This window comes from Paraburkholderia sp. BR10937, from assembly GCF_040965695.1.
In the GTDB taxonomy this organism is placed as follows: domain Bacteria; phylum Pseudomonadota; class Gammaproteobacteria; order Burkholderiales; family Burkholderiaceae; genus Paraburkholderia.
Map to the genome: position 1 here is coordinate 1 of NZ_JBFRCL010000029.1, position 57,671 is coordinate 57,671.

A 57,671-nucleotide genomic window follows, 5' to 3' on the forward strand; every position below is an offset into this window, starting at 1 on the left:
GCTGGCGGCGTCGGTCGCGTCGGCAAGCGTCTGCGGTTCGCCCGGCTCGACGCCGTGCGGCAGTTCGTGGGCCGCGTGCGCTTCCTGCGCAGCCGAAGGCGCTTGCGGTGTGGCCGGGTGCAGCGTCTCGGTGAGCGTAGGCGGCAGCGCCTCCTCGTGCTCGAGCGGCGCGGCAGTGACGACCGGCGTGGGCACCGGCGTGATCGCGACTTCGTCCGCTGCGGGTTCTGCCGGCGCAACCGGCGCCACAAACTCCGCTTCCTCCACAGGCGCGACTTCGTTCACGCCCGGTTCTTCCCCGGCGTGCGAAATCGGCTCGTGCAATACCGGCGGCTCTTCGGCCACAGGCGCGGTGGCAACGGCGGCAGCCGCCGATGCAGACGCCGTCGGCTCGTGCGCTTCGGGCGAGACCTCAGGCGCCTGCTCAGCCGGTTTCTTGCGCTTGCGCGTGAGCAGGCGCACGAACAACGCGAGCAGCACCACGACGACCGCCGCCACGGCACCCATGGCGATCGGCGAGACTTCCGGTTGACCGCCCGCCGGGCCAGCGTTCGCCGCGCCGTTCTGCACCGGCGCGCCGCCTTGCGCAGCAGGCGCACCTGCGGACGCGCCGCCCGCCGTCTGCGCCGGCTTGCCGATGCCGTGCTGCTGCAACGCCATCAGCACGCGGTTCTTCAAGGCGAGGAGCTGTTGCAGGCTCGAGACCGTCACGGGCGCCTTCCCGCCTTGTGCCGATGCGCTGCTGGCCGGGGCCTGCTGGACCGCACCGCTCCATACGTGCGAGTCGCTGGCCGCCGACGCCGGCGCCACGGCGCTGGCGCCCACGGCAGCGGCACCAGATGCGCCTTGCGCGGCCGCTTCGGGGCCGCTCGCTGCGACTGCCGAGGCAGCCCCCGCAGTCGTCGCGGCAGCACTTGCCGAACTCGCGCCGCCCGTTGCGGCAGCAGCCGCCGACGATGCAGCCGCTACAGCCTCGGCAGCGCCGCTCGAAGCAGCGGCGGGTGTGCTGGCAGGTGCGGTCGCCGCCGTGGCGGCAGCGCGGGCGGCAGCCGAAGCAGCCGTCCCACCCGCTGCCGCCGTCATGCCCTGCGCCGCACTCGAAACGTCCGGCGTAGCGGGCACGTTAAGCATCGCACCCACGCGCATGCGGCTGGGATCCTGCTTGATGAACGCATTGGGGTTCGCATCGAACAGCGCCTGGCTCATGCGTGCGAGCGCGGCCTTGTCGTGCGACTGCGTCAGGTCGACGGCCACGTCGTGCAACGACTGGCCGGGATGAACGGTGTATTGCCCCGCGATGCTCACCGCAGCCGCGGCAGACGACGCAGCACTGGGAGCACTGGCACCTGCCGCGCCTTGCGTCGCACTCGCGCCGCCCTGCGCAGCGGCGAGGCCGCAGAACAGCAAACTCGCCGCCGCCACAGCGGCGCGGATGGCGCGCCGACCTTGGGCGCGCTTCGCGCGAGGCGCGGCGGAAACAGAATCAAATCGAACGATCATCAGTTGCCCTGGCATACCGCTCTTGCGGCTGTCGATCAAATAGGAGTGTGCTTCGGGGCGATTGCATCGATGCATGCAATAAAAAGCGTGCAATAAAAAAGCGCCGCGACTGGCGCGGCGCTTTTCACCCTGTCTACGCGTCATTAGCCGCGTAGTTTAATTCATTCACTTGTCGAGCAGAATGCGCAACATGCGGCGCAGCGGTTCAGCCGCGCCCCACAGCAGCTGGTCGCCCACCGTGAAGGCCGACAGATACTCGCCGCCCATGGCCAGCTTGCGCAGACGGCCCACCGGCACCGACAGCGTGCCCGTGACCACGGCCGGCGACAGATCGCGCATCGACGCCTCGCGCTGGTTCGGCACGACCTTGACCCAGTCGTTGGCCGAAGCGAGGATGCCGTCGATCTCGTCGAGCGGCACGTCCTTCTTCAGCTTGATCGTGAGCGCCTGCGAGTGGCAGCGCATCGCGCCGATACGCACGCACAGGCCGTCGACCGGAATCGAGCCCGGCTGGCCCATGGCCGGCTTGCCGAGAATCTTGTTGGTTTCCGCGCCGCCCTTCCACTCTTCCTTCGACATGCCGTTGCCGAGATCCTTGTCGATCCAGGGAATCAGCGAGCCCGCGAGCGGCACGCCGAAGTGTTCGGTCGGCATGGCGTCGCTGTTCATGGTGGCCAGCACCTTGCGGTCGATGTCGAGGATCGCCGACGACGGATTCGCCAGGTCGCTCGCGACCGATGCGTTGAGCGCGCCCATCTGCGAGAGCAGTTCGCGCATGTTCTGCGCGCCCGCGCCCGAAGCGGCCTGGTAGGTCATGGCCGTCATCCAGTCGACGAGGTTCTCGCGGAACAGGCCGCCCAGCGCCATCAGCATGAGGCTGACCGTGCAGTTGCCGCCGACGAAGTCCTTCTGACCCTTGACCAGCGCGTCCTTGATGACGTCGAGGTTGACCGGGTCGAGGATGATGACGGCGTCGTCCTTCATGCGCAGCGCCGAGGCCGCGTCGATCCAGTAGCCGTTCCAGCCTGCCGCGCGCAGCTTCGGATACACCTCGTTGGTGTAGTCGCCGCCCTGGCAGGTGATGATGATGTCGCACTTCTTGAGCTCGTCGACGCTGTTCGCGTCCTTGAGCTTCGTCTCGTTTTTGGCGAACGACGGAGCCGCGCCGCCTGCGTTGCTGGTGCTGAAAAACACCGGTTCGATCAGGTCGAAATCACGTTCTTCCTGCATGCGCTGCATCAGCACGCTGCCGACCATGCCGCGCCAACCTACGAGACCTACGTTCATGACTAACCCTTGAGATGGACACTTCCCCGCTTCGCTCGCCCGGCGTGGCCGCGCGGGGAAGATGAGCGGGCACGACGAGCGATCAACGAATGGTGATCGTTTTGATAATCGTCGTTTTCGTGGTGATGGCGAGCGAAATCGCACGGGCATTCATGCCGTGGATGTTCGTAACAGTCGTGATCTGGGAGATCTTCGCCATCGAAGCAATATACACGAAACAGTTAATTTGCGCGGAAAAAACCATACTTTCCGCTATTTGCAACGCCTGTTCAGGCGCGCGAAACAAAAAAGGGCGCGCCTGAAACGGCGTGCCCTTTTTGCGACCTTACAGCGCTGCGATCACCGCATCGCCCATCGCCACCGTGCCGACCTGCTTGCAGTCCGGCGTGATGATGTCGGCGGTGCGATAGCCTTGCTCCAGCACCTTCTTCACTGCGTTCTCGATGCGGTCCGCCTGTTCCGGGCGGCCCAGCGAGTAGCGCAGCATCATGGCGGCCGAAAGGATCGTGGCGAGCGGGTTGGCGATGCCCTTGCCCGCGATGTCCGGCGCCGAACCGTGCGACGGCTCGTACAGACCCTTGTTGTTCTTGTCGAGCGAGGCCGAGGGCAGCATGCCGATCGAGCCCGTGAGCATCGCGGCTTCGTCCGAGAGAATGTCGCCGAACATGTTGCCGGTCACCACCACGTCGAACGCCTTCGGCGCCTTCACGAGCTGCATGGCCGCGTTGTCGACATACATGTGCGACAGCTCGACGTCCGGATATTCCTTTGAGACATCGATCATGATGTCCTTCCAGAACTGCGACGTTTCGAGCACGTTGGCCTTATCGACAGAGGTGAGCTTCTTCTGGCGCTTTTGCGCGGCCTGGAACGCCACGTGAGCGATGCGGCGCACTTCGGGCTCCGCATAGCGCATCGTGTCGAAGCCTTCGCGCGCGCCCTTGAAGTTGCCGTCCGGCGCTTCGCGCGTGCCGCGCGGCTGGCCGAAGTAGATGTCGCCGTTCAGTTCGCGCACGATCAGGATGTCGAGGCCCGAAACGATTTCCGGCTTCAGCGACGAGGCCCCCGTGAGCTGCGGATAGCAGATCGCCGGGCGGAAGTTCGCGAACAGTTCCAGATGCTTGCGCAGGCCGAGAATGGCCTGCTCGGGACGCAGCGCGCGCTCGAGCTTGTCGTACTTCCAGTCGCCCACGGCGCCGAACAGGATCGCGTCGGCGGACCTGGCCAGCGCGAGCGTTGCCTCGGGCAGCGGATGGCCGCTAGCCTCGTAGCCCGCGCCGCCAACCGGCGCTTCTTCCAGCTCGAACGTTTCGCCCAGTGCGTTCAGCACCTTGACGGCTTCCTTGACGATCTCGGGACCGATGCCGTCGCCCGGCAGCACTGCAATCTTCATCCTGTGATTCCTCGCTGTTTGTTCAGTGTGCGTATATGCAGGTATCAGAGCACGCGGTTGTTCAGCCACGGCTGGCGCGCGAGGCGCTCGGCTTCGTACTGGCGGATCTTGTCGGCGTGACGCAGCGTGAGGCCGATGTCGTCGAAGCCGTTCAGCAGGCAGTAGCGGCGGAACGCGGCCACTTCGAACGGATATTCCTTCGAGCCGTCCGTCGTGCGCACGACCTGCTTGTCCAGATCGACCGTGAGCTGGAAGCCGTTGAACGCGTACGTCTCGTTGAACAGGTGATCCACGTCCGATTCGGAAAGCACGATCGGCAGCAGGCCATTCTTGAAGCAATTGTTATAGAAGATGTCCGCGAAGCTCGGCGCGATGATCGCGCGGAAGCCGTACTGGTCGAGCGCCCACGGCGCGTGCTCGCGCGAGCTGCCGCAGCCGAAGTTCTTGCGCGTGAGCAGCACTGAGGCGCCCTGATAGCGCGGCTGGTTCAGCACGAAGTCCGGGTTGAGCGGGCGCTTCGAGTTGTCCTGGCCCGGCTCGCCGTGGTCGAGGTAACGCCATTCGTCGAAGGCATTCGGGCCGAAGCCGGTGCGCTTGATCGACTTGAGGAACTGCTTGGGAATGATCGCGTCGGTATCGACATTCTCGCGATCGAGCGGCGCCACGACGCCGGTGTGTACGATGAATTTTTCCATGATCCGTGTAGCCTCAGCTCAGCCCAGCTTGCGAATGTCGACGAAATGGCCTTCGATTGCCGCGGCGGCTGCCATGGCCGGGCTCACGAGGTGCGTGCGACCGCCCGCGCCCTGGCGGCCTTCGAAGTTGCGGTTCGAGGTCGACGCGCAGCGCTCGCCCGGCTCCAGCCGGTCGGCGTTCATCGCGAGACACATCGAGCAGCCCGGCTCGCGCCATTCGAAACCGGCTTCGGTGAACACCTTGTCGAGGCCTTCGCGCTCGGCTTGCGCCTTCACGAGACCCGAGCCCGGCACGACCATCGCGAGGCGGATGTTCGGCGCCACGCGGCGGCCGAGCTTCTTCACGACGTAAGCGGCGGAGCGCAGGTCTTCGATGCGCGCGTTCGTGCACGAGCCGATGAAAATCTTGTCCGGCTTGATCGACTCGATCGGCGTATTCGGTTCGAGCGCCATGTACTGCAGCGCGCGCTCCATCGCGTCGCGCTTGACCGGGTCCTTCTCGCGCTCGGGATCCGGCACGCGGCTGTCGACTGCCGTGACCATTTCCGGCGACGTGCCCCACGTGACCTGCGGCACGATGTCGGCCGCGCTCAGTTCGACCACGCGGTCGAAGTGCGCACCTTCGTCGGTGCGGAAGTTCTTCCAGTACTCGACGGCCTGATCCCACTCCGCACCCTGCGGCGAGAACGGACGGCCCTTGAGGTAGTCGATCGTGGTGTCGTCCACGGCGACCATGCCGGCGCGCGCGCCGCCTTCGATCGCCATGTTGCATACGGTCATGCGGCCTTCCATCGTGAGGCTGCGGATCATCGAGCCGCCGAACTCCATGGCGTAGCCCGTGCCGCCCGCCGTGCCGATCTTGCCGATGATGGCGAGCACGATGTCCTTCGCGGTGCAGCCGCGCGGCAGTTGGCCCTCGACCTTCACGAGCATGTTCTTGCTCTTCTTTTGCAGGAGCGTTTGCGTGGCCAGCACGTGCTCGACTTCCGACGTGCCGATGCCGTGCGCGAGCGCACCGAACGCGCCGTGCGTGGACGTGTGCGAGTCGCCGCAGACGATGGTCATGCCAGGCAGCGTTGCGCCCTGTTCCGGACCGACGATGTGCACGATGCCCTGGCGCTGGTCGGCCATCTTGAACTGCGTGATGCCGAAGGCGTCGCAGTTCGAATCGAGCGTGTCCACCTGCAGCTTCGAGACCGGGTCGGCAATGCCGTGGCTGCGGTCGGTGGTCGGCACGTTGTGGTCGGAAACGGCCAGGTTCGCGCTGATGCGCCACACCGGGCGCTCATGCATCTTCAGGCCTTCGAATGCCTGCGGACTGGTGACTTCGTGCAACAGATGACGGTCGATGTAGAGAATCGTCGTGCCATCGTCTTCCGTGTGGACCACATGCGTGTCCCACAATTTGTCGTAGAGCGTCTTTGCCATGATGTGCGGGGAAATGTTTGTCTGCGGGGCAATACGGTGTGAATCGATTATGCCACGCGAAATCCGCTCGCCACAGGGCCTTTCCCGAAAAAAGCGATAAAAAACAGGGAGTTATGGTGGTAGTCGCGATACCTGTATCAGCGTTACCCGTCGCGCGCGTCGTCGTCGCGGATCTGCGCCACGCCGTAGCGGGCGCCGCTGTGCCGCGCGTTGAAAGGGTTCGGGGATGCAAAAAGGGAATGCGCCGGCCCGACCACGACCGGCGCAAGTTGGTGACCGCTGTGAGAACGGTGCAACATGGGCTTCGGCTCCGCGACACAGGGGGGGCCGCATCGCCGAGGTCCATGGCTGTCTAACGGCAAATTGGCGCCAGGGTTTAATCGGGGCGAATGCGGCGCTCCAGAACGGTGCGTCGAATCCCCCCAATTCAGTTAGCTTTCCTGATTATCCAGGCTTGTTTCGCGCGTTTGACGGTCATCGCTTGAAGCGGGCGCCGCGAGCCGCCGGGCGGACGCCGCCCGGTCATGGATAAGCCAGGCACGAGGTTTGCGAGACGAGCCCGGCCGCGCGGAGTTCCATCGTGAGTGCGTCGCACTCAACGAACGACGCCGCGGCCGACCAGGCAAACCCGGAGGCTTCATGCCACTCGCAATCCGCACTGCGCAACAACGAAAAAGCAGAATAAAACCCGCCGCGCCGCGCCGCTCGCGGGCCACGCAGCGTGCGTCGCTCGCCGCCGCGGCATGCGCCCTCGCCGCGCTCGCCCCGCGCGCCGAAGCGCAGACCCCCTCGCCGCTCGGCGAATGGCAATATTCCGCAGGCATCCCGCTCGAAAAGATGTTTCAGCCGAACCGTCCCGACTTCGAGGCACGGCTCGGCGTGGGCGCGACCTTCGAACCGCGCTACGACGGCTCGGACCGCTATCACACGCTGGTCGGGCCAAGCATTGACCTGCGCTACAAGGACATCCTGTTCGGCTCGACGGGCGAAGGCTTCGGCGTCAACGTTCTGCAGGGCCCGAACTGGCGCGTGAGCGTCGCGGGGGCCTATGACCTCGGGCGGCGCGGTCAGGACGACCCGACGCGGCTGCACGGCATGGGCAACATCAACCCGGCGCCGGAATTGAAGGTCGCCGGTGAATATGTGATTTCGAAGGACTTTCCGCTCGTGTTCCGCACCGCCTTCACGCGCAGTTTCGGCGGTTCGAACGGCTGGACCGCGGATCTCGGCGCCTATATGCCGCTGCCGGGCAGCAACCAGAACTTCTACTGGTTCGCCGGCCCCTCGGTCACGTTCGCCGACTCGAACTACATGCAGAGCTGGTTTGGCGTGACGCCGCAGCAAGCGGCCGCATCGGGCTACCGTCAGTACGACGCGAGCGCGGGCCTCAAGTCAGCCGGCTTCGGCATCACGATGGTGTATTTCGTCAACAAACATTGGTTCGTGAGCGCGGACGGCGCCATCAAGCGCCTGCTCGGCAGCGCCTCGCACAGCCCGATCATCCAGTCGAAGACGGGCGGCGTTTGCGACGTCTCGATCAATTACCAGTTCTAGCGCGGCGGGCCGCCTCACCGGCGTCAGGCCGGCGCGCATCGCGCGAGCAGGCGCTTGCCCGGCCATCGCTCATTCACCGCTCATTCTTCGCCACTATCCTTGACCGTATGGGCGCCAGGCCCAGTCGGCCGCTTGTGTCCGCAAAAACCGCGCACGGGGGCCGCGTTTCCCTCTACGTTCAAAGGATCGACCATGCTCGCGCCGATCGCCACGGCCTCCTTCCTCGGTCAGCCCGCGTGGCTCTGGATCGCCTTCCTCGCGGTGGTGATCGTGCTGCTCGTACTCGACCTCGGCGTGCTGCACCGTGACGACCACGAAATCGGCATCCGCGAAAGTCTCTGGCTCTCGCTCGGTTATGTCGCCGTGGGCATGCTGTTCGGCGGCTTCGTCTGGTGGCAGCTCGGCGCGCAGCCCGCTACCGAGTACATCACCGGTTATCTGATCGAAAAGTCGTTGTCGCTCGATAACGTGTTCGTGATCGCGTCGATCTTCGGCGCGCTCGCCGTGCCGCGTCAGCTTCAGCATCGCGTGCTGTTCTGGGGCATCGTCGGTGTGCTGGTGCTGCGCGCCGTGATGGTCGGGCTCGGCGCCGCGCTCGTCACGCACTTCGAGTGGATGCTGTACGTGTTCGGCGTATTTCTCGCCGTGACCGGGGTGAAGATGCTGCTGGGCCCGAAGCAAGAGCCCGGCGTGGACGACAGCGCCCTCCTGCGCTGGCTGCGCCGCAAGCTACCGGTCACGCCGCAGCTCGAGGGCCGCGCGTTCCTCGTGTGGCAAGCGCATCCGCGCACCGGCAAGCCTGTGCTGCTCGCCACGCCGCTCCTGCTCGCCCTCCTGTTGATCGAGTTCGCCGACCTGATCTTCGCCGTCGATTCGATCCCGGCGATTTTCTCGATCACGACCGATCCGTTCATCGTCTATACGAGCAACATCTTCGCCGTGCTCGGCCTGCGCGCGCTCTACTTCGCGCTCGCGGCCATGGCGCATCGCTTTCATTACCTCAAGCATGCGCTCGCGCTCGTGCTGGTGTTCATCGGCGCGAAGATCTTTCTGGTGGGCATCATCGGCAAGATTCCCGCCCTGTTCAGCCTTGGCGTGACCGCCGCGCTGCTCGCGGGCGGCGTGGTGGTGTCGCTCGTCAGGACGCAGAAGCCGAGGGACACGCTCGGCACGTCCTGAAGCCGAACCCGACTCGAACGGAGCGCCTCCGCGCTCCTCATTCTTCGCTCATTTTGCTCTGCCAGGATGGGTTCCATCGAGGCCGCGTTGCCCTCCACGCAAGACGGCCGGGGCCTCGATGACCTGTCACTCATCACGGAGCGCATCATGAAATGCCCCAACTGCCCTGACGTCACCCTCTCACTCGCCGAGCGACAGGGCGTCGAACTCGACTACTGCCCGCGGTGTCGCGGCGTCTGGCTCGGTCGCGGCGAACTCGACAAGCTGATCGAACGCAGCGCCAACCGGCACTATCGCAACGAAGGCGATGCACAGGCATTCCGCCAGCACGGTTCGAAGCACGACGCGCAACACGGCGACTACGCCCCGCGCCGCGCCCACGAAAGCTATCGCGGCAATGGCCATCGTCGCAAGTCGTGGCTGCAGGATATCTTCGACTGAGCCGCGGCCAAGCCTACCGTTTCATCGACATCACGTTTCAAGAGGATTCCTGACCATGCGTACCTACACCTGCAACAGCCCGCAAGCCGCGGGCCGGATCGTCGCCGTCGCGCTGCTCGCAGACGGCCACCTGAGCAGCGAGGAGCTTGCAGCCGTCCATCGCGCGCGCCTTGCCGACCGGCTCGGCCTCGCGCCCGGCGAATTCGGCGACATTCTCAAGGGCCTCTGCGAAGACTTGCAGACCACGTCGCACCTGAACTGGAGCGATGCGTGCAAGCTCGACTCCGACGTGATGCAGCAGGTGATGCGCGAGCTCGACGATCCCGCGCTGCGTGCCGAAGTGCTGAATCTGTGCCATGTAGCCGTGTATTCGGACCGCCACGTGGCCGAAAGCGAAGTCGCGCTGCTCGCCTCGCTTAGCCGTGCATGGCAGAAGGAACCCTGGCAGCGCCTGCTGGCGTAAGTTCGCGCGCGATGCGTGACCTTCCCCCGCGCATCGCGCCACGCGGCGAGCCCCGCGCTCGCCGCGGTTTTTACAGCGCGCAGCTTGTTGCGCGCTTTTTTATTTTCGATTGCACCGGGCGCTCACAAGCACACGGCCCAGCCGAGCCCGCGCACATTGCGGATCACCGCGTGGCCGAACTTGCGGCGCACGCTGTAGATCACGGCGTCCACCGCGTTGCTTTCCACTTCCTCGCCCCACCCATAGAGCCGCTCCTCGATTTGCTGACGCGACAGGATCGCGCCCGGCCGCTCGAGCAGCGCGAGCATGAGTGCATATTCGCGCGCGGAGAGATCGTCGGACTGGCCATCGAACATCAGGCGCCGCGCGTTCATGTCGAGCGTGACCCGGCCGCTGCCCATGGTCGGCGAGGCAAAGCCCGACTTGCGCCGCACCACGGCGCGGATGCGCGCGAGCAGCTCCTTGCTCTCGAATGGCTTCACGAGATAGTCGTCGGCGCCAAGATCGAGGCCTTCCACGCGCGTGTCCACGTCGTCGCGCGCGGTGATGATGAGCACGGGCGTGGCGTCCTGCGACTCGCGCAGCGCACGCAGCACGTCGAGCCCGCTCATGTCGCCGAGCCCCAGGTCGAGCAGCACCGCCGTATACGAGCCGTCGCGAATGGCGTCGCGGCCGCTCTCGCCCGTGCGCACCCAGTCGACGCTGTACGACGCGTCCTTCAACGCGCGCAGCAGCGCAGGGCCGATCAGCAGATCGTCTTCGATCAGCAGAATGCGCATCGTGTCCTTCCTTTGTTTCGCATGCTTTCCCGGATTTTGCCTGAGCTGTGTTCGCTGGATCGACGCGACGCTCACGCGCGCGGCAACTCGCGCGGTAGTTCGATACGCGCGACGATGCCGCTTTGCCCGTCGCGCCGGTTCGCGAGCGTCACGCACCCGCGATAGCTGCGCGCCACCGCCTGCGCGATGGCGAGGCCGAGGCCGCTGCCGTGCGAGTCATGCTCGCCGCGCGGGCCGCCCCGATGACCGCCCGCTCGGAAAAACCGGTCGAACACGCGCGGCAAATCGGCCTCTGCAATGCCGGGGCCGTTATCGGTGACGTCGATGACGACGCCCTGGTCCTCGCGGCACACCGCCACGTCCACGTTCGCGCCTGCGTGGCTATAGCGGATCGCGTTGTCCACGAGATTGCGCACGAGCACGCGCATGTCGGTCTCGGTGGCGCGCACGGTCACGTCGTCGAGGCGCGTCACGCCCAGATCGACGCCGCGCGCGTCGGCGAGCGGCAGCAGGTCGGCCAGCACGTCCGTGACGACCTGCGCGAGCGGCACCTCCGCCAGCATGCGTTGCGTGCTGCCGATTTCGGCGCGCGCCAGACCGAGCAGTTGCGAAACGAGCGCCCCGGTGCGCACGATGCCGCGGCGCAGTTCGTCGAAGCGCTCGGAGTACTGGTCGGGCGGCGCGTTGTGCAGGTTGTCGATCTGCAACTGCATGGCGGAGATCGGCGAACGCAGTTCGTGCGCGGCGTCGGCGATGAACATGCGCTCGGCATTCACGAGCACGGAAAGGCGCTCGATCATGCGGTTGATCGACTCGACGAAGGGCCGCAGCTCGACGGGCGCCTGCCCCACTTCGAGCGGCTTGAGGTCGTGCAGATCGACCTTCGCCGCACGCCGCCCGACGCGCTCCAGCGGCCGCAGCGAAACGCGCACCGTCACCGCGATCGTGAGCGCGAGCAGCGGCAGCAGCGCGAGCACGGGCAGCAGGCTCCAGAACGCCACGCGCAAGGCGTTGCGATTGCGCATGCTGCGCGATTCGGCCACCTGAATGTATTCGTCGCCGGCGGCGAGCGCGAACACGTCCCAGGACTCGCCGTCGTAATCGACCGACGAGAAGCCGCTTTGCGCGCGCGGCAACGCGATACGCGCGTTGCTCGTGCGGCTCGGGACTTCGCCGTCGTCGGCGGACCAGATCTGCACGACGAAATTGTCGGCGGCGTCACCGTCGCCGCGCGGCTCGATCACGCGGTGCGGCACGCCGGTCTGCACGTGCGCGGCGGCGTCGCGCAGCGTCGTGTTGAACTCGGCGGCGAGACTGCGCACGACGAGGAAGGTGCCGAGCGCACCCAGCACGCCGACGAGGATCGCGAGCGTGCCGATCGCAATGCTCAGGCGGCGATGCAGGGAATGCGCGGCGAAAAACATGGAGCGTCTCGGGTGGGAAGGCGCGCTCCATCATAAAGGATTCGCCGTGCGCAAATCAGGCTGTGCGATGTGTTTCAGCGATGCGAGCCGCCGTGCATGCCACCCGTCCCGCTCCAGACGCCGCCGCGACCACCGCGAAATCCGCCATGAAATCCGCCGTGCATGCCTGGCCCCGGATGCATATGCGGCCCGCCCGGAAAGACGTGATCCATGCGATGAAAGTGATGGAAGTGATCGACGAACACGAACGAGCCGCCCACGAACACCGGCGGCCACCAGCCGTACCATGGGCCAGCGTACCAGGTCGTCGTGTCGTTCCATGCCATGGGGTAGACCTGGGTGCCGTCGTTACCCTGCACGATCTGCCAGGTGCCGTCGGGCTGCAGGCAGGCGAGACCGCTGATCACCTGCGGCGCGCCGTCGATCTCGGCAGTGCCGGTGACGGTGCGGCAGTCGGGCGGTGGCGGGTAGTACGACGCGTCCGCGGGCTGCTGCGACGCGACCGGTGTCGTGCACGCGCTCAGCAGACCGGCCAGCGCCGTGAAAGCGAGAAGTTTGCGCATGATGTCGCCCCTCTCGACGGACCGGCCTCGCGGCGCACGGGCTGTGCGCCTTGGCCGTGAAGACTCCATCGGTACGCCTGGCACACGGCGCGTGAGCGGGCTCGCGCCGGCCGCGTGTCATCTGCAAAACGAGGGGCGCAGAGGCGCTATTCCTTTACGCCCGGCGCGGGCGGCCGGGCCCTGATTACGACTTGTATCCGCGACGTGTATCCGCCAGCTGGCCGTGCCGCATTTCACGCCTGCCACCGCGTGACGAACGCGCGGATATCGTCGTTCACACGCGCGGCGTGGTTGAAGTACATGCCATGCGTACCGCCCTCATATACGTTCAGCGTCGCGTACTCGAGCGCGGCCGCCGTGGGGCGTCCGGTGATCTCGAGCGGCGCCGAGGCATCGCAGTCGCCGTGCAGCACGAGCGCCGGCACGTCGATCGCGGCCAGTTCGCGGCGGAAGTCGGTGACCATCTGCACGCGCGACAGTTGCGCCGCGCCATAGAGCGACGTGTCCAGCATCATGTCGGCCGTCCACTGAATGACCGCGTGCGACGTACCGGGGCTGAAGTATCCTTCGGCGCGCCGCGAGATCCAGTCGGGAAACGACGTGAGCATCTCGTCGATGGACGCTTCGAAAAGGCTCGCATCGAGCCCGCCGGGATTGTCAGCAGTCTTGAGCAAGCACGGCGTCGACGCCGGTGAAACCAGCACAATGCCTGCCACGCGGCGCGAGCCGTAGCGGCTTAAATAGCGCACGATCTCGCCGCTCGCGAACGAATGGCCAACCAGCGTGACGCGCTCCAGACCTCGGGCGGCAAGGACGGCTTCGAGATCGTCGGCGAGCGTGTCGTAGTCGTAGCCGCGGCCCGGGTCGCTGGAGCGGCCATGCCCGCGCCGGTCGTAGGCCACGCAGCGAAAACCCGCGGCCGCGAGCGGCGCGCACTGATAGTTCCACATGTCGGCGTTGAGCGTCCAGCCCGAGAGGAACACGAGCGGTGCGCCATCGCCCCAGTCGCGATAGTGCAGCGCGGTATCGTCGTCGATGCGGATGTAGCCGGGTTGGCGGGCGTTGAAGGTTGCCATGGTCGTCGCTCCTTGCGGGTGGGGTGTGCCGATGAGCGACATCGTCGTCGATGCCGTGCGCGCTGACGATTACGTCGGAGGTAATGGCCGTGCATGAACGCGCTGCGCGCAATCGCACCACGCTGGTGCTAGATTCGTCACACATACAGCCAGGAGACAAACATGAGCAACACCTCGCCGCGTCCTGCCTTCGGGTCTGCCATCTACTATCGCGATCCGTTCGCCGCGCTCGACTGGCTCGAAAAGGCGTTCGGCTTTACGCGCCAGTTCGTCGTCACGTCGCCGGACGGGAAGCTCGGTCACTCGGAAATGCGCTTTGGGGACGGCTACGTGATGATTTGTAGCGGCTGGCCCGGCATGCCCTACGCGAGCCCGGCCGACGCGGACGGCAAGAACACGCAGTCCGTACACGTGCAGTTGAAAAGCGGCCTCGACGCGCACTGCGAACGCGCCCGCGCCGCCGGGGCAAAGATCATCCGCGAGCCGGCGGATCAGTTCTACGGCGACCGCGTCTATGTGGCATGCGACCCCGAAGGCCACGTGTGGAGCTTCGGCGAGACGGTGCGCGAGGTCACGCGCGAAGAAGCGGAAGCAGCGAGCGGGCTGAAGATCGACGGCTGGATCTGAACCACACGCGCGTCGCCGTATATAGATGAGGGGTGCTCCTACCGGGCAGCCTTGAAAGGCAGCCCCGCTCAAAAGCCGTTGGGACGTGGACGAAGTGTCCGCGATACAGCGTCCCAAAGTGCGACGGCCTCCTTTTCCGTAAGCGACGCCTTGCGAGGCGGATCACCTTGCCAATCGTCTGGCAAGATGTCGCCGTTGTCCAAATCGAGTTCCACTAACGGCGTAAGCGCACTTCCTGTTTTCGAATTTGCCTCCAGGACAAAATGATGACCCGGGATATAAAGATACGTTGTACCCGCCATCAGCCACTCCTCGGCCTGCATACCCGGTAGGTCAACCACGCCTTTTCGAACAGTATGGCCGTTACGCTCTTTGAGAGCGTCATTAATACTATCGCCACGTTGAAGCAGCGTGGTCTTCTCATGAATAAAAGAGGTTGTCTCAAGGACAAAATTCACGTCTTGCTTATCGCGCAGGTAGTATTGGCCAGACAGATCCTCTTTCTCCCCGGCAGACCCATGCAAGAATCCGCCAAGAAAGCACACGCCGGGGACAGTTGGAATCGTGGCCTCGTCACGACCTTCCACCCTGCCGAGAAGACCAAAGACAAGCCGCTTCTTTTCCGGAACATCGTTTATCAGTTCGCCGTGGATGCCGTATGGCGTACCTTTGTTCTCCCTTACATATACTGAATTGACCATGTCGGTTGCTTCACTTTGTAGCTTTATCTGGTAACCACGATCCCAGCGGTATGCTTCTACGATGCGCGGCATATCGGAGCTTTGCCCTTTAGGGGATTCGAGTGAAACGAAGTAATAGCTGTCTGCTATTGCCGGAACGACCCCGTGCTCGTACAGGACACGATATCCTCCGGCCAGATTCACGAGGGAGTTGAGGTTTGCCTCCCGAGCCGAGATGTTCTGGAGGAATTCCGCTTTGGATGCTGGTATAGCCTCAAACGTCACACCTTCAATGAAGCTGTCGCCAAACGTCCGAATATCCTTTGGTAGATCAATTAGATATCGGCCCATACAGCGCGTTTCGAGTTCCGTAGTCAACGCGTGAACGGTGGCTTTTTCCTGCTCGGTCATCGGTTTCTCCCGGTTGCATGCGGACACCAGCGCCATCATGCACGCGAGTATCGTGATCAATAGTGTTCTCATTCGACATAAGCCATTTTCGTCTCCTTCGCTCGATACACGATCCGTGTGACAGCCCAAAGCGCAAAGAGCATCTGTGGCTTTTTCTTATATGCGCCCTCGTGGTCTACATCCTTGTGTCCAACACATAGCTTGATCTTTCCCCTCGGGGCTGCACCCGAAACGGCGGGAACGGTCCCGTCACCGCTCTGTGCAGCAGGCCGCAATGTATAGTGTGTGGCAAGCGGGTCCCTCCCACTGCGTTGAAGCAAATCCTGGTCGCCTGTACCCTTATCCCGTATGACCTGCCCGCTGGTAAGGTCATCGACCTTGGCATAGGCATCTGCCCACTTCAGAACGGTGCCTATCTTTCTCTCCCATACCACCTCGCCCCATGTCTTGTGGGCATCATCGTCTCCGTAAAATGCGTAGGAGTTATTGTGGTACTTCCCAGCTAGCCCCAGATGGAAAGGAATGACCAATTTGTTGATGATTCGCTCATAGGAGGCCCAGTCCTGATCAACCGTCTGTTTATTCGCATCGATTGGGTTGATTAATTTGTCGTCGCAAAGACTCCACCATTGTCCACGGGACAGATAGACCTCTCCGTAAGGATCAGCAACTGGGAGAGCTGCCGACTGTGAGCCGTCACGGATTTTCAGCCACCCCATGCCGTACTCCGCGCTAGGGAGTAGCTGAAGCGGTCCAGGTGACTGGGCAAAGACCGCAGTCATCTCAGCAGCATTGGCACCCACAGCAATCCCGACTGGCATCTCGGTGCCGCTTTTCACACGCTTGTATGCAGTTGCCGAACCGGTTGTTGGCATCACCGCGTGCAATATTCCAAGGATATTGGCGTTGCCACCCGTATTTTCCGAATACCACCGTGAAACGAGGCCTCCCATTGAATGGGTCACTAAAATAACGTAGTCGCATTGCTTGCGTTGGCTTCGGTAGTAATTTTTATATTCGTTAATCTTCTCGCCCAATCGATTGGCGGAATCGGCGTTCGACTGCAACCAGTTATATCCGACCGCGTGTACCGGCAAATGATATTTGTAGGAGAGCGCCACCTCCTCATGTAAGAGCGGGGTTATCCCCGGGACTGGATCGCGCAAGTCTTTCATCAGTGTCGCCCGCCACCCGTTCTTGCAGGTATCCGCGTCGTTCAAGGCATTTTCAAGCCAAGGCAGGAACGTTCCGTAGCTCATGTTGGCAACCTCACCCCAGCCCCGACGACGCAACTCAGCGTCCGAAAGTTGTGTGCCTGCCGGTAGCGCACCTCCGCTATAAACCAAAGTATTTGCTGGATCGAGTTTCACCTTACGCTTCTCTGGTCCTCGACTACCCCATTCTTTCAAGACGCTCCATGTTCCGTCCGCGAGCCATACTGGCTTTTGTCGCCGATTCATCAAATTTGTACCCATCACGCCCGGGACAATGATGACCGGAATCACCCGATTTGGGATCATGTAATACACCGCCGTACTGTCATCCGGGGGAGACGTAACAGAGGTGTAGTGTGCGGAACCGTCGTCCGCGACCCTTGCCGGGATAATACGTTCGTTCGTGGCCATGCAATGGCACTCCGTTTGTTCTTAATTCGAAAAATCAAGAAGCGGATTAATCACAATCACGATGACCAAAAAATCATTAATTCATTGCACTTGTCGAGTTCGCGTGAACGGATGCTGAAAGTGAAATCCGAAAAATCGAGAGCCACGCCAATAGACACCCTATTGTCGATTCCGATGGCTACGGCGCCGAGTTGGGATCATATCCATCACACGTTAGGCATTTCGATCGCGAATCATGTGTAGCACTGGTCATTCTGCACCTCTGCCACCTAGCATGCGCAGTCCAGTAGATCCCGATTCAGCAAAATCTGACGTAGGCCAATTGTTCATATTTCTATTCGTTCTAAGATTCGAATATAAGACTAGTCTGATTTAACATCTGCCAAACAACTCAGACTAAAATCGAATCTCACAATACGCCAACGAAGCTCAGCCAAAAAAATCAAAGCCTATTCAATCCGTCACCCCCCTGTTTCTTAGTATTCCAGAATTATTGAAGGAACAGCTCGCCATCGACGTACTCCGCTACCCCTAACAGCAATTCGCTCTCACAACCCTCGTGCTCGTCTCCCGGCATCCTTGCTACCGCGCAACAGGTCTATTGGCCATTTGCCAAAGAAAACGCCCCGACGGGCGATAACCCGTCGGGGCGTTTGCATGAAGGCTTGCACGCGGCGCGCCATCGGGCGCGCGGCGTGGCAAAGCAAAACTGCTTAGCGTTGCGAGATCGGCTTCGCTTCGCGCGGCGTTTCGCCGATGAACAGCTGACGCGGACGGCCGATCTTCTGCTCGGGGTCGGCGATCATTTCGTTCCACTGCGCAATCCAGCCCACCGTACGTGCCATCGCGAAGATACACGTGAACATCGAGGTCGGGATGCCCAGCGCGCGCTGCACGATACCCGAGTAGAAGTCGACGTTCGGGTACAGCTTGCGCGACACGAAGTATTCGTCTTCCAGCGCGATCTTTTCGAGCTGCATGGCGAGCTTGAAGAGCGGATCGTCGTGCAGACCGAGTTCGTTCAGCACTTCGTAGCACGTTTCGCGCATGAGCTTCGCACGCGGGTCGTAGTTCTTGTACACGCGGTGACCGAAGCCCATCAGCTTCACGCCCGAGTTCTTGTCCTTCACCTGCTTGATGAACTCAGGAATCTTGTCCGGCGAACCGATTTCTTCCAGCATGTTCAGCGCGGCTTCGTTCGCACCACCGTGCGCCGGGCCCCACAGACAGGCGATACCAGCGGCGATACACGCGAACGGGTTCGCGCCCGACGAACCGGCCAGACGCACCGTCGAGGTCGAAGCGTTCTGCTCGTGGTCGGCGTGCAGGATGAGGATGCGGTCGAGGGCGCGCACGAGCACGTCGTTGACCTTGTACTCTTCGCACGGGTTCGAGAACATCATGCGCATGAAGTTCGCGCTGTACGACAGATTGTTCTGCGGATACACGAACGGCTGGCCGATCGAGTACTTGTACGCCATGGCGACGAGCGTCGGCAGCTTCGCGATCATGCGGATCGCCGAAACTTCACGATGCTTCGGGTTGTTGATGTCGAGCGAGTCGTGATAGAACGCCGACAGCGCGCCGACTGCGGCGACCAGAATCGCCATCGGGTGCGCGTCGCGACGGAAGCCGCGGAAGAAGAACTGCATCTGCTCGTGAACCATCGTGTGCTGCGTGACGGTCTTCACGAACTCTTCCTTCTGCGCCGCGTTCGGCAGTTCGCCGCGGTACAGCAGGTAGCAGGTTTCGAGGAAGTCGGCGTTTTGCGCGAGGTTGTCGATCGGGTAGCCGCGGTAGAGCAGCTCGCCCTTGTCCCCGTCGATGTACGTGATCGCCGAGTTGCACGACGCCGTCGACATGAAGCCCGGGTCATACGTGAACTTGCCGGTCTGACCGTACAGTTTGCGGATGTCGATCACATCCGGGCCCATCGTGCCCTTGTAGATCGGCAGTTCGACGCTCGGCGAATTGTCGCTGAACGATAGCGTGGCTTTTACATCAGACGGGGTCATAGCACATCCTCAATCGAAGATAAACACGGGATTCGATAGTTTTGTACGTCCGGCGCGGCGACAGTCGACATAACTGCGCGCCGCCGAGCTCAGACGTTCCGAAGCAGCTCCAGCACCCGCTTCACGTCCGGGTCGGCAAGGTCGCCTTCTGGTTCCTTGCGCGCGAGCAGCAAGTCCATCAGGTCGTTATCGCTCAGCTCGAGCAGGCGCGTGAGAGCACCCACGTCGGCGTCGCTGAGTTCATGCTCATAGCGCTCGAAAAACCGCTCAAAAATCAGATCATTTTCGAGCAGGCCGCGCCGCGCGCGCCAGCGAAGGCGCGCGCGGCGATGGGGGTCAGACTGGTGCGATTCCATTTCAGAACAACAACATCAAACCGCGCGGCGGAACATCAGTTCCTTGATCTTGCCGATCGCCTTCGTCGGGTTCAGGCCCTTCGGGCAAACGTCGACGCAGTTCATGATCGTATGGCAACGGAACAGACGGTACGGGTCCTCGAGGTTGTCGAGGCGCTCGCCGGTCGCTTCGTCGCGGCTGTCCGCGATGAAGCGGTAAGCCTGCAGCAGACCTGCCGGGCCGACGAACTTGTCCGGGTTCCACCAGAAGCTCGGGCAGGAAGTCGAGCAGCTTGCGCACAGAATACACTCGTACAGGCCATCGAGTTCGTCACGCTGCTCAGGCGACTGCAGACGCTCCTTCTCGGGCGGCGGCGTGTCGTTGATCAGGTACGGCTTGATCGAGTGGTACTGGTTGAAGAACTGCGTGAAGTCGCAGATCAGGTCGCGCACGACGGGCAGGCCCGGCAGCGGACGCAGCACGATCTTCGCCGGCAGGTCGTTCAGGTTCGTCAGGCAGGCGAGACCGTTCTTGCCGTTGATGTTCATGGCGTCCGAACCGCACACGCCTTCACGGCACGAACGGCGGAACGACAGCGTCTCGTCCAGTTCCTTGAGCTTGACCAGCGCGTCGAGCAGCATGCGCTCGTGCGTGATTTCCAGCTCGTACGTCTGCATGCGCGGCGCTGCGTCCTTGTCCGGGTCGTAGCGATAGACTTCAAAAATGCGTTTGGCCATTTCCAATTCCTTTTGACTGGCGTGTGCCTTAGAACGTACGCGCCTTCGGCGGCACGGACTCGACGGTCAGCGGTTGCATGTGGACCGGCTTGTAATCGAGTCGGTCGCCTTCGCTGAACCAGAGCGTATGGCGCAGCCAGTTTTCGTCGTCGCGGTGTTCGTAGTCGCTCTGTGCGTGTGCGCCACGGCTTTCCTTACGGGCTTCGGCCGAAACCATCGTTGCGCGCGCAACTTCGATCAGGTTCGCCACTTCGAGCGCTTCCACGCGCGCCGTGTTGAACACCTTCGACTTGTCCTTCAGGTGGATGTGCTTCGCGCGCTCGGCGATCTGCGCGATGTCCTGCACGCCGTCTGCGAGCAGCTTCGACGTGCGGAACACGCCTGCGTGCTTCTGCATCGAGCCGCGGATGTCGTTCGCGACGCTTTGCGCGTACTCGCCCGAGGTCGACTTGTCGAGCTCGGCGAGGCGCGAGAGCGCGAAGTCGGCGGCGTCGGCCGGCAGCGGCTTGTGCTCCTTGAGCTCCTTGACGTGCTTGACGATGTGGTTGCCAGCCGCACGGCCGAACACCACGAGGTCGAGCAGCGAGTTCGTGCCGAGACGGTTCGCGCCGTGCACCGAGACGCACGAGCATTCGCCCACGGCGTAGAAGCCGTTGACGACTTCTTCGTGACCCTTCGGCGTGCCAACGACCTGGCCGTTGATGTTCGTCGGGATGCCGCCCATCTGGTAGTGGATGGTCGGCACGACCGGGATCGGCTCCTTGATACAGTCCACATTGGCGAACTTGAGCGCGATTTCGCGGATCGACGGCAGACGCTTCATGATCGTCTCGGCGCCGATGTGCGAGAGGTCGAGCAGCACGTGGTCCTTATGCGGACCCACGCCACGGCCTTCCTTGATTTCCTGGTCCATCGAACGCGAAACGAAGTCGCGCGGCGCCAGGTCCTTCAGGGTCGGCGCGTAACGCTCCATGAAGCGCTCGCCGTTCGAGTTACGCAGAATGCCGCCTTCGCCGCGCACGCCTTCCGTGATCAGCACGCCCGCGCCGGCCACGCCGGTCGGGTGGAACTGCCAGAACTCCATGTCCTGCAGCGCGATGCCCGAACGGGCCGCCATGCCGAGGCCGTCACCGGTGTTGATGAACGCGTTGGTCGATGCCGCGAAGATCCGGCCTGCGCCGCCCGTGGCGAACAGCGTGGTCTTGCCTTCGAGGATGTAGACGTCGCCCGTTTCCATTTCGAGCGCGGTCACGCCGAGCACGTCGCCGTCGGCGTCGCGGATCAGGTCGAGCGCCATCCATTCGACGAAGAACGTGGTCTTCGCCGCGACGTTCTGCTGGTACAGCGTGTGCAGCAGCGCGTGGCCGGTACGGTCAGCCGCCGCACAGGCGCGCTGGACCGGCTTCTCGCCGTAGTTGGCCGTGTGGCCGCCGAACGGGCGCTGGTAGATCGTGCCGTCGGCGTTACGGTCGAACGGCATGCCCATGTGTTCGAGTTCGTACACGGCGTTCGGCGCTTCACGGCACATGAACTCGATCGCGTCCTGGTCGCCGAGCCAGTCGGAGCCCTTGATCGTGTCGTAGAAGTGGTAGTGCCAGTTGTCTTCGCTCATGTTGCCGAGCGAGGCGCCGATGCCGCCCTGCGCCGCCACCGTGTGCGAACGCGTGGGGAACACCTTCGAGAGCACGCAAACCGACAGGCCAGCGCGCGCGAGTTGCAGCGAAGCGCGCATCCCCGAGCCGCCAGCACCGACGATGACCACGTCGAACTTGCGACGCGGCAGTGAATTCTTGATTGCAGCCATTCTTTTACACTCTCCAGAGAATCTGAGCGGCGTAGCCGAGGCTGCCCAGCAGCCATGCGATCGTGAGGACGTCCAGCGTGATGCGCAGGCCGACCGGCTTGATGTAGTCCATCCAGATGTCACGCACACCGACCCACGCGTGCAGGAACAGCGCGATCAGGGTGACGAACGTCGCGAGCTTCATCCACTGCGCGGCGAAGATCGAGGCCCAGCCGTCATACGAGAAGTCGTGCGCGCCGAAGAACAGGACGAGCAGCACGATCGTGTAGATCGCCATGATCACGGCGGTGGCGCGTTGTGCGATCCAGTCGCGAATGCCGTAGTGAGCGCCGACGACAAGGCGCTTCGGACCGATACCGTTATTAGCCGACATTTTTTAGAACGCTCCGAAGAGTTTTGCCGCAAAGGCGATCGTGAGGACCGTGGAGATGATCACGACGACGAGGGAGGTCGACTTGCCTTTTTCCTTGCTCACGAGGCCATGGTTGAAGTCCATGCACAGGTGACGCACGCCAGCGCAGAAGTGAAACAGGAACGCCCATCCGAGGACCAGCACGATGAGCTTGACGATGATATTGGAGAGGAAGCCCTTGAATACCTCGAAGCTAAGCTCCGAAGTGAGGCTCTGGTCCAACAGGAACAAGATGAAAGGCAGGAACAGGAACAACAACGCACCGCTGACGCGGTGGCCGATCGACACACGACCGGCCAGAGGCAGGCGGTATGCGAACAATATCTGCCCAAGCCCGATGTTCCGGTATTCCGGCCTCGGTTTTTTTGCGGCTTCTGCCATGCTAGACCCCTACTATGTGTTAACACTAATTCGCAATTTTAGCGCCTTTTCATATCGCGCTGCAGCGAAATCCACGTCGGGTAAGGCTGGTGGTGCGCGCAAGCAAAGGCACTCTGGGGAAGGGCTCCGCGCCTTTTGCGCGGTCGCCCGTCAACTCAAATCATTCTGATAGTAGTACCCGGTTGTGACATACCATCCGCGGCGTACCTCGACCGGCCGGTCTCCATAGGTATAGGACACCCGCTCGACCGATAGCAAAGGAAAACCTGCGGGCACCTTGAGAAGATCGGCCACCGTGGGCTCCGCGGCCACGGCGCGGATCTTCTCGGTCGCACGAATCATGCGCGTGCCGAATTCCGCCTCGAACATGGCATAGAGCGGACCCTTGTACTCGGCGAGGCGCTCGCTCGTGAGCCCGCGGAACACGCCGCCGGGCAGCCAGATCTCGTCGAGCACGGTGCTCTCGCCGTCGAACTGCAGCAGACGCCGGATCAGCACCACCGGGTCCGAGGGCTTGAGGTCGAGCTGGCGCGCGATCTCGGCCGAAGCGCGCAGGCGCCGGCACTCGAGCAGTTTGCTCACGTGCGGGTGCTCCGCGCCGTCATCGGCGAGTAACCTGAGAAAGCGAAACTGGGCGCGCTCTTCGTTGTGCGTTGCAACAAACGTGCCCTTGCCCTGGCGGCGCACCAGCAGATTGTCGGCAGCCAGCTCGTCGATCGCCTTGCGTACGGTCCCCTGGCTCACCTTGTAACGGGCGGCCAGTTCGACTTCGCTGGGGATGATTTCGCCGGGCTTCCATTCGCCGGACTCGAGGCTCTGTGTGATGAGCCCCTTGATCTGCTGGTACAACGGACTGAAGGTCGGGGACGGCGGAACCGCGGGCGCAGACGCTTGAGCCCCGCTCTCGGGAGCGGTGGAATTCGCGTTGCTGGCCGGGTTTGCACTCATGGCGCGCATTTCAACATAAAGCCCCCTACGCATCAAGCATTTTGCCTGCAATAGTTATGTCTTATATAAGACATAAGATACTGTTGACTTTGACCCTGACGACTCCTACACTCCCGATCGAGCAAGGGTTTGCGGGCGGCCTGCATGCTAATTTCAGGACATGAAAACGGCATGACGAAGAGGCGCCGCCGGCTGCATCCACCTCGTGGCGAATGCGCCGCGAGCCGCCTTGCACGATGCTGTTCCCTCACGCAGTAAACGCAGTAAAGGTTTCGATCCGCCCAGCCGGCACGCGTGAGTCGTTGCGCGCCGCGCGTCTGTGGGAGAGCCCGAGCGAGCTGTTGCAGGAGTCGGCACACGCGAAGCGGCCAGCGTCTGGCGTCCCTCGAAGGGCGCCCCGTTCACCTCTTGCCATGTTGCACAGGTTACCGGCACGGCGGTCCGTGCCGGCGGCGCACGCTTCACGGCTTGTCAGTCATGGTTGTTCCAGTGAAGCGCGCACGCCGGCGATCAAGACCGCCTGTTTCACCTACGCTTCGTGTATCGCGCATATAGAATGGCGTTTTACCCTGGCGTCTAACGCATCTTCCTGGAGATTTTCAATGGCTAAGCCCGCAAAGCGCGTTGCCGTCACCGGCGCCGCAGGTCAGATCGCTTACTCCCTGCTGTTCCGCATTGCGAATGGCGACCTGCTCGGCAAGGATCAGCCCGTCATCCTGCAACTGCTCGACCTGCCGCAAGCGCAAGCCGCCGTCAAGGGCGTCGTGATGGAACTGGACGACTGCGCATTCCCGCTGCTCGCGGGCGTGGTCATCACCGACGACCCGAAGGTCGCGTTCAAGGACGCCGACGTCGCCCTGCTGGTTGGCGCACGTCCGCGCTCGAAGGGCATGGAACGTAAGGACCTGCTCTCGGCCAACGCCGAAATCTTCACGGTTCAGGGCAAGGCGCTGAACGACGTCGCCAGCCGCGACGTGAAGGTGCTGGTCGTCGGCAACCCGGCCAACACGAACGCCTACATCGCCATGAAGTCGGCTCCGGACCTGCCGAAGAAGAACTTCACCGCCATGCTGCGTCTGGACCACAACCGTGCGCTCTCGCAACTGGCCGCCAAGTCGGGCAAGCCGGTCGCTTCGATCGAGAAGCTCGCCGTGTGGGGCAACCACTCGCCGACGATGTACCCCGACTTCCGTGTCGCAACGGCGGAAGGCCAGTCGCTGACCAAGCTGATCAACGACGACGAATGGAACCGCAACACGTTCATCCCGACGGTCGGCAAGCGCGGCGCGGCGATCATCGAAGCGCGCGGCCTCTCGTCGGCAGCTTCGGCCGCCAACGCAGCGATCGACCACGTGCGTGACTGGGTCCTCGGCACGAACGGCAAGTGGGTCACGATGGGCATCCCGTCGGACGGCTCGTACGGCATTCCCGAAGACATCATCTACGGCGTGCCGGTGACCTGCGAAAACGGCGAATACAAGCGCGTGGAAGGCCTCGAAATCGACGCGTTCTCGCGCGAAAAGATGGACGGCACGCTCAACGAGCTGCTCGAAGAGCGCGAAGGCGTCGCTCACCTGCTCGGCAAGTAAGCCAGCTGGACGAACGGAACGCGCGTTTGACGCCCGTTCCGTTCTGCTTTATGGGCACGCGGGCAGCCTCCGCGGCCCGACCTGAGCGGCCCGTTCCACGCGGGCCGGCCAGGGTGCCGCCCGATCCGCATGCGCCTTGCCCTGACCGCCTTGCCGGCAGGGCGCATGCGAATCCGGTATCTCCTACAAAACTCGACTCCCGACGCCGAAGATGCGCGCCATTCTGCCAGCCGAAGTGCTGTTTGACGGCGAAGCGCCGCCCGCCATCCTGCCCGCATGCGACCACTACGCGGGCAGTGAGAAGCTGATGCTCAAATCGCTCGCGCTGCAGGAGCAGCTGGGCCCGGTATTCGACATCACGCTCGATTGCGAAGACGGCGCGCAGGTGGGCCGCGAAGCCGAACACGCCGAACTCGTGGCGTCGTTCATCGGCGGCGAACACGACCGCTTCGGCCGCGTCGGCGTGCGCATCCACGATTTCCATCACCCGCACTGGCGCGACGACGTGCGCATGATCCTGCGCGCCGCGAAGCGCGCGCCGGCCTTCATCACCGTGCCGAAGATCCGCGCCGTGGGCGACGCCGCCGAAATGACGGCGTTCATCGAGGCCACGCGCGTCGAGATGGGCATCGACAGGCCCATACCCGTTCAATTGCTCGTCGAAACGCACGGCGCACTCGCGCGCGTGTTCGACCTCGCCGCGCTGCGCGGGGTCGAGTCGCTGAGCTTCGGGCTGATGGATTTCGTCTCCGCGCACGACGGCGCGATTCCCGATACGGCCATGCGCTCGCCCGGCCAGTTCGACCACCCGCTCGTACGCCGCGCAAAGCTTGAAATAGCGGCCGCGTGCCACGCGTTCGGCCGCGTGCCCTCGCACAATGTCAGTACGGAAGTGCGCGACATGGACGTGGTGGCGAACGACGCGCGCCGCGCACGCAACGAGTTCGGCTACACGCGCATGTGGAGCATTCACCCGGCGCAGATTCCCGCGATCGTGGCCGCTTTCGCGCCGCGCGACGAAGAAGTTGCGCTGGCCGCCGAAATCCTGCTGGCCGCGCAGCACGCGCAATGGGGTCCGACACGCCACGGCGACACGCTGCACGACCGCGCGAGCTATCGCTATTACTGGTCGGTGCTGCGCCGCGCGCGCGCCACGGGCCGCGCCGTGCCGGCCGAAGCGGCGCCGCTGTTCGCGCGTGGCGAACTCACGCAGGAGTCGGCCTGATGCGCGCCGCGAACGGACGCCGAAAACGTTTCCAGCGCACCGCGCCCGGGCAACCACGCGGATCTCGCACCGCATAGCGCAGCGACGGCAGTCACGGACAGTTACAGGCAGTTACTTGCGAACCAGGCTGCAAACAACACCGGGCCGGAGAAATTGAAGTTCATGGCGATAAATAGGTGAAAATAGCGTCCGCTGCGCGCTTTCGGGGCGCGCGCAGTGCAAACGGCGGTTGCCTGTTCAACCGCGCACTGATCAACCGCTTTTAGATAGATAAAGGTTTGACACTCATGAAGAAACTGCTGATCGCCGCTGTTATCGGCACGCTGTCCTCGACGCTGATGCTGGCCGCCACCGACGCCGCCGCACAAGGCACGTCGACCACGACCGCCAAGAAGCCGGCTCCGAAGCATCGCATCATCAAGCGCAAGGCCAACCCGGCCAAGGAAGCGAAGGTCGATCCGGTCCCGGAAGGCTCGGAGCACTGGAGCTGCGCGGAAGGCGCACAGTTCGACCTGAAGGGCGACATGGCACGTGACCAGATCGTCACCGTTCACTGGGCGAACAAGAACTACAACCTGCCGCGTCAGGTCACGACCACGGGCGCCGACCGCTTCCACGACGCCGCCACCGGCCTCGACCTCGTCGTGATCCCGACGAAGGCGATGCTGTTCTCGGACAAGGACAGCTCGCGTCTGGCCGACGAGTGCAAGACTGTTGCAATGCAGCAAGGCGCAATGGCGCCGACCCAGGCTCAAGCGCTGAACCCGGCTACCCGCGCTCCGGCAGCCGCCAGCGGCGCCGCGGGCCAGTAAGGACCGCAGGATCGCCTCGATGTCCGCCCTGATCTCCAACGTCAGGCCGCAGCCGGACCAGGTACTGGTCGATATCGTCGACTATGTGCTGGGTTTCCGGGTTGACAGCGCCCTCGCGCTGACGACGGCCCGGCATTGCCTGATCGATACCCTCGGCTGCGGACTCGAGGCGCTCTCCTACCCCGCCTGCACCAAGTTGCTGGGACCGATCGTGCCGGGCACGATCGTCCCGCACGGTGCGAAGGTGCCGGGCACGTCATTCCAGCTCGATCCGGTTCAGGCCGCGTTCAACATCGGCGCGATGATCCGCTGGCTCGACTTCAACGACACCTGGCTCGCCGCTGAATGGGGCCATCCGTCGGACAACCTGGGCGGCATCCTCGCGACCGCCGACTGGCTCTCGCGCACCGCCATCGCCCAGGGCAAAGCGCCGCTCACCATGCGACACGTGCTCGAAGGCATGGTGAAGGCGCACGAGATCCAGGGCTGCATTGCGCTGGAAAACTCGTTCAACCAGGTCGGTCTCGACCACGTGCTGCTCGTGAAGCTCGCCTCGACCGCCGTGGTCGGACAAATGCTCGGGCTCACGCGCGACGAGCTGATCAACGCCGTTTCGCTCGCGCTGGTCGACGGCCAGTCGCTGCGCACCTACCGCCACGCGCCCAATACGGGCTCGCGCAAGTCGTGGGCCGCAGGCGACGCCACCTCGCGCGCCGTGCGCCTCGCGCTCATGGCGAAAACGGGCGAGATGGGCTATCCCTCGGCGCTCACGGCAAAAACGTGGGGCTTCTACGACGTCTCGTTCAAGGGACAGCCGTTCAGGTTCCAGCGCCCCTACTGCACGTATGTGATGGAAAACGTGCTGTTCAAGATTTCTTTCCCCGCCGAATTCCACGCGCAGACCGCCGCCGAAGCCGCGATGACGCTGCACGGCGTGCTCGCGCAGCGCGGCAAAACGGCTGGGGACATCAAGCGCATCACCATCCGCACGCATGAAGCGGCCATCCGCATCATCGACAAGAGCGGCCCGCTTGCCAACCCGGCCGATCGCGACCACTGTATTCAGTACATGGTCGCCGTGCCGCTGATCTTCGGCCGCCTCACCGCCTCCGACTACGAAGACGACGTCGCGGGCGACCCGCGCATCGACGCGCTGCGCGCGAAGACGGTATGCGTGGAAGACCCGCAATTTACGCAGGATTATCACGATCCGGACAAGCGCTCGATCGCGAATGCGCTCACCATAGAGCTCATCGACGGCACGACGCTCGACGAGGTCGTCGTGGAGTACCCGATCGGCCACAAGCGGCGCCGCGAAGAAGGCATTCCGCTGCTGATCGAGAAGTTTCGAATCAACCTCGCGCGCCGCTTCCCCGCGAAGCAGCAGCAGGCGATTCTCGATGTCTCGCTCGACGAGGCGCGGCTTTGCGCCCTGCCCGTCAACGAGTACGTCGACATGTATGTGATCTGAGCAATCAGGCAGGTATCAGTGACAGCAGCAAACGAGCAGTAAGCGTTATTTCCGCGATTAAACGAAGGAAAACACTATGGCCCACAATCTCCACAAAACGCTAAAAGAATTCGACAGCGGTTCCGGCAAAGGCAAGTTCTACTCGCTGCCGCAACTCGGCAAGCAGCTTGGCGTGAAGATCAATCGTCTGCCGGTCTCGATCCGTCTGGTGCTCGAGTCTGTGCTGCGTAACTACGACGGCAAGAAGATCGCGGAAGAGCACATCGAGCAACTCGCGAACTGGAAGCCGAACGCCACGCGCGTCGACGAAATCCCGTTCGTGGTCGCCCGCGTCGTGCTGCAGGACTTCACGGGCGTGCCGCTGCTCGCCGACATCGCCGCCATGCGCGGCGTGGCCAGGCAGGTCGGCAAGGACCCGAAGGTCATCGAGCCGCTCGTGCCGGTGGATCTCGTCGTCGACCACTCGGTCCAGATCGACTACTTCCGCCAGAAGGACGCGCTCGACCTGAACATGAAACTGGAATTCCAGCGCAACAACGAGCGCTACCAGTTCATGAAGTGGGGCATGCAGGCGTTCGACACGTTCAAGGTCGTGCCGCCGGGCATCGGCATCGTCCACCAGGTGAACCTGGAATACCTCGCACGCGGCGTGCACAAGAAGGCCGAAGGCGGCGATACCGTCTACTACCCGGACACGCTCGTCGGCACCGACAGCCACACCACGATGATCAACGGCATCGGCGTGGTGGGCTGGGGCGTGGGCGGCATCGAAGCGGAAGCCGGCATGCTCGGCCAGCCGGTGTACTTCCTCACGCCCGATGTGGTGGGCGTCGAGCTCAAGGGTAAGCTGCGCGAGGGCTGCACGGCCACCGACCTCGTGCTGACCATCACCGAAATGCTGCGCAAGGAGAAGGTCGTCGGCAAGTTCGTCGAGTTCTTCGGCGAAGGCACGGCGTCGATCGGCGTGCCCGACCGCGCGACCATCGGCAACATGGCGCCGGAATACGGCGCGACGATGGGATTCTTCCCCGTCGACGAAAAGACGATCGACTACTTCAAGGGCACGGGCCGCACGGAAGCCGAAATCGAGGCGTTCGCGAACTACTTCAAGGCGCAGGACCTCTTCGGCGTGCCGAAGGCCGGCGACATCGACTACACGAAGACGCTCGTCCTCGACCTCGGCACGGTCGCGCCGTCGCTGGCCGGTCCGAAGCGCCCGCAAGACCGCATCGAAATCGGCAACGTGAAGTCGACCTTCACGGACCTGTTCTCGAAGCCGGTCGCGGAAAACGGCTTCAACAAGAAGGCCGCCGACCTTTCCGCCGAATACGCGGCGGGCGACAAGGTCAAGCTGCACAACGGCGACGTGCTGATCGCCGCGATTACGTCGTGCACCAACACCTCGAACCCGAGCGTGCTGCTGGCCGCCGGTCTGCTCGCGAAGAAGGCCGTGGAAGCGGGCCTGACGGTCGCGCCGCACATCAAGACGTCGCTCGCGCCGGGATCGCGCATCGTCACGGAATACCTGACGAAAACGGGCCTCCTGCCGTACCTCTCGAAGCTCGGCTTCGAACTCGCGGCATACGGCTGCACGACCTGTATCGGCAACGCCGGCGACCTGACGCCCGAGCTGAACGAATCGATCGTCAAGAACGACGTCGTCGCGGCTGCGGTGCTCTCGGGCAACCGCAACTTCGAAGCGCGTATTCACCCGAACATCCGTGCGAACTTCCTGGCCTCGCCGCCGCTGGTCGTCGCTTACGCGATCGCGGGCAACATCACGCGCGACCTGATGACGGAACCGGTGGGCAAGGGCAAGGGCGGCCGTGACATCTACCTCGGCGACATCTGGCCGACGAGCGACGAAGTCAACGCGCTGCTCAAGTTCGCGCTCGATCCGGACGCGTTCCAGAAGAACTACAGCCAGCTCACGAAGAAGGGCGACCTGTGGAGCAAGATCGAAGGCGAAGAAGGTCAGGTCTACGACTGGCCGAAGTCGACCTACATCGCCGAGCCGCCGTTCTTCGGCAGCGATTTTTCGATGACGCCGTCGTCGGCAGTGCCCGAAGTCAAGGGTGCGCGCGCCCTGGGCATCTTCGGTGACTCGGTCACGACCGACCACATCAGCCCGGCCGGCTCGATCAAGGAAGACTCGCCCGCAGGCAAGTGGCTGAAGGAAAACGGCGTGCAGAAGGCCGACTTCAACAGCTACGGATCGCGCCGCGGCAACCACGACGTGATGATGCGCGGCACCTTCGCGAACGTGCGCATCAAAAATCTGATGATCCCGGCGAAGACCGACGGCACGCGCGTGGAAGGCGGCCTGACGATCCATCAGCCGAGCGGCGAACAGCTCTCGATCTATGATGCAGCGATGAAGTACATCGACGCCGGTACGCCGACCATGGTGTTCGCAGGCGAAGAGTACGGCACGGGTTCGTCGCGTGACTGGGCAGCCAAGGGCACGCAACTGCTGGGCGTGAAGGCCGTGGTCGCACGCAGCTTCGAGCGTATCCACCGCTCGAACCTCGTCGGCATGGGCGTTCTGCCGCTGCAGTTCAAGGGTTCGGACAGCGTTCAGTCGCTCGGCCTGACCGGCGAAGAAACGTTCGATATCGAAGGCCTGACGGACGACTTCAAGCCGCAACAGGACCTGACGCTCGTGATCCACCACAAGGACGGCAAGGATCAGCGCGTGCAGGTGCTGCTGCGCATCGACACGCCGATCGAAGTCGACTACTACAAGCACGGCGGGATTCTGCCGTTCGTGCTGCGCTCGCTGCTCGCGGCGTAAGCAGGCGGTTTTTTGCAGGTGCCGCGCCCGGCAACGGGCGCGGTCACACTTGGAGCCCGACGCAAGTCGGGCTTTTTTTTCAGCTGTGCTTCGGGTCGGGCTACTCGATCAGCTTGTTCAACGTCGCAAACTCGATCAACGCCGCAAGTGACGACACGCCGAGCTTGTCCAGCACGCGAGTTTTATAGGTGCTGACGGTTTTATCGGAAAGCCCGAGCCGCGCCGCGATACCCTTGTTGCTCAAACCGCGCGCGAGATACTGCAGGACTTCGACTTCGCGAGGCGACAGCCCATTGAGCGCCACGTCGCGGCCGCCGCCGCAGCTGCCCGCCGGGAAGCAGTCGTAGCCGAGCAAGACCGCCTTGACCACACCGCACAGTTCCTCCACACCGCGATTCTTGTTGACATAGCCGTTCGCGCCCGCGACGCGCGTGTGATTGGCCATGACCAGCTCGGGCTTCGCAGAGAGCACGAGAATGCGCGCGCCGGGCTGCGTCGCGCGAATGCCGCGGATGACGGAAAGTCCGTCCAGCTTCGGCAATTCGAGGTCGAGAATCACCAGATCGGGATGCAATTCCTGTGCGAGGCGCAGGCCCGCTTCACCGTCGCTGCACTCGCCAACCAGTTCGTACTCCGTATTGAGTACGTTGGCGAGCATCTTCAGCACAATCGGATGGTCGTCGATGACGACGACGCGTTTCATTTTTTGTTCCATGGTGGCGTATTTGTTTGACCCTTCAGCGTGAATCTCACAGCCTGAACGACCTGCCGGCGATTTTGTATAGGAAAGATCTGAAAGAACCTGCAAGAAAACGTCGCAGGGTTAACCATTGCGCGCACAGTTTGAATTTAACTAACGCGTGAATTAAAGTAGAGCGATGATCACGCGCACCCGCACCGCTGCTGCTGCGCCCCGCCCGCGCGGCCGGCGCCGCGCGGCGACCGCCGACCTCGACATGCGCGAGCGGCTGCTCGCCAGCGCCACGCAACTGTTCGGCGAGCAGGGCATCGCGGCCACCACCATGGCACAGATCGCCGAGGCCGCGGGCGTGACGTCCGCCATGGTTCACTACTACTTCACGAATCGCGAAAAGCTGCTCGACGCCGTGGTCGAGGAGCGCATTGCGCGCTCGATCGCCTTCGTTTGGGAGAGTGTGGACAGCGCCCGGGCGGACCTCGCGCAAGACCCTCGCGCGCTCGTGGAAGAACTGGTCGCGCGGCTCTTCGATGTCACCGCGCGCATGCCCTGGCTGCCGCCGCTCTGGCTGCGCGAAATCGTCAACGAAGGTGGCCTGCTGCGCGAGCGCATGCTCGAGCGGCTGCCCACCGAGCAGTTGCAGCGCTTTGCCGCGCGCGTCAACGAGGCGCAGCGCGACGGCAGCGTCAACGCCGAACTGGAAGCGCCACTGCTCTTCATCTCGATTCTCGCGCTCGTCATGCTGCCGCTCGCCACTTCGAAGCTCTGGCAAAGCGTGCGCGGCTTTCCGAAGATCGAGCGCGAGGCGCTGCATCGGCATGTGAGTGCGCTGTTGAGCGCGGCCTTGCGGCCCGCGCCGCAGGCCACGCGCGCACGCCGCATGACGGGCGCAGCAGCGAGCCGCAAGGAGGACGCCTCATGAAGCGCCGCATTGCCGTCATATGCGCCGCGGCGCTCGTGCTCGCCGCATGTTCCCGGCATGGACCGGCAGGCTGGCAGGGCTATGCCGAAGGCGAGTACGTCTATCTCGCGTCGTCGCAGCCGGGCACGCTCACGCACCTCGACGTGCAGCGCGGGCAGACTGTCGCCGCCAATGCACCCGCCTTCGCGCTCGACTCCGTCGAGGAAGCGGCCGCGCGCGACGAGGCGCAGCATCGGCTAACGGCCGCACAGCAGCAGCTCGCCGACCTCCAGACCGGCAAGCGTCCGCCCGAAGTGCGCGTGACCGAGGCGCAGCTCGCGCAGGCCGAGGCGAACGCGCGCAAGGCCGCGCTCCAGCTCACGCGCGACGAAACGCAACTGCGCGCGGGCGGCATTGCACAGGCGCAGCTCGACGACTCGCGCGCGCAGGCCGCCTCCACGGCCGCCCAGGTGCGCGAACTGCAAAACCAGGTGCGTGTGGCGAATCTGCCGGGACGTAGCGCGCAAATCGCCGCCCAGGCCGCCGATGTCGAGGCCGCGCGCGCCTCGCTCGCGCAGGCGCAATGGCGGCTCGACCAGAAGCGCGTGAGCGTGCCGAGCGGCGGCCTCGTCTACGACACGCTATTTCGTGTGGGCGAGTGGGTGCAGGCGGGCAACCCCGTCGTGCAGATGTTGCCGCCGCAGAACGTGAAGGTGCGTTTCTTCGTGCCGGAAACGATCGTCGGGTCGCTCACGCCGGGCCGCAAGGTGAACGTGCGCTGCGACGGCTGCGCCGCCCTGGTGCCCGCCACCATCACGTGGATTTCCAACGCCGCCGAATATACGCCGCCCGTCATCTACAGCAACGAGAACCGCGCGAAGCTCGTTTTCATGATCGAGGCGCGGCCTTCCGCAGAAGACGCCGTGAAGCTGCATCCGGGCCAGCCGGTCGAGGTGACGCTTCAATGAGCACACCTGATCGATCCGCCGGCGACTACGCCATCGACGTGCGCAATCTCAACAAGCGCTTCGGCAGCAAGCATGTCGTCAACGACGTGTCGCTGCGGGTGGCGCACGGCGAGATCTTCGGCTTTCTCGGCCCGAATGGCAGCGGCAAAACCACCTCGATCCGGCTGATGTGCGGGCTGCTCACGCCTGACTCCGGTTCGGGCACCTGCCTTGGCTACGACATCCTGCGCGAGAGCGCGCAGATCAAGCGTCACGTGGGCTACATGACGCAGCGTTTCTCGTACTGGGAAGACCTGACGATCCGCGAGAACCTCGACTTCGTTGCGCGCATCTACGAGATGCCGAACCGCCGCGAAGCCGTCGACCGTGCGCTCGAATCGCTCGGGCTCGCCAGCCGCGCGAGCCAGCTCACGGGTGCGCTTTCGGGCGGCTGGAAGCAGCGGCTCGCGCTCGCGGCCTGCATGCTGCACGAGCCCGAATTGCTGCTGCTCGACGAACCGACGGCGGGCGTCGATCCCACCGCGCGCCGCGACTTCTGGGAGGAGTTGCACCGGCTCGCCGCGCGGGGCATTTCGGTGCTCGTGAGCACGCACTACATGGACGAAGCCGAGCGCTGCCACAAGCTCGCCTATATCGCCTACGGCAAGCTGCTCACGCAGGGCACCGCCGCCGAGGTCATCGCCGAACAGAACCTCGCAACGTGGGCGATTCATGGCGAGCGGCTCAGCGCACTCGCCACACAGCTGCGCGAAGCGCCGGGCATCGACCAGACGGTGGTGTTCGGCTCCGCGCTGCATGCGAGCGGACGCGATCACGCGGCGCTCGCCAAAGCGGTCGAGCGCGCCGTGCAAGACCAGCCGCTACGCGCGGAGCGCATCGACACCGGCCTCGAAGATGTCTTCATCTACCTGATGAGCCATGCTCAGGACAATTACGGAGTCACGTCGTGAGCGCGTCGTTCCCGTTTTCCGTGGCGCGCTGGTGGAGCATCGTGCTCAAGGAGTTCCTGCAGCTCAAGCGTGACCGCATCACGTTCGCGATGATCGTTGGCCTGCCGATCATCCAGCTCACGCTGTTCGGCTATGCGATCAACACCGACCCCAAGCATCTGCCCACGGCCATCGTCGTGGGCGAGGACAGCGTGTTCGCACGCAGCTTCGTCGCGGGCATGCGTAATTCCGCCTATTTCGACGTGATCGAAACGCTGCCCGACGAAGCCTCGGCGCGTCGTGCGCTGGCGCGCGGCACGGTGCAGTTCGTGCTCAGCATTCCTGTCGATTTCTCGCGGCGCCTGCTGCGCGGCGAACGACCCTCGCTGCTCGTCGAAGCCGACGCGAGCGACCCCACCGCCATCACCACCGCACTCGCGGCGCTGCCCGGACTGGTCGCGCCCGTGGCCGCGAAGGACCTCACCGGCCCGCTCGCGCATCTGAACGGCACGCCCGCCGCGTTCGACGTGCAGGTGCACCGGCTCTACAACCCCGAGGGCATCACGCAATACAACGTCGTGCCCGGCCTCATGGGCGTGATCCTCACCATGACGATGGTGATGATGACGGGCCTCGCCATCACGCGCGAGCGCGAGCGCGGCACGATGGAGAACCTGCTCGCCACGCCGGTGCTGCCCATCGAGGTGATGACGGGCAAGATCATTCCGTACGTGGCGATCGGGCTGATCCAGGCGACCATCATCGTGCTCGCCGCGCGCTACGTTTTTCACGTGCCGTTCGCGGGCGGCCTCGTTACGCTCTATCTTTCGGCGCTGCTGTTCATTGCCGCGAATCTCACGGTGGGCATCACGCTGTCGTCGCTCGCGCAGAACCAGTTGCAGGCCATGCAGCTGACGATGTTCTATTTCCTGCCAAGCCTGCTGCTCTCGGGCTTCATGTTCCCATTCGGCGGCATGCCGCGCTGGGCGCAGTGGCTCGGCAATCTGCTGCCGCTCACGTACTTCAACCGACTCGTGCGCGGCATCCTGCTCAAGGGCAACGGCTGGACCGACCTGTGGCCCGCAGTCTGGCCGCTCGCCGTCTTCACGGTCGCGGTCATGGCGATCGCCGTGCGCTTTTACCGGCGCACGCTCGACTAGCGCGAGGCACACGACCATGACGCGCGACGCCGCCTTTGCCTTCCTGCTTGTGCTCATGCTCGCGGGCTGCACCGTGGGCCCCGATTTCCACCCGCCCGCCGCACCCGATGCCACGGACTGGACGCGCGAGCCCGTGCCGGCTTCCACCGCCAGCGCCACCGGCCCCGGCGGCGGCGCGCAGACCTTCACGGCTGCGCAACACGCTCCAAACGATTGGTGGACGCAATTTGGCAGCGCGCAGTTGAACGAACTCGTCGATCAGGCCTTGCGCGCGAGCCCCACGCTCGACTCGGCGCGCGCGAAACTCCTGGAAGCGCGCGAAAACTACAACGCGCAGGCAGGCGCAACGAACTTTCCCGCCGTCGATCTGAAACTCTCCGGTACGCGCCAGAAGGTCGATCTCGCCGCTTTCGGCATTACGCAAGTGCCGAACCCGCCGCCGTTCACGCTTTACAACGCTTCGGTCAGCGTCTCGTACCTATTCGACCTGTTCGGCGCGAACCGCCGCGCGCTGGAATCCACGCTCGCGCAGGTCGATTATCAGGCGTACGAAATGGAGGCCGCGCGGCTTTCTGTGGCCGCCAACGTGGTGTCCACCGCCATCCGCCGCGCGTCGCTGCAACGCCAGATCGACCTCACCACGCAACTCGCGCAGACGCAGGCACGCCAGCTCGCGATCATGCAAGCACGCTACGCGGCCGGCGGTGTGGCGCAGATCGACGTGCGCAGCCAGCGCACGCTGCTCGCGCAGACGCGCGCTTCGCTGCCGCCGCTCGAAACGCAGCTCGCGGCTGCGGAGCATCAGCTCGCCACCCTGCTGGGCGTCGCGCCAGCGCAGTTCGCCGCGCCGCTCGACGCCCTTTCTCTCGATAAACTGCATCTTCCCGATACGGTTTCGCTCACTGTGCCTTCCACGCTGGCCCGCGAGCGTCCCGACATACGCGCCGCCGAGGCGCTGCTGCACCAGGCCGGCGCGAACGTGGGCGTAGCGACGGCGAATCTTTTTCCGCAGATCTCGCTCTCGGCAAGTATCGGGTCGGAGCGCACGCGTATCGAGGACGTCATCAGCGGACTGAACATCTGGAACGTCGGGCTCGGCCTCACGCAGCCGCTGTTCCATGGCGGCGAATTGCGCGCGAAGAAACGCGCGTCAGAAGCCGCCTATGAAGCCGCTTTCGCCGACTATCGGCAGACCGTTCTGCAGGCGCTGCAGCAGGTCGCCGACTCGCTGCAGGCGCTCCAGAACGATGCGACCGAACTGCAGGCGCGCGACGACGCCGCTCGCGAGGCCCAGGCCAACGCGGCGATCGCACAAACGCGCTACAACGCAGGCGGCGTGAGCGAGTTTTCGCTGATCGATGCGCAACGCCAGGCACTCCAGACCACGCTCGACCGCTCGCGCGTTCATGCGGATCGCCTGACCGACACCGCGGCGCTCTATCAAGCCCTCGGTGGCGCCCCGCTCCCCGGCACCGCGCCGCGAGGGCAAGGCAACGACACATCGGCGCCTGCCGCGACCGTCCGGTAACCTGGCCGCCCCACGCGGCAACCATCAACCCGCGGCGGCAACCATTCGTTTCCTTTCGCTTGCACCGCGCCTGCGCGACAATGACCCTCCCCCTGCTCCATCCGCAAACGAGAGACACGTATGAACCAGGCATCGCTGTCCCCCGCAAGTCTGTCCCCCAACGATCTCGTCGCGGCCGACGCGCTTGAGCTTTCGGAATGGATACGCCTGCGCAAGGTGTCCTGCCGCGAAGTGATGACGGCGTTTCTCGACCATATCGAGCGCGTGAATACGCCGGCGAACGCCATCGTCTCGCTACGCGAGCGCGCCACATTGCTCGCTGAAGCAGGCGAACGCGACGCCCAGCTCGCGCGAGGCGAGTACCTTGGCTGGATGCACGGCATGCCGCAAGCGCCGAAGGATCTCACGCCTACGGCCGGCATCCCGTACACGCAAGGCTCGCCGTTGTTCCGCAACGAAGTGCCCGCAGCGGATTCCCTGATGGCCGCGCGCATGCGCGCACAGGGCGCAATTTTCATCGGCAAGACGAATACGCCGGAGTTCGGCCTGGGCTCGAACACCTACAACACGGTCTTCGGTACCACGCGCAACGCTTACGATCCCACGCGCAGCGCGGGCGGCAGCAGCGGCGGCACGGCCGTGGCGTTGGCGCTGCGCATGCTCCCCGTGGCGGACGGCAGCGACATGATGGGCTCGCTGCGCAATCCCGCGGGCTGGAACAACGTGTTTGGTTTCCGTCCGTCGCAAGGCCGCGTGCCCTCCGTGCCTGCGCACGAACTGTTCTTCCACCAGCTCGGCTATGCGGGACCGATGGCCCGCACTGTCCCCGACCTCGCGATGCTGCTTGCCACCCAGGCGGGCTACGACGCGCGTGCGCCGCTGTCCATTGCCGAAGATCCCGCGCAGTTCGCGGGTCCGCTCGAGCGCGAGTTTAGTTGCGCGCGCATCGGTTGGCTCCGCGATTACGACGGCTATCTGCCCATGGAAGACGGCGTGCTCGCACTCTGCGAAACGGCGCTCAAGGACTTCGAATCTATCGGCTGCAAGGTCGAAGCCGCGCGCCCCGACTTCGCCATGGAGCGCGTGTGGCAAACCTGGCTCACGCTGCGCCATTTCTCGTGCGCGGGCACGCTCGGCGCGCTCTATCGCGACCCGGAAAAGCGCGCGCTGCTCAAGCCGGAAGCCCAATGGGAAGTGGAAGGCGGCCTGAAGCTCTCGGGCGAAGACGTGTGGAACGCCTCGGTCACGCGCAGCCAATGGTACAACGCGCTGCTCGCACTGTTCGAGCGTTACGACTACCTCGTGCTTCCCAGCGCCCAACTCTTCCCGTTCGACGCGAACGAACACTGGCCGAAGTCGATTGCGGGCCGCACGATGGATACCTATCACCGCTGGATGGAAGTCGTGATCGGCGGCAGTCTCGCGGGGCTGCCTGTCATCAGCGTGCCGGCGGGCTTCAATGCGCAAGGCCTGCCGATGGGGCTGCAGGTGATCGGCAAGCCGCACGCGGATCTCTCCGTGCTGCAACTCGCCCACGCGTACGATCAGGCCACGCAGTGGGTCAAGCGACGCGTGCCGGCGCTGCTGCAGGCGTAACGCGCAGAAGCAAAAAGGCAGCGCCACGGCGCTGCCTTTTTTTCGTCGACATCTCAAGCCATCACGCCATCATGCCTGCACCGCGCGCGCCGCATTCCTGCCGCGCAGCCATTCGAGCGCGAGCAGCAGACACGTGGAGAACACGATCAGGATCGTGGCGAGCGCAGCGATCGTCGGGCTGATGTTCTCGCGGATGCCCGTGAACATCTGGCGCGGCAAGGTGGTCTGATCGGCGCCCGCGAGGAACAGCGTCACGACGACTTCGTCGAACGACGTGGCGAACGCGAACAGCGCGCCCGAGATCACACCCGGCGCGATCACGGGCAGCGTGATGCGGAAGAACGTCGTGACCGGATTCGCCCCGAGCGAAAGACTCGCACGCACGAGATTATGGTTGAAGCCCTGCAGCGTGGCCGCCACCGTGGTCACGACGAACGGCACGCCCAGCGACGCGTGCGCCAGGATCAGGCCGAGATACGTATTGGCGAGGCCGAGCGGCGCGAAGAACAGATACATGCCCACGCCCACCACCACCACGGGCACGATCATCGGCGAAATGAGGACCGCCATGAGCACCGCCTTGCCGCGAAAATCGGCCTTGGTGATGCCAATGGCCGCGAGCGTGCCGAGTACGGTCGCCACGACCGTGGCGGCGGGGCCAACGATGAAGCTGTTTTTCGCGGCCATGCGCCATTCGTCGGACATCACGAGGTTCTCGTACCAGCGCAGCGACCAGCCCGGAATCGGATACACAAGGAACGTGCTCGACGAAAACGACAGCGGCACGATCGCGAGCACGGGCAGGATCAGATACAGCAGCGTGAGCACGACGAGCGCGCGCAACGCGAAGTACCACACGCGTTCGACGGCCGACGTATGCGGCGCAAACAGCGGCTTGGCAAATTTCATGGTCGCGCCTCCCTCAGCCAAGGCTCAGTTGCGTGCGCGTGAAGCGCCCGTAGACGAAATAGAGCAACGTGGTCGCCACCAGCAGCAGCGCGCCGAGCGCACAGGCCATGCCCCAGTTGATCGACACGTTGGTGAAGTACGCCACGTAGTAGCTGACCATCTGGTCGCCCGGGCCGCCGAGCAGCGCCGGCGTGATGTAGTAGCCGATCGAGAGGATGAACACGAGCAGCACACCTGCGCCCACACCGGGGTACGTCTGCGGCACATACACGCGCCAGAAGGCCGCGAACGGATGGCTGCCGAGCGACACGGCCGCGCGCTGGTAAGTGGGCGGAATCGACTTCATCACGCTGTAGAGCGGCAGCACCATGAACGGCAGCAGGATGTGCGTCATTGAGATATAGACGCCCACGCGGTTGAACAGCAGCGCGAGAGGATGCGAGATGAGGCCCGAGCCCATCAGCGCCTTGTTGACGAGGCCCTCGCCCTGCAAGATCACGATCCACGCCGCCACGCGCACGAGAATCGACGTCCAGAACGGAATCAGCACGAGGATCATCACGAGATTCGCGCGGCGCTCGGAGAGCGTCGAGATCCAGTAAGCGAGCGGGTAACCGAGCAGCAGCGCGAACACCGTGACGAACACGCTGATGACGAAGGTGCGCGCGAACACGTCGAGATAGATCTGCTGCTCGGGATCGGCGGCCACGATGCGGCCGAACGCATCCTGACGATGATCGAGCGAGGCGAGCAGATAGAACGGCGAGATGCGCGAGCTGTTCTTCGCAATGGCTTGCCAGTAGGTCACGTCGCCCCAGCGGTCGTCGAGTTCGACGATCCTGGCGCGCGTTTGCGCGGGCGTCAGCGTGAGCGGTTTGCCGTCGTCGTCGGCGAGCGGCATGGCGCGCGCCGTCTTCGCGACCAGCGAGCGGAAGCCCGCGATTTCCACGTTCAGGCGGCGCGCCAGCGCGCCCATCGCATCACCTTCCTTTACGACGGTGAGGTCCTGCGCAAGCGCAGCGTAAGCCGCGTCGGGTGGCGCGCTCTTGCGGTCCCAGCCGCGCAGCGCCGTGATGGTATGCGGCAGCGCTGTCGCCACTTCGGGGTTCTGCACCGCACGCGTGAGCAGTGCCGCGATCGGCACCACGAAAATCAGCAGCAGAAAGATCGCGAGCGGCGCGATCAGCATGAGCGCCATCGTGCGCTTCTTCGCTTGCGCCACGCGCAGTTCGCGCTTCAGCCGCGCGGTCTCCTCGCGTGCCGCGCCGGCAATGTTGGTCACGGTCGTCATCGTAGTCACACCTGGTCTCCCCTGCCATGCTACAAAACGCTCCGGCGCTCGCACGCCGGAGCGTCTACCCCACCCTTACTTCGCGGCCCACGAGGAGAAACGCTGCTCCAGTTCGTCGCCGTGGTCGGTCCAGAACGTGAGATTCTCCTGGATGGCGTTCTTGCCGTTGGCCGGCGAATTCGGCAGGTTGGCGAGCGTCTTCGCATCGAGCGCCTTGATCGCGTTCGCGTTCACCGGGCCATACGCGATGTGCTGCGCATACTCCTGCTGCGGTTTCGGCGAAAGCGTGTAGGCGATGTACTGCTCGGCCAGCGCCTTGTTCGGCGCGCCCTTCGGGATCGCCCAGTAGTCGAGGTCGTAGATGCTGCCGGTCCACACTACCTTGAGGTTCTTGCCTTCGCGCTGCGCGGCGTCGATACGGCCGTTGTACGCCGTGGACATCACCACGTCGCCCGCGACCAGGAACTGCGGCGGCTGCGCGCCGGCTTCCCACCACTGGATGTTCGGCTTCAGCTCATCGAGCTTCTTGAACGCGCGGTCCTGACCGGCCTTCGTCGAGAGCACCTTGTAGACGTCCTGCGGCGCCACGCCGTCGGCCATCAGGGCGAATTCCATGTTGTACCGTGCGCCCTTGCGCATGCCGCGCTTGCCCGGGAATTTCTTCACGTCCCAGAAGTCGGCCCAGTTCGTGGGCGCGGTCTTGAGCTTGTCGGCGTTATAGGCGAGCGCCGTGGACCACACGAAGAAGCCTGCGCCGCAGGGCTGCTGCGCCGCCTTCATGAAATCACCCTTGTTGCCGAGCTTGGCCCAGTCGAGCTTTTCGTAGAGGCCTTCATCGCAACCGCGCGCGATGTCGCCGGTTTCGACTTCCACCACGTCCCAGTCCACGTGCTTCGCGTCGACCATGGCCTTCACCTTGGCCTGCTCGCCGTTGTACTCGACAGCGGTGATCTTGTTGCCCGTCTGCGACTGGAACGGCTCGTTGAACGCCGCCTTCTGCGCATTGCCATTGGCGCCGCCAAAGTTCACGACGGTCAGCTCCGCGGCATTCGCCACGCCGAACGAGAGTGCGAGCGCGGCCGCGACCGCTGCAACGCGCATGTTGCCGATCTGCTTCATGGTTGAGTCCCTTCTCCTTGGTGGTTTGTCTTGCCGGGCCCTTCGATGCGAGAAACGTGGCCCGATCGTCGAGACGCCTGCTTCGCGAGGCGACGGCGCGCGCGATTGCGCGCCGCGCCCGCGCGCCTCAAGCGAACACGCGCAGATGCTCAGGCGCGAATTCGAGTGCGACCGGCTGGCCGGGCGCGAAGCCGTCGAGCGCCTCGGTGCCGAGCGGCACCTTCACGAAGCACTCGTCCTGCTGAGGCAGGCCACAGCGCATGCGCACGTGGTCGCCGAAATAGATCAGGCCGCGCGCTTCGCCCGCCAGCGCGTTCGCACCGTTGCCCCTCGAGCCGTTCGCGAGCTTCATGCGCTCGGGGCGAATGCAGGCGATGGCTGAGGCGCCCGCCTGCGCACCCGCCACATTGCGGCCCTTGAGACGCGTGCCGTCGGCGAGATGCATTTCGCAGTACTCGCCATCCACGGCGGCAATGGTGCCGCGCAGCCGGTTGCTGTCGCCGATGAAGTTCGCGACGAACTCGTTGCACGGCGACTCGTAGAGCCGGTCCACGCTGTCGAGCTGCTGCACGATGCCCTTGTCGAACACGGCCACGCGGTCCGACATCGTGAGCGCCTCGCCCTGATCGTGCGTGACATAGACAAACGTGACGCCGAGCTTTTCGTGCAGCGACTTCAGTTCGTACTGCATATGTTCGCGCAACTGCTTGTCGAGCGCGCCGAGCGGCTCGTCCATCAGCACGAGCTTGGGCTGGAACACGAGCGCGCGGGCGAGTGCGATGCGCTGCTGCTGGCCGCCCGAGAGCTGCGCGGGATAGCGCTTCGCGAAGCCTTCCATGCGCACCATCTTGAGCGCGTCGTTCACGCGCTGGGCGCGCTCGGCGGTGGGCACCTTGCGCACGCCGAGCGGGTAAGCGACATTCTGCTCGACCGTGAGATGCGGAAAGAGCGCGTAGTTCTGGAACACCATGCCGATGTCGCGTTTGTGCGGCGGCACGTTGTTGAGCAGCTTGCCTTCGAGGCGGATTTCGCCGCCGGTGGGAAACTCGAAGCCGGCGAGCATCATCAGGCAGGTGGTCTTGCCCGAGCCGGACGGCCCGAGCAGCGTCAGAAACTCACCTTGATAAATGTCAAGGTCAAGTTGTTTGACGACCAGCGATTCGCCGTCGTAGGTCTTGCGTACGCCGCGAAAGCTGACGATCACATCCGAGGTCTTCATTCGCACTGTCTCCTTTGCTTGCTCTTTTCCCGGTCCGCCCGCCCCATCTGACGCGATTAAATAAATCCTGTCGTGGGCATTAACCGGAATTGACGTGCGAATTACTATAGATGGTCCCGGCTCTATTCAATGGAGCCATTTCATTATTCCTGATGGAACCACTTGGCCATGGTCATCCTGTCCGAATGGCTCGCGGCGCAACTCGACAAAGAGAGCGCCGAACCCGCCTATCGTCAGCTATTACAGCTCATGCAGCAGGCCATCCTGACGGGGCGGCTCGCGCCCGGCACCAAGCTGCCCAGTTCGCGCATCCTCGCGGTCGACCTCGGCGTGGCCCGCAATACCGTGCTGCACGTCTACGACCAGTTGAGCGCGGAAGGCTACGTGATTTCGACCACGGGCAGCGGCACGTATGTCGCCGACACGCGCCCCGACTCGGCCGCCGTCAGTACGCCCACGAGCAAGCCCTCGCCGGCGGGCGACCCCGCCGACGAGGACGAGGACGACGCGAGCGGCGTCTCCCCGCGCGGCGACATGTCGATGCGCGGCCAACGGCTCATCGACGAGGCGGGCGTGTCCGCCAGGCAGTGGGGCGCCTTCATGCCGGGCGTGCCCGACGTAGCCGAGTTTCCGGCGCGCACGTGGAGCCGCCTGCAGGCCCGGCTGTGGAAATCGGCGAATCATGGTTTGCTTACTTACGCGCCCGGCGGCGGCTACCGTCCGCTGCGGCGCGCGCTTTCGGACTACCTGCGCGTGGCACGCTCGGTGCGCTGCACGCCGGACCAGATCATCATCACTACGGGTATTCACCAATCCATCGATCTCGCCGTGAGGCTGCTTGCCGACCACGGCGACACAGCGTGGGTCGAAGAACCGTGCTACTGGGGCGCACGCAGTGTGCTGCAGTCCTCGGGATTGAAGCTCGCGCCCGTTCCCGTCGACGACGAAGGGCTCAATCCGCGCGAGCAGGACCTGCGCGACCCGCCGCGCATCGCGCTCGTCACGCCTTCGCATCAATACCCGCTCGGCATGGTGATGAGCCTCGCGCGCCGCCGCACGCTGCTCGAATACGCGCGCCAGCACAAGGTGTGGATCATCGAGGACGACTACGACAGCGAGTTCCGCTACGGCAGCCGGCCGCTCGCCTCGCTGCAGGGTCTCGACGAGTCGGACCGCGTGATCTACGTGGGCAGCCTCGGCAAGCTGCTCTTCCCGGGCCTGCGCATCGGCTACATGGTCGTGCCCGAGCGGCTCGCGGCCACGTTCCGCACGGGCGTGGCGGAGCTGTATCGCGAAGGCCAGCTCATGCAGCAGGCCGTGCTCGCCGAATTCATCATGGACGGCTATCTCACTTCGCACGTGCGCCGCATGCGCACGCTCTATGGCGAGCGGCGCCAGCTGCTGATCGACGCAGTGACGCGCCACTTCGGCGACGCGCTGCCGGTCATGGGTGACGAAGCGGGCCTGCACTTCGTGCTCGGTCTGCCCGACCATGCCGACGATCGCGCCATCGCAGCGGCCGCCTACGACGCGGGCGTGATCGTGCGCCCGCTTGCGGCTTACTACAGCGTGCGCCAGGACCGCAAAGGATTGCTAACGGGTTACGCGTGCGTGCCGCATGAGGAAATCGCGCCGGCCTTTGCGACGCTCGCGCAGATCATCGAGGAACACGCATTTGCGAAGCCGAAAAAGCTGCGGCGCGCCGGTTAGACCGAAACGCGCCGCTGCATCGAATCACAAAACCACCGGCTATTTCAGCCCGAAATCCACCCGCGTCGTCGCGCCCTTGTCGTCGATGCCCTTGGCGTCCAGCTTCGGTGCCACGATGAACACGCGGCTCGGATCGACCTTGCCTTCGAAGTACTGCTGCACCGCCTGCGCGCGGTCCTGAGCCAGGTTGCGCAAGGCGGCGTCGTCAACGGGTGCGTGGTCGGCCAACGCCTGCTTCATGTCGTCCACGGGCAGCGTCTTCGTGAAGCCGATCATGTTGTGCGGCTTCTTGAAGTCCGCATCCTTGTAGACCTTGGTGAGGTACTTCTCGTACTCCTTGTCGTCCACCTTGACCTGCGAGGTATCGACGCTCTCGCCGTTGCCCACCGTGTCCTTCACCTTCTGAAGCCGCACGAGGCGATCCACGTACTGCTCGCGCAGCGCGGGCGTATCCACGGCCGGATCGACGCGGCCGATCAGATCGATCTTGATCGAAGGCTTGTCGTCGAGCGCCTTGACGATCGTGTCGAGCTTCTTCTGGTCGGCATCGGTCAGCGTTGCCGTGCCGGCCGCGAACTCGACGTAGCCCAGGTCTTCGCCGCCGCCCCCGAACGCGTTGGCGAGCAGCGTGAACGGCGCGGTCACCGCCTTCGCGATGAGGTTGAGCACCGCCTTCCAGATCAGGCCGCCCAGGCTGAACTCGGGGTTCGAGAGCGAGCCCGACACCGGAATGTTCACGTCGATCTCGCCCTTGCGGTTCTTGAGCAGCGAGATCGCGAGCCGCACCGGCAGCTTGGTGGCCGTATCGTTGTCGATGTGATCGCCGAACGTGAGCTGGTCGATGAAGATATGGTTGTTCGCCGTGAGTTCGTCGTTCGCGAGCTGGTAATGCAGATCGACGTTGAGCTTGCCCTTCGTGATCGGATAGCCCGCGTACTTCGCCGAATACGGCGTGAGGTTCGTGAGCTCGATATCGTGCGCGCTCGCCGTGAGGTCGAGCGACGGCTTGTCGATGAGCGGGTTCACCGTGCCCTTGATCGAGAGCGGACCGTTCGCCGCGAGCTTGGCGGAGACATCCACAGGCGCGGGCGTGGTCGACTGCGTGCCGAACGCGCCGACCGTGCCGTGGATCTGCACGAGATCGGCGGAGTAGTTCGGCTTGATGAAGTTGTCGGTGTAGTTCACGCGGCCGTCCTGCAGCACGAGCTCGCCGAAGTGCAGGCGCACCGGGTTCTTCGGCGGCTGCGCAGCCACGACCGTGGCCGGGGCGGAAGCCGGCGCCGGTGCGGAAGCCGTCTGCACCGGCGCGCTCGCCGCCTGCGGCGTGAGCGGCACCGGCTCGCGCGCGCCTGGCTTGCCGCTCGCGTCCTGCGTGAGCGACTGTGCCGCGCCGGTTTGATGCGCGACCACGTCCTTGAGATTGAGCTTGCCCTGCGCGTCGAGCAGCACGCGGCCATAGAAGCCGGCGAAGGTCACGCGGCTCGCGTCCACGTCGGTGCCGCGCGCGTCGTCGTAGTTCGCCTTCAGGTTCGTGAGCGCGAGCGAGCGCCAGCCTGCGAACGGGCCGGACGTGGCCTTGTCGAGCATACGCACGTCCACGAGCGCCGCGTCGCCGCGATAGCTCGCCTTGAGCGCCTTGCCCTGCTCCACCGAAAGCTGCCCGTTCATGTTCAGCAGCGCGCTCGCGACCACCGCGTTGAGTTGATTGCCGAAGTAAGGCTCGAACGCGGCGGCGTCGAGCCGGTTCGCGTCGATCTTCAACTGCGCCGTGAGCGGCGTCGGGTTGATCTTGCCGCTCAGCGCGAGTGTGCCCTTACGGTTGACGGTCGCCTTCAGGTCGATCGGCAGCGGGTGCCGCAGGTCGTCGCTGATCTGCTGGATCTTCAGGTCGAGCGGCGTGATGGCTAGCTTCACCGGGCGCGGCGTCGAATTGTCCGTGACGTTGATCGTGCCGTTGTTCAGCGTGAAAGCGTCGATCGTGTAGCGCCAGGCCGGCCCCTCCTGCACCGACTTCTGCGCCGCGCGAATCGCCGTGCGCTCGGGCACCGCCTGCTGCGTGGAGGCAAGTTGCGCCAGGTCAATCTTGCCGTCCTTCTGGCGCTCGGCGTTCACGACGAGGCCGGTCAGGTCCACCAAAGCGATCTGCGCCTTGCGCGCGTTGAGGTCGATGCCGGTCACCTGCACGGTGCCCCGGTCGAGCGCGATGGCAGGCGCCTTCGCGCCGCGCGCCGCGAGCTTCAGCGATTCGAGGCCCAGCGTGCTCTGGCCGACCTGCACGACGGCAGGCTGCTGCGCCCAGTCAGCCTTGAGCGTGGACGTGAGATTGAGCTTGCCGTCCAGAATCTGCGCGCTGCTCAGGTTGTCGATATACGGCTGCGCCTGCGGCAGGCTCACGCGCTCGAGCGCGATGTTGGCGTCGGCGTTCTTGCCTGCGAGGCTCACCGTGCCCGACGCCTTGATCGTGCCGCCGTCGTTCGCGTTCGTCGCAAACGTGAACGGCGCGCCCGCCTTGGCGGTCGTCGAGAAGTTGGTCAGCGTGGTCGAAAGCTGCGTGAGTTCGACATTCACCGGCCGCGCGGGCAGATCGTCAGCGATGTGCACGGTGCCGTTCGTGAGCGCGAACTGGCGGATCGAGACATCGAGTAGCGCGGGCTTCGCTTCTTCGGCCGCTGCCTGCGCGCTCTGGGCAGCCGAGGCGCCCGAAGCCGGCGCGGCGCCCGCGGCCTTGTTTGCGGCCTCGTTCGCAGCGGGCGCCTTTTGCGCGGCCGGCGCGCCCATCAGCTTCTCGACGCTCAGCACGCCTTGCTTGTCGCGCGCGACCCACGCGGTGGGCGCGTCGAGATGGATGTCGTCGAAACGATAGACATTGCTGAACGGTTCGAGCGAGGCCGCCGCCACGTGCAGGCTGCGCGCGCCGAAGAACGGCGCGTTGGCGTTGTCGGTCGAGTCGAAGTCGTTCAGGTCGGTCGTGCCCGTCACACGCAGCGTGGGCTTCTCGCCCGACATCACGAAGTCGAGCTTGAGGTTGGTCGAGAGCTTGCCGCTCTTCACCGTGACGGGCAGCTTCGTCGGCGCGTAGGTGAGGAGCTTCGGCACGTCGAGGTCGGTCAGGCGCAGTTCGACTTCCGACTCGCGTGTCGCGGAAAAGGGCTTGGTCCGGCCGTCGATGGCGAGCGTGCTCGCACCATCGATGCGCGCGCGCAACATCGGCTGAACGAAGATATCGGTCTTGGAAGGCAGCGTGGCGATGAACGGAATGCCGAGCGACCAGCGGTCGATCACGTGCTTTTCGTTGAGCAGGCGATCGTCGAAGGTGATCTGGCCGTTCTCGATGCGGATGTTTGAAACCGAAAATTGCGTGGGCTTGCTGCTCGGTTTCGAGGGCGTCGAGAACTTCTCGATGAGGTCCGAGAAGTTGAAGTGCTGCGCGTCGAGCCGCACGATCGTGGCGCGCGGCGAGTCGAACCGCAGTTCGTCGACGATGGGCGCCGCGCGAAAGATCGACGACCACGACGCCTGCACGACGGCGCGCGAGACATCGAAGAAGTCGCCGTTGCCGCCGCGCTCGCCGATATGCACGCGGTCCGCTTCGAGACGCAGGGTGTACGGATTGAGCGCGATGCGGCCGATCGTGACGGGCCGGTCGAGCTGCTTGCTCAACTGCTGCTCGGCAACGTGGCGAATGATCGGCGGCGCGGCGAAGAAGCCGACCAGGCCGAACACAATCAGAAAGATGAGGACGCCCGTGAGGATGCGCCGGGTGCGGGGCGCACGCGCGACCGCGCGCACCGATTGCAAGGATGAGTTGAGCGACGCTTTGTTGAGGCTTGCCATGCTTGCTTGCGGATGAGGCGGCAACAGGCCCGCCGCGGGATGTGGGTCTGATGTCGGAAATCCGGGGATGCCGACAGCCGGAAGTATAGGTCCGATAGAAGATCGGACGGCGGGAAAACGCCGCCCGCGGCGCAGGTATTGCGCAACAAGAAGTAACAGCGCAAAGACGATGGCCCGGCGATTGCGGCGTGTCCATCGCGCGTGTTGCGCGATGCATGAAAGCGCGGGCGGAAAAGCCGGGCGTGACGCTCGAACGGGCTTATGCGGCGCAAAAAAAAGCGTTGGCGGGACAGCGGCCCGCCAACGCTTCATTCAGCCCGGTTCAGCGATCACTGCCGCTCGACGGCGGGCGGCTGCCAGCTGCCATCGGTCGCCTGCGGCTTGGCGGCGTAGAGACGTATCACGAGGCGGAAGTCGCCATGCGGCGCCGGCACCCAGTTCGCGCCGCCGCGCGGCCGCTCGGCGCTCACGTGCACGTCGAGCGAGCCGTCGCGATTGCGCCGTGCGCCGCTGCGGTCGCCGAACGCCACGCGCACGGGCGCGTCGGCATCGAGCGCGCCGTCGGTCGTATAGGCCGTGATCGACCAGAAGCCGCGCACCGGCGGCAACTGCTTCGCCGTGAAGTGGATCGTGTAGCGGTTCGCGCCGTTGAGCGCATGACCGTCGCTGTCCTGGCTCACGCGGGCGCGCACTTCGTCGCGGGTCGTCGGCAGACCCGGCGACGTGTACGCCGCGTAGGCGCGCAGCGAGTAGTCGGGGCCGTAGTTGCCCGCGTCGTCGCCCACCCAGAGCCAGCCGTTGCCCGCCAGCAGGTTGGGCGGCGGCGTCGCGGCGCGCGTGCGGCCATCGGCGAGACCGGCCTTGACCACCGCGGCGTCCTTCGCGCCCGCGGGCAACTGCGCCGGGTCGCCCGGGTGCACGCCGATGTCGCCGAGAATCTTGAGCGCGTGCGCGTCGTCCGCCGTGGGCGGGTTGTCTTCCAGCGCCAGGGCGAGCCGGTCGAAGAAACCGTGCGCGTCGAGCGCCGCGACCTGGGCGGACGGCGTGCCCGGCGCCGCCGGATCGCCGCTCTGCGTGGCGCCGCTCGGCTCGTTGCCGCGGACGCCGCGTGCGCCGGCCTTGCCGCGCGCGCTGCGCTCGTCCCAGCCGGACAGCGCCGTGACCTGCAGGCCGTGCTGCAGCCGCCGTACGGCCGCGAGGTCGGCGCCGCCACGCGTCTGGATGCGCGCGAGGAACCACACGTAGCGCGTCGACACGTCGACGCGCTTCACGCGCGCGGGCAGCGTGCCCTTCCAGCCGGCCGGAACAAATGCAATCGTTTGCGCTTTCAGACCGCTGACACGTTCGCCGGTCTGCGCGGCGGCCGTCGACCAGACGACGTTCGTCCACATGTCGAGCGCGCGTGCGTCCATGTAGCGGCCATGCGTGTCGGGCAGCGTGACGAGCACCGGCTCGCTCGAAACGTCGAGCCAGCCGCTGGAAGTCAACGTGTCGAGATTGGGTTCGGGCGGGCTCGAAGCCCCGACGGGCGGCAGCGACTGCGCGTGGCGCAGCGTGTTCGGCGCGGCCTGGCCGGGCCCGCTGCCGGTGGCGGCTTCGCGCGCCACGTCCATCAGCACGAGCGGATAGCCAAACACATAGGAGTCGGAGACTTCGTCTTTCATCCAGCCGTTGCTCTTCGGCGCAACGTCGCCCGGCGCCGAGGCGCATCCGGCAATCAGGGCAAGGCAGGCAAGCGCGGAGCAGCTACGGTACGTAGAGAATGCTCGATGTATTGTTGTCATTTGTTGGTTGTATTCGGTGCGGGCGGTCCATGAAGTGACGTCGACCGGCTGGCCACTCCGCGCGCGGCCCCCCCAGGGCCCTAGTGAAATGCACGCGGCAAGGCGCCAATGCCGCCGGTTGGTATCGTATCGCTCGCGCATGGGCCTGAAAAGACTGCGGTGTGGAATATTGCATTACAGGCGGAGAGCTTGCTCTCAGGACTTCCCTCTGAAACGAAAGGGGCGTAATGCCGCACCCCTTGACCTTCCCATGATGGGAACGTAGATACTGCGTAACATCGATGACAGCCTGTGCTCGCACCCCATCATGAATGAACCCCTCGTAGCAGAACGCACCGATACTGCCGTGGCCGAACTCGAGGTCCACGGCATGACGTGCGCCTCGTGCGCCATGCGCGTCGAGAAAGCGCTTGCCAAGGTGCCGGGCGTCACGCGCGCCTCGGTCAACCTCGCCACGGAAAAGGCCACCGTCGAGGCCAGCGGCGCCGCCGCGCCCGCCGCGCTCGTCGCCGCCGTCGAAAAGGCCGGCTATGCAGCCGTGCCCGTCGCCACGGAAGCCACCACGCTCGCCATCGGCGGGATGACTTGCGCGTCGTGCGCGAACCGCGTCGAGAAGGCGCTCGCGCGCGTGCCCGGCGTGGCCGGCGTCAGCGTGAATCTCGCCACCGAGCAGGCCACCGTCAACACGCGCTCGCCGCTCACGGGCGAATTGCAGGACCTGCTCGTCGCCGCCGTCAAGAAAGCCGGCTATGAAGCCACGCCGCTCGCCGCCGACGAAGTCGCCGCCACCCCGGCGAAAAGCGCCGCCGCCAGCGACGAGGCGCGCCGCGAATGGCGCGCCGTGCTGGTTTCGGCCGTGCTCACGGCCCCGCTCATGCTGCCGATGTTCGGCCACTGGCTCGGCCTCGACTGGATGATGCCCGCCGCGGCACAGCTGGCGCTCGCGAGCGTCGTACAGTTCGTGTTCGGCGCGCGCTTCTACCGCGCCGCGTGGAAGGCCGTGCGCGCCGGCGCCGGCAATATGGATCTGCTGGTCGCGCTCGGCACTTCGGCCGCGTACGGCGTGAGCGTCTATGCGATGCTCGCGCACCCCGGCGACATGGCGCACCTGTATTTCGAGGCTTCGGCGGTGGTCATCACGCTGGTGCGCTTCGGCAAGTGGCTCGAAGCGCGCGCGAAGCGCCAGACCACCGACGCGATCCGCGCCCTCAACGCGCTGCGGCCCGATCGCGCGCGCATCCGTGTCGATGGCGCAAATGGCGCCAACGCGGAGGAGCGTGAAGTCCCGCTCGCCCAGGTTCGCGTGGGCACCGTGGTGGTCGTGCGCCCCGGCGAGCGCTTGCCCGTGGACGGCGTCGTGCTCGAAGGGCGCAGCCACATCGACGAATCGCTCATCACGGGCGAAAGCCTGCCGGTACCGAAAGCGCCCGACGATCCCGTCACGGCCGGCTCGATCAACGGCGAAGGTGCGATCGCGGTGCGCACTACGGCCATCGGCGCGGAAACCACGCTTGCGCGCATCATTCGCCTCGTGGAGAGCGCGCAGGCCGAAAAGGCGCCGATCCAGCGTCTCGTCGACCGTGTGAGTGCCGTGTTCGTCCCCGCGATTCTCGTGATCGCGGCCATCACGCTGGGCGGCTGGCTGTTCGCGGGCGCGAGCGCCGAAACGGCGATCCTCAATGCCGTGGCCGTGCTCGTGATCGCCTGCCCGTGCGCGCTCGGCCTCGCGACGCCCGCCGCGATCATGGCCGGGACCGGCGTGGCCGCGCGCCACGGCGTGCTCATCAAGGACGCCGAAGCATTGGAGACCGCCCACAACGTGAGCGTGGTCGCCTTCGACAAGACCGGCACGCTCACGCTCGGCCAGCCCTCGCTCACCGCGTTCGAAGCGGCCGAGGGGCTCGCGCGCGGCGAGGCGCTCGCGCTCGCGGCCGCCGTGCAGCGGCAGAGCGATCACCCGCTCGCGAAGGCCGTGGTGCAGGCGTATGAAGCGCAGGCCCGCGCGCCGGGCGCCCTGGCCGTCGCCGTTCATGCGCGCGCGGTGCCCGGGCGCGGCGTGGAGGCCGAAGTGAACGGCCGGCGCCTCGCCATCGGCAGCGGCCGCTGGCTCGACGAACTGGCGCTCGCCGTGCCGCCCGCGCTCGCGGCCCGCGCGCGTTCGCTCGAAGAGGCGGGCAATACGGTGTCGTGGCTCTTCGAACCGCACGGCGGCGTGCTCGCCCTGCTCGCTTTCGGCGACACCGTGAAACCCACGGCGCGCGAAGCCATTGCGAGCCTCGAAGCGATGGGCATCCGCAGCGTGCTGGTGACCGGCGACAACGCGGGCAGCGCGGCGGCCGTGGCTGCACAACTCGGCATCGGCGAAGTCCACGCGCAGGTGCTGCCCGACGACAAGGCACGCACGATCCGCGACCTCAAGATCAGGAGCGGCGGCATCGTCGCGATGGCCGGCGACGGCATCAACGACGCGCCGGCACTCGCCGCCGCCGACATCGGCATCGCCATGGCCACGGGCACCGACGTCGCCATGCACGCGGCAGGCATCACGCTCATGCGCGGCGACCCCGCGCTCGTTGCCGCCGCAATCGATATTTCGCGGCGCACGTGGCGCAAGATCCAGCAGAACCTGTTCTGGGCGTTCTTCTACAACCTGATCGGCATTCCGCTCGCCGCCTTCGGCCTGCTCAACCCCATGCTCGCGGGCGCGGCCATGGCGTTTTCCAGCGTGAGCGTCGTGACCAACGCGCTTTTGCTCAGGACGTGGCGGGCTCGCCGCTAACGCAGAGATTCACGGTGCGACGTATCGCACGGAATATAACGAGAGGGCGCTTCATGCGCCCTTTTGCTTGTGTCGACATTATTTTGGGATCCGAAACAGCTCACAATCTGCACACCGAAATGGCATGCCCGATCGGTAATATTTACGCAACTGTAAGCTTTTTCGGTCCTACCCCTAAAGGATCGCTCGCGCGCGCCGTAATGCGTCATGCCAGCGCCTCGAAGGCGCAGGTTCCTTCCTTACCAGCTTTATTGCGGAACCGAATTCATGCTTTCACGCTTATCAAGCCGCGCGAGCGTCGGCGTGCGCCTCGCCTTGCTATCGTGCGTGCTCGTCGCAGCCATATTTGCAGCCTTCACATGGGCGATCACGCATTCGGCGGCAACGCAGGTCGGCGAGCAGGTGCGCTCGCGCATTGCCGAAAAGGATCAGGCGGTCGCCTCGTCGATCTCGCTCATCAACGGCGCGCTCGAGGCCGAAGTCGACCGCGCCATGCAGCTCTTCGAGAGCTTCCTGCCCGGCGCCTTCACGCTCGACCCCACGCAGACGGTCGACATTGGCGGCAAGGCCACGCCGGTCTTCAAGTCCGGCGACCACGTGCTGAACCTCGACTTCACGATCCCCGACCAGTTTCTCGCGCGCAGCGGTGAGATCGCCACTGTCTTTGCACGCAGCGGCGACGACTTCGTGCGCGTGACCACTTCGCTCAAGAAGCAGGACGGCTCGCGCGCGATCGGCACGCTGCTCGACCGCAAGGGCCCCGCGTATGGCCCGGTGATGGCCAACCGCACCTATACCGGCCTCGCCCAGTTGTTCGGCAAGCAGTACATCACGCAGTACAAGCCGATTCTCGACGCGAGCGGCCACGTGATCGGCGCGCTGTTTGTCGGCGTGGACGTGGGCGCGCAGATCGATGCGCTCAAGAGCGAGATCGCCAAGCTCAAGATCGGCGAGAGCGGCTATTACTTCGTGATGGATGCTTCGAACGGCCCGACGCGCGGCACCTTCCTCGTGCACCCGAGCGCCGTCGGTAAACACTACGACGACGCCGACGCGCCCTGGTCGCGCATGCTCGAAGCGCGCGAAGGCACGCTCGACTATACCTCCGCCGACTCGACGCGCGGCGAGGGCGACGCACGCGCGAAGTTCGTCTCGTTCGTGAGCGTGCCGCAGTGGCAATGGCTCGTGGGCGGCGTGGCCGTGCGCGACGAGATCATGGCCGACGTGAACGCCACGCGCGACCGCTTTGCGGCGATCGGCCTCGTGCTGGTCGCGCTGTTCGCGGCGCTGTCGATCTACGCGGCGCGCCGCCTCGTGAGCCGGCCGCTCGACGCCGCCGCGCAAGCCGCCGGCCAACTCGCCGCGGGTGACCTCACGGTGCGCATCGGCAACGACAGCCGCAATGGCATCGGCAATGGCAATGCCGCGGACGCGCACGGCACGGCGGGTGCCGACGAGATCGGCCGCCTCACACGCGCCATCGATGGCATCGGCGTGGGCCTCGCGCAGATCGTCGCGCAGGTGCGCAGCGCCACGGCGCAGATGAGCGAGGACACCTCGCGCATCGCGCAGGGCAGCGGCGAGATCGCTTCGCGCATCGCGAGCCAGGCGAGCAGCCTGGAAGAGACGGCGGCGAGCATGGAGGAACTGACCTCGACCGTACAGCAGAATGCCGATCACGCGACGCGCGCCAACACCGTGGTGACGAGCGCAGCCGAAGCCGCGCTCGACGGCGGGCGCGCCGTGAGCCGCGTCGTGGAAACGATGAACGACATCAGCCGCGCATCGCAGAAGATCGCCGAGATCACGGGCGTGATCGACGGCATCGCGTTCCAGACCAACATTCTCGCGCTCAATGCGGCCGTGGAAGCGGCGCGGGCGGGCGAGCACGGCAAGGGCTTCGCGGTGGTCGCGAGCGAAGTGCGCGCGCTCGCGCAACGCAGCGCGGCGGCCGCGAAGGAAATCTCGGCGCTGATCACCGAATCGTCGTCGACGGTCGAGACGGGCTACCGGATCGCCGGCGAAGCGAGCACGACCATGCGCGGCATCGTCGCGCGCGTGGATGAAGTGCGCTCGATCATCGGCGAGATCAGCGTGGCCTCGCGCGAACAGTCGGGCGGCATCGAGCAGGTCAATATCGCGGTTTCGCAGATCGGCGCGGCGACCCAGCAGAACGCCGTGCTCGTGGGCGACGCCGAGCGCGCCGCCGCCGCGCTCAACGATCATGCGGCGGCGCTCGCCGAACTCGTTTCCGTGTTCAAGGTGCGCGAGTAACGCACGCGTAGCACAAGCACCGTCAGGGCATGATTCGCAGTGCCCAACAAACAAAAAAGGCAGCGTCTCGTGACGCTGCCTTTTTTGTTAACGGCGCGACGCCCCGCTCATTGCCCCTGCGGCTGGGCCACGGGCGGCGTGTAGGTCGCGCTCGCGCCCGGCGTGTCAGGGTCCGCCTCGTCGGGCGTCGGGGTCGGCGCAAGCGCCGGCGCCTGCGCCGGATACGGGGGCTGCGGGGCAAGCGCCGCCGGCGCGCTGGACGGCCCGATGATCGGCGGCAGGCCCATGATCGCGCGCGCGGCGGATTCCGCGGCCGCCGCCGAAGCGGCAGACGGCGCGGATGCCACCGCCGGCGCCGAGACCCCCGCCTCAGAAGCCGCAGCCGGCACGGAGGCTGGTGCCGGCGCGCTCACGCGCGGCGGCGGCGCATGCCGCACCGGCGGGGCCGCAGGCGGCGCTTCGTGCTTGCCGAACAGCTTGTCCATCCACGCCCGCAGGTTCTCGCGGAAAGTCTCGAACGCGCCCGGCGTCACCTCGGTGTTGAAGCGCACACGCGGATCGACGAGGCGCGAGCGCTGCGCACGCTGGAAGAAGTCGCCGACGATCGGCAACGCGCTGCGCGCGCCCTGCCCCCAGTAGTCGTCGAGCGTCACGCGGCCGTCGTCGAAGCCCACCCACGCGCCCGCCACGAGTTGCGGGTCCATCAGGATGAACCAGCCGTCTGTGTTTCCCTGGGTCGTGCCGGTCTTGCCCGCCACGTCGCCGCGAATGCCGAAGCGCGTGCGGATGGCCGCGCCCGTGCCGCGGTTCACGACGTCGCGCATCGTGTCGAGCAGCGTGCGGTCCGCCTCTGCCGAAAGCGCCCGCTCGGGCGAAGCGCTCTCGAACTGCGCGAGCACGTTGCCCTTGTGGTCCTCGATACTCGTGACCATGCGCGGTTCGAGATACTCGCCGTCGTTGGCGATCGTGCTGTACGCGGAGACCATCTCCTTCAACGTGACCGGGCTCGTGCCGAGCGCGAGCGACGGCACCGGGTCGAGCTGGCTGTCGCGCACGCCCATCGCGCGCGCGAGCCGCGCAACCTTGTCCGGCCCCACCGTCTGCATCAGTTGCGCGGTGATACGGTTGCGCGAGAACGCGATCGCGTCGCGCAGCGTCATCGGGCGATTGCTCGGCGGCACGTCGTCGGTCGGCTTCCAGATTTCGCCGCCGGCCAGCGGAATCTCCACCGGCTGGTCGATGAACGTGTCGCTCGGCTTCGCGCCCGCCGCGTAGGCCGCGCCGTACACGAACGGCTTGAACGTCGAGCCCGGCTGACGGCGCG

The 57,671-nt window shown here is 65.0% G+C and carries 45 protein-coding genes and 1 pseudogene (1 of these 46 running past the window's edge); 20 read left to right on the top strand and 26 right to left on the bottom strand.

All coding sequences use genetic code 11. The features are described 5' to 3' along the window. Positions 1-1,500: pseudogene (locus AB4Y44_RS23365) on the bottom strand (fimbrial protein FimV); the annotation flags it as partial. Between the two features lie 165 nt (positions 1,501-1,665). Further along, positions 1,666-2,787, bottom strand: a complete 1,122-nt coding sequence (gene asd, locus AB4Y44_RS23370; protein WP_028202917.1) for an aspartate-semialdehyde dehydrogenase — start codon at positions 2,785-2,787, stop codon at positions 1,666-1,668. Positions 2,788-2,876: 89 nt separating this feature from the next. Here asd and AB4Y44_RS23375 point away from each other — a divergent pair, with 89 nt between their 5' ends. After that, positions 2,877-3,089 carry a hypothetical protein gene (locus tag AB4Y44_RS23375; protein ID WP_342918540.1) on the top strand — a complete coding sequence of 71 codons (213 nt, stop codon included), beginning with the start codon at positions 2,877-2,879 and terminating at the stop codon, positions 3,087-3,089. Between the two features lie 23 nt (positions 3,090-3,112). Here the strand turns inward: AB4Y44_RS23375 and leuB are convergent, their stop codons facing one another. The 3 genes from leuB to leuC are packed head-to-tail and all read right to left on the bottom strand — an operon-like array spanning position 3,113 to position 6,303. Continuing rightward, positions 3,113-4,180: a 3-isopropylmalate dehydrogenase gene (gene leuB, locus AB4Y44_RS23380; RefSeq protein WP_342918539.1), complete on the bottom strand. Its 1,068-nt coding sequence runs from the start codon at positions 4,178-4,180 to the stop codon at positions 3,113-3,115. Between the two features lie 44 nt (positions 4,181-4,224). After that, positions 4,225-4,875, bottom strand: coding sequence for a 3-isopropylmalate dehydratase small subunit (gene leuD / locus AB4Y44_RS23385; RefSeq protein WP_158760568.1), 651 nt, complete (start codon positions 4,873-4,875; stop codon positions 4,225-4,227). An 18-nt stretch (positions 4,876-4,893) separates the two neighbouring features. Continuing rightward, a complete protein-coding gene (leuC, locus tag AB4Y44_RS23390; protein WP_342918537.1) occupies positions 4,894-6,303 on the bottom strand; it encodes a 3-isopropylmalate dehydratase large subunit in 1,410 nt (469 codons plus the stop codon). Positions 6,304-6,942: 639 nt separating this feature from the next. Between leuC and AB4Y44_RS23395 the strand changes: the two genes are divergently transcribed. The 4 genes from AB4Y44_RS23395 (at position 6,943) to AB4Y44_RS23410 (ending at position 9,940) form a co-directional block, all read left to right on the top strand. After that, the gene (locus AB4Y44_RS23395) at positions 6,943-7,857 is read left to right on the top strand and encodes a MipA/OmpV family protein (protein ID WP_368701011.1); all 915 of its coding nucleotides are present in this window, start codon (positions 6,943-6,945) and stop codon (positions 7,855-7,857) included. A 192-nt stretch (positions 7,858-8,049) separates the two neighbouring features. Next, complete coding sequence (locus tag AB4Y44_RS23400; protein WP_342918535.1) at positions 8,050-9,036, top strand: TerC family protein; 987 nt, start codon at positions 8,050-8,052, stop codon at positions 9,034-9,036. Between the two features lie 147 nt (positions 9,037-9,183). Continuing rightward, positions 9,184-9,477, top strand: coding sequence for a zf-TFIIB domain-containing protein (locus tag AB4Y44_RS23405; RefSeq protein ID WP_368701012.1), 294 nt, complete (start codon positions 9,184-9,186; stop codon positions 9,475-9,477). Between the two features lie 55 nt (positions 9,478-9,532). Next, positions 9,533-9,940, top strand: a complete 408-nt coding sequence (locus AB4Y44_RS23410; protein ID WP_035512506.1) for a TerB family tellurite resistance protein — start codon at positions 9,533-9,535, stop codon at positions 9,938-9,940. Between the two features lie 122 nt (positions 9,941-10,062). On the opposite strand, the gene AB4Y44_RS23415 is transcribed toward AB4Y44_RS23410, so the two are convergent. The 4 genes from AB4Y44_RS23415 to AB4Y44_RS23430 form a co-directional block, all read right to left on the bottom strand. After that, positions 10,063-10,719: a response regulator transcription factor gene (locus AB4Y44_RS23415; RefSeq protein ID WP_342918533.1), complete on the bottom strand. Its 657-nt coding sequence runs from the start codon at positions 10,717-10,719 to the stop codon at positions 10,063-10,065. 71 nt (positions 10,720-10,790) lie between these two features. Next, the gene (locus tag AB4Y44_RS23420) at positions 10,791-12,143 is read right to left on the bottom strand and encodes a sensor histidine kinase (RefSeq protein WP_368701013.1); all 1,353 of its coding nucleotides are present in this window, start codon (positions 12,141-12,143) and stop codon (positions 10,791-10,793) included. A 74-nt stretch (positions 12,144-12,217) separates the two neighbouring features. Then, positions 12,218-12,706, bottom strand: coding sequence for a hypothetical protein (locus AB4Y44_RS23425; RefSeq protein WP_342918531.1), 489 nt, complete (start codon positions 12,704-12,706; stop codon positions 12,218-12,220). A gap of 233 nt (positions 12,707-12,939) precedes the next feature. After that, entirely contained in the window at positions 12,940-13,782 is an 843-nt protein-coding gene (locus tag AB4Y44_RS23430; RefSeq protein ID WP_368701014.1) for an alpha/beta fold hydrolase, read from the bottom strand. Between the two features lie 162 nt (positions 13,783-13,944). Here AB4Y44_RS23430 and AB4Y44_RS23435 point away from each other — a divergent pair, with 162 nt between their 5' ends. Then, entirely contained in the window at positions 13,945-14,409 is a 465-nt protein-coding gene (locus AB4Y44_RS23435) for a VOC family protein (protein ID WP_342918529.1), read from the top strand. A gap of 68 nt (positions 14,410-14,477) precedes the next feature. On the opposite strand, the gene AB4Y44_RS23440 is transcribed toward AB4Y44_RS23435, so the two are convergent. The 9 genes from AB4Y44_RS23440 to AB4Y44_RS23480 all read right to left on the bottom strand — a co-directional run bounded on the left by AB4Y44_RS23440 (position 14,478) and on the right by AB4Y44_RS23480 (position 23,758). Beyond that, positions 14,478-15,500: a T6SS immunity protein Tli4 family protein gene (locus AB4Y44_RS23440; protein ID WP_368701015.1), complete on the bottom strand. Its 1,023-nt coding sequence runs from the start codon at positions 15,498-15,500 to the stop codon at positions 14,478-14,480. A gap of 68 nt (positions 15,501-15,568) precedes the next feature. After that, positions 15,569-17,125, bottom strand: a complete 1,557-nt coding sequence (locus tag AB4Y44_RS23445; protein WP_368701016.1) for a hypothetical protein — start codon at positions 17,123-17,125, stop codon at positions 15,569-15,571. 713 nt (positions 17,126-17,838) lie between these two features. Continuing rightward, positions 17,839-19,140, bottom strand: coding sequence for a citrate synthase (gene gltA, locus AB4Y44_RS23450; protein ID WP_133183860.1), 1,302 nt, complete (start codon positions 19,138-19,140; stop codon positions 17,839-17,841). 89 nt (positions 19,141-19,229) lie between these two features. Further along, positions 19,230-19,496 (bottom strand): succinate dehydrogenase assembly factor 2, encoded by a 267-nt coding sequence (locus tag AB4Y44_RS23455; RefSeq protein WP_028202905.1) that lies wholly within the window; start codon positions 19,494-19,496, stop codon positions 19,230-19,232. Positions 19,497-19,511: 15 nt separating this feature from the next. Then, on the bottom strand, positions 19,512-20,213 hold the full coding sequence (locus AB4Y44_RS23460) for a succinate dehydrogenase iron-sulfur subunit (RefSeq protein ID WP_183606462.1): 702 nt from the start codon (positions 20,211-20,213) through the stop codon (positions 19,512-19,514). Positions 20,214-20,241: 28 nt separating this feature from the next. Next, entirely contained in the window at positions 20,242-22,017 is a 1,776-nt protein-coding gene (gene sdhA, locus AB4Y44_RS23465; RefSeq protein ID WP_342918526.1) for a succinate dehydrogenase flavoprotein subunit, read from the bottom strand. A 4-nt stretch (positions 22,018-22,021) separates the two neighbouring features. Next, positions 22,022-22,390 (bottom strand): succinate dehydrogenase, hydrophobic membrane anchor protein, encoded by a 369-nt coding sequence (gene sdhD, locus AB4Y44_RS23470; protein WP_042273220.1) that lies wholly within the window; start codon positions 22,388-22,390, stop codon positions 22,022-22,024. A gap of 3 nt (positions 22,391-22,393) precedes the next feature. Beyond that, positions 22,394-22,810 carry a succinate dehydrogenase, cytochrome b556 subunit gene (gene sdhC / locus AB4Y44_RS23475; protein ID WP_069261396.1) on the bottom strand — a complete coding sequence of 139 codons (417 nt, stop codon included), beginning with the start codon at positions 22,808-22,810 and terminating at the stop codon, positions 22,394-22,396. A gap of 150 nt (positions 22,811-22,960) precedes the next feature. Next, a complete protein-coding gene (locus tag AB4Y44_RS23480) occupies positions 22,961-23,758 on the bottom strand; it encodes a GntR family transcriptional regulator (RefSeq protein ID WP_342918525.1) in 798 nt (265 codons plus the stop codon). A 602-nt stretch (positions 23,759-24,360) separates the two neighbouring features. On the opposite strand from AB4Y44_RS23480, the gene AB4Y44_RS23485 reads away from it, so the two are divergent. From AB4Y44_RS23485 to acnA, 5 genes are all read left to right on the top strand, one after another. Continuing rightward, entirely contained in the window at positions 24,361-25,347 is a 987-nt protein-coding gene (locus AB4Y44_RS23485; RefSeq protein WP_254337501.1) for a malate dehydrogenase, read from the top strand. A 211-nt stretch (positions 25,348-25,558) separates the two neighbouring features. After that, positions 25,559-26,572 (top strand): aldolase/citrate lyase family protein, encoded by a 1,014-nt coding sequence (locus AB4Y44_RS23490; protein WP_342918524.1) that lies wholly within the window; start codon positions 25,559-25,561, stop codon positions 26,570-26,572. A 287-nt stretch (positions 26,573-26,859) separates the two neighbouring features. Further along, positions 26,860-27,384: a hypothetical protein gene (locus AB4Y44_RS23495; protein WP_342918523.1), complete on the top strand. Its 525-nt coding sequence runs from the start codon at positions 26,860-26,862 to the stop codon at positions 27,382-27,384. A 19-nt stretch (positions 27,385-27,403) separates the two neighbouring features. Continuing rightward, positions 27,404-28,855 carry a bifunctional 2-methylcitrate dehydratase/aconitate hydratase gene (locus AB4Y44_RS23500; RefSeq protein WP_368701017.1) on the top strand — a complete coding sequence of 484 codons (1,452 nt, stop codon included), beginning with the start codon at positions 27,404-27,406 and terminating at the stop codon, positions 28,853-28,855. A gap of 76 nt (positions 28,856-28,931) precedes the next feature. Then, positions 28,932-31,649, top strand: coding sequence for an aconitate hydratase AcnA (gene acnA / locus AB4Y44_RS23505; protein ID WP_368701018.1), 2,718 nt, complete (start codon positions 28,932-28,934; stop codon positions 31,647-31,649). Between the two features lie 100 nt (positions 31,650-31,749). Here the strand turns inward: acnA and AB4Y44_RS23510 are convergent, their stop codons facing one another. Continuing rightward, positions 31,750-32,352: a response regulator transcription factor gene (locus AB4Y44_RS23510; RefSeq protein ID WP_254319748.1), complete on the bottom strand. Its 603-nt coding sequence runs from the start codon at positions 32,350-32,352 to the stop codon at positions 31,750-31,752. A 175-nt stretch (positions 32,353-32,527) separates the two neighbouring features. Between AB4Y44_RS23510 and AB4Y44_RS23515 the strand changes: the two genes are divergently transcribed. The 6 genes from AB4Y44_RS23515 to AB4Y44_RS23540 all read left to right on the top strand — a co-directional run bounded on the left by AB4Y44_RS23515 (position 32,528) and on the right by AB4Y44_RS23540 (position 39,428). Beyond that, entirely contained in the window at positions 32,528-33,268 is a 741-nt protein-coding gene (locus AB4Y44_RS23515; RefSeq protein WP_342918520.1) for a TetR/AcrR family transcriptional regulator, read from the top strand. Then, positions 33,265-34,215, top strand: a complete 951-nt coding sequence (locus AB4Y44_RS23520; protein ID WP_342918519.1) for an HlyD family efflux transporter periplasmic adaptor subunit — start codon at positions 33,265-33,267, stop codon at positions 34,213-34,215. The genes AB4Y44_RS23515 and AB4Y44_RS23520 overlap by 4 nt, the downstream gene beginning before the upstream one ends. After that, positions 34,212-35,165, top strand: coding sequence for an ABC transporter ATP-binding protein (locus tag AB4Y44_RS23525; protein ID WP_368701019.1), 954 nt, complete (start codon positions 34,212-34,214; stop codon positions 35,163-35,165). Before AB4Y44_RS23520 ends, AB4Y44_RS23525 begins: the two co-directional genes overlap by 4 nt. After that, entirely contained in the window at positions 35,162-36,304 is a 1,143-nt protein-coding gene (locus AB4Y44_RS23530) for an ABC transporter permease (protein ID WP_368689262.1), read from the top strand. Before AB4Y44_RS23525 ends, AB4Y44_RS23530 begins: the two co-directional genes overlap by 4 nt. 16 nt (positions 36,305-36,320) lie before the next feature. Beyond that, complete coding sequence (locus AB4Y44_RS23535) at positions 36,321-37,832, top strand: efflux transporter outer membrane subunit (protein ID WP_368701020.1); 1,512 nt, start codon at positions 36,321-36,323, stop codon at positions 37,830-37,832. A gap of 120 nt (positions 37,833-37,952) precedes the next feature. Beyond that, positions 37,953-39,428 (top strand): amidase, encoded by a 1,476-nt coding sequence (locus AB4Y44_RS23540; RefSeq protein WP_368701021.1) that lies wholly within the window; start codon positions 37,953-37,955, stop codon positions 39,426-39,428. A gap of 69 nt (positions 39,429-39,497) precedes the next feature. On the opposite strand, the gene AB4Y44_RS23545 is transcribed toward AB4Y44_RS23540, so the two are convergent. The 4 genes from AB4Y44_RS23545 to AB4Y44_RS23560 form a co-directional block, all read right to left on the bottom strand. Then, complete coding sequence (locus AB4Y44_RS23545; RefSeq protein ID WP_342918514.1) at positions 39,498-40,337, bottom strand: ABC transporter permease; 840 nt, start codon at positions 40,335-40,337, stop codon at positions 39,498-39,500. A gap of 13 nt (positions 40,338-40,350) precedes the next feature. Beyond that, positions 40,351-41,628, bottom strand: coding sequence for an ABC transporter permease (locus AB4Y44_RS23550; RefSeq protein ID WP_342918845.1), 1,278 nt, complete (start codon positions 41,626-41,628; stop codon positions 40,351-40,353). A 75-nt stretch (positions 41,629-41,703) separates the two neighbouring features. After that, positions 41,704-42,729 carry an ABC transporter substrate-binding protein gene (locus AB4Y44_RS23555; RefSeq protein ID WP_342918844.1) on the bottom strand — a complete coding sequence of 342 codons (1,026 nt, stop codon included), beginning with the start codon at positions 42,727-42,729 and terminating at the stop codon, positions 41,704-41,706. A gap of 145 nt (positions 42,730-42,874) precedes the next feature. Then, the gene (locus tag AB4Y44_RS23560; RefSeq protein WP_342918513.1) at positions 42,875-43,966 is read right to left on the bottom strand and encodes an ABC transporter ATP-binding protein; all 1,092 of its coding nucleotides are present in this window, start codon (positions 43,964-43,966) and stop codon (positions 42,875-42,877) included. 162 nt (positions 43,967-44,128) lie between these two features. Here AB4Y44_RS23560 and AB4Y44_RS23565 point away from each other — a divergent pair, with 162 nt between their 5' ends. After that, entirely contained in the window at positions 44,129-45,676 is a 1,548-nt protein-coding gene (locus AB4Y44_RS23565) for a PLP-dependent aminotransferase family protein (RefSeq protein ID WP_342918512.1), read from the top strand. Between the two features lie 39 nt (positions 45,677-45,715). Here the strand turns inward: AB4Y44_RS23565 and AB4Y44_RS23570 are convergent, their stop codons facing one another. Both AB4Y44_RS23570 and AB4Y44_RS23575 read right to left on the bottom strand, forming a co-directional pair. Next, complete coding sequence (locus tag AB4Y44_RS23570; RefSeq protein ID WP_368701022.1) at positions 45,716-49,510, bottom strand: DUF748 domain-containing protein; 3,795 nt, start codon at positions 49,508-49,510, stop codon at positions 45,716-45,718. Positions 49,511-49,839: 329 nt separating this feature from the next. Further along, positions 49,840-51,294, bottom strand: a complete 1,455-nt coding sequence (locus AB4Y44_RS23575; RefSeq protein ID WP_368701023.1) for a DUF1254 domain-containing protein — start codon at positions 51,292-51,294, stop codon at positions 49,840-49,842. Positions 51,295-51,601: 307 nt separating this feature from the next. On the opposite strand from AB4Y44_RS23575, the gene AB4Y44_RS23580 reads away from it, so the two are divergent. Together AB4Y44_RS23580 and AB4Y44_RS23585 are read left to right on the top strand one after the other, a co-directional pair. Next, positions 51,602-54,073 carry a heavy metal translocating P-type ATPase gene (locus AB4Y44_RS23580; protein WP_342918509.1) on the top strand — a complete coding sequence of 824 codons (2,472 nt, stop codon included), beginning with the start codon at positions 51,602-51,604 and terminating at the stop codon, positions 54,071-54,073. A gap of 267 nt (positions 54,074-54,340) precedes the next feature. Continuing rightward, positions 54,341-56,347: a Cache 3/Cache 2 fusion domain-containing protein gene (locus AB4Y44_RS23585; RefSeq protein WP_342918508.1), complete on the top strand. Its 2,007-nt coding sequence runs from the start codon at positions 54,341-54,343 to the stop codon at positions 56,345-56,347. A gap of 107 nt (positions 56,348-56,454) precedes the next feature. Here the strand turns inward: AB4Y44_RS23585 and AB4Y44_RS23590 are convergent, their stop codons facing one another. Beyond that, positions 56,455-57,671 carry the 3' end of a penicillin-binding protein 1A gene (locus AB4Y44_RS23590; RefSeq protein WP_368701024.1) on the bottom strand. It continues 1,315 nt past the right edge of the window, so only the last 1,217 of its 2,532 coding nucleotides appear in the window; its start codon lies off the right edge, out of view; the stop codon is at positions 56,455-56,457.

Bases quoted from the DNA above. Each gene is read 5' to 3' on its own strand.
- AB4Y44_RS23555 (WP_342918844.1), bottom strand. From the start codon at position 42,729: ATGCGCGTTGCAGCGGTCGCGGCCGCGCTCGCACTCTCGTTCGGCGTG.
- AB4Y44_RS23485 (WP_254337501.1), top strand. From the start codon at position 24,361: ATGGCTAAGCCCGCAAAGCGCGTTGCCGTCACCGGCGCCGCAGGTCAG.
- AB4Y44_RS23580 (WP_342918509.1), top strand. From the start codon at position 51,602: ATGAATGAACCCCTCGTAGCAGAACGCACCGATACTGCCGTGGCCGAA.
- AB4Y44_RS23410 (WP_035512506.1), top strand. From the start codon at position 9,533: ATGCGTACCTACACCTGCAACAGCCCGCAAGCCGCGGGCCGGATCGTC.
- AB4Y44_RS23560 (WP_342918513.1), bottom strand. From the start codon at position 43,966: ATGAAGACCTCGGATGTGATCGTCAGCTTTCGCGGCGTACGCAAGACC.
- AB4Y44_RS23405 (WP_368701012.1), top strand. From the start codon at position 9,184: ATGAAATGCCCCAACTGCCCTGACGTCACCCTCTCACTCGCCGAGCGA.
- sdhA (WP_342918526.1), bottom strand. From the start codon at position 22,017: ATGGCTGCAATCAAGAATTCACTGCCGCGTCGCAAGTTCGACGTGGTC.
- AB4Y44_RS23515 (WP_342918520.1), top strand. From the start codon at position 32,528: ATGATCACGCGCACCCGCACCGCTGCTGCTGCGCCCCGCCCGCGCGGC.
- AB4Y44_RS23525 (WP_368701019.1), top strand. From the start codon at position 34,212: ATGAGCACACCTGATCGATCCGCCGGCGACTACGCCATCGACGTGCGC.
- sdhD (WP_042273220.1), bottom strand. From the start codon at position 22,390: ATGTCGGCTAATAACGGTATCGGTCCGAAGCGCCTTGTCGTCGGCGCT.
- sdhC (WP_069261396.1), bottom strand. From the start codon at position 22,810: ATGGCAGAAGCCGCAAAAAAACCGAGGCCGGAATACCGGAACATCGGG.
- AB4Y44_RS23585 (WP_342918508.1), top strand. From the start codon at position 54,341: ATGCTTTCACGCTTATCAAGCCGCGCGAGCGTCGGCGTGCGCCTCGCC.
- AB4Y44_RS23455 (WP_028202905.1), bottom strand. From the start codon at position 19,496: ATGGAATCGCACCAGTCTGACCCCCATCGCCGCGCGCGCCTTCGCTGG.
- gltA (WP_133183860.1), bottom strand. From the start codon at position 19,140: ATGACCCCGTCTGATGTAAAAGCCACGCTATCGTTCAGCGACAATTCG.
- AB4Y44_RS23445 (WP_368701016.1), bottom strand. From the start codon at position 17,125: ATGGCCACGAACGAACGTATTATCCCGGCAAGGGTCGCGGACGACGGT.
- AB4Y44_RS23535 (WP_368701020.1), top strand. From the start codon at position 36,321: ATGACGCGCGACGCCGCCTTTGCCTTCCTGCTTGTGCTCATGCTCGCG.
- AB4Y44_RS23495 (WP_342918523.1), top strand. From the start codon at position 26,860: ATGAAGAAACTGCTGATCGCCGCTGTTATCGGCACGCTGTCCTCGACG.
- AB4Y44_RS23570 (WP_368701022.1), bottom strand. From the start codon at position 49,510: ATGGCAAGCCTCAACAAAGCGTCGCTCAACTCATCCTTGCAATCGGTG.
- leuB (WP_342918539.1), bottom strand. From the start codon at position 4,180: ATGAAGATTGCAGTGCTGCCGGGCGACGGCATCGGTCCCGAGATCGTC.
- AB4Y44_RS23500 (WP_368701017.1), top strand. From the start codon at position 27,404: ATGTCCGCCCTGATCTCCAACGTCAGGCCGCAGCCGGACCAGGTACTG.
- AB4Y44_RS23415 (WP_342918533.1), bottom strand. From the start codon at position 10,719: ATGCGCATTCTGCTGATCGAAGACGATCTGCTGATCGGCCCTGCGCTG.
- acnA (WP_368701018.1), top strand. From the start codon at position 28,932: ATGGCCCACAATCTCCACAAAACGCTAAAAGAATTCGACAGCGGTTCC.
- AB4Y44_RS23425 (WP_342918531.1), bottom strand. From the start codon at position 12,706: ATGCGCAAACTTCTCGCTTTCACGGCGCTGGCCGGTCTGCTGAGCGCG.
- AB4Y44_RS23430 (WP_368701014.1), bottom strand. From the start codon at position 13,782: ATGGCAACCTTCAACGCCCGCCAACCCGGCTACATCCGCATCGACGAC.
- AB4Y44_RS23440 (WP_368701015.1), bottom strand. From the start codon at position 15,500: ATGACCGAGCAGGAAAAAGCCACCGTTCACGCGTTGACTACGGAACTC.
- AB4Y44_RS23510 (WP_254319748.1), bottom strand. From the start codon at position 32,352: ATGAAACGCGTCGTCGTCATCGACGACCATCCGATTGTGCTGAAGATG.
- AB4Y44_RS23490 (WP_342918524.1), top strand. From the start codon at position 25,559: ATGCGCGCCATTCTGCCAGCCGAAGTGCTGTTTGACGGCGAAGCGCCG.
- AB4Y44_RS23550 (WP_342918845.1), bottom strand. From the start codon at position 41,628: ATGACGACCGTGACCAACATTGCCGGCGCGGCACGCGAGGAGACCGCG.
- AB4Y44_RS23400 (WP_342918535.1), top strand. From the start codon at position 8,050: ATGCTCGCGCCGATCGCCACGGCCTCCTTCCTCGGTCAGCCCGCGTGG.
- asd (WP_028202917.1), bottom strand. From the start codon at position 2,787: ATGAACGTAGGTCTCGTAGGTTGGCGCGGCATGGTCGGCAGCGTGCTG.
- AB4Y44_RS23480 (WP_342918525.1), bottom strand. From the start codon at position 23,758: ATGAGTGCAAACCCGGCCAGCAACGCGAATTCCACCGCTCCCGAGAGC.
- AB4Y44_RS23395 (WP_368701011.1), top strand. From the start codon at position 6,943: ATGCCACTCGCAATCCGCACTGCGCAACAACGAAAAAGCAGAATAAAA.
- AB4Y44_RS23545 (WP_342918514.1), bottom strand. From the start codon at position 40,337: ATGAAATTTGCCAAGCCGCTGTTTGCGCCGCATACGTCGGCCGTCGAA.
- AB4Y44_RS23375 (WP_342918540.1), top strand. From the start codon at position 2,877: ATGGTGATCGTTTTGATAATCGTCGTTTTCGTGGTGATGGCGAGCGAA.
- AB4Y44_RS23435 (WP_342918529.1), top strand. From the start codon at position 13,945: ATGAGCAACACCTCGCCGCGTCCTGCCTTCGGGTCTGCCATCTACTAT.
- AB4Y44_RS23460 (WP_183606462.1), bottom strand. From the start codon at position 20,213: ATGGCCAAACGCATTTTTGAAGTCTATCGCTACGACCCGGACAAGGAC.
- AB4Y44_RS23420 (WP_368701013.1), bottom strand. From the start codon at position 12,143: ATGTTTTTCGCCGCGCATTCCCTGCATCGCCGCCTGAGCATTGCGATC.
- AB4Y44_RS23540 (WP_368701021.1), top strand. From the start codon at position 37,953: ATGAACCAGGCATCGCTGTCCCCCGCAAGTCTGTCCCCCAACGATCTC.
- leuD (WP_158760568.1), bottom strand. From the start codon at position 4,875: ATGGAAAAATTCATCGTACACACCGGCGTCGTGGCGCCGCTCGATCGC.
- AB4Y44_RS23575 (WP_368701023.1), bottom strand. From the start codon at position 51,294: ATGACAACAATACATCGAGCATTCTCTACGTACCGTAGCTGCTCCGCG.
- AB4Y44_RS23520 (WP_342918519.1), top strand. From the start codon at position 33,265: ATGAAGCGCCGCATTGCCGTCATATGCGCCGCGGCGCTCGTGCTCGCC.
- leuC (WP_342918537.1), bottom strand. From the start codon at position 6,303: ATGGCAAAGACGCTCTACGACAAATTGTGGGACACGCATGTGGTCCAC.